Source organism: Bradyrhizobium sp. NBAIM01, assembly GCF_020194115.1.
GTDB classification, from domain to species: Bacteria; Pseudomonadota; Alphaproteobacteria; order Rhizobiales; family Xanthobacteraceae; genus Bradyrhizobium; species Bradyrhizobium yuanmingense.
The window spans coordinates 1-54,911 of the sequence record NZ_JADYVU010000018.1 but is presented as its reverse complement, the minus strand read 5'-3'; the positions used below and the strand labels follow the sequence as shown (position 1 = coordinate 54,911).

55 protein-coding genes and 1 tRNA gene are annotated in these 54,911 nt (G+C 65.1%); 30 read left to right on the top strand and 26 right to left on the bottom strand.

Features of this window, described 5'->3' with window-relative positions:
- Positions 1-234 precede the first annotated feature (234 nt).
- The 3 genes from I6F31_RS32735 (at position 235) to I6F31_RS32725 (ending at position 3,173) form a co-directional block, all read left to right on the top strand.
- Positions 235-1,440: an ABC transporter substrate-binding protein gene (locus I6F31_RS32735; protein WP_225148493.1), complete on the top strand. Its 1,206-nt coding sequence runs from the start codon at positions 235-237 to the stop codon at positions 1,438-1,440.
- Positions 1,441-1,635: 195 nt separating this feature from the next.
- The gene (locus I6F31_RS32730; protein ID WP_109141720.1) at positions 1,636-2,424 is read left to right on the top strand and encodes an enoyl-CoA hydratase; all 789 of its coding nucleotides are present in this window, start codon (positions 1,636-1,638) and stop codon (positions 2,422-2,424) included.
- 2 nt (positions 2,425-2,426) lie between these two features.
- Positions 2,427-3,173 carry a hypothetical protein gene (locus tag I6F31_RS32725; protein ID WP_225186793.1) on the top strand — a complete coding sequence of 249 codons (747 nt, stop codon included), beginning with the start codon at positions 2,427-2,429 and terminating at the stop codon, positions 3,171-3,173.
- Between the two features lie 186 nt (positions 3,174-3,359).
- Here the strand turns inward: I6F31_RS32725 and I6F31_RS32720 are convergent, their stop codons facing one another.
- Genes I6F31_RS32720 through I6F31_RS32710 form a run of 3 tightly spaced genes read right to left on the bottom strand, consistent with a single transcriptional unit; the run spans position 3,360 to position 6,433 of the window.
- Positions 3,360-4,172, bottom strand: coding sequence for an enoyl-CoA hydratase/isomerase family protein (locus tag I6F31_RS32720; protein WP_225186792.1), 813 nt, complete (start codon positions 4,170-4,172; stop codon positions 3,360-3,362).
- A gap of 17 nt (positions 4,173-4,189) precedes the next feature.
- Entirely contained in the window at positions 4,190-5,350 is a 1,161-nt protein-coding gene (locus I6F31_RS32715) for an acyl-CoA dehydrogenase family protein (protein ID WP_057027444.1), read from the bottom strand.
- An 18-nt stretch (positions 5,351-5,368) separates the two neighbouring features.
- Positions 5,369-6,433, bottom strand: coding sequence for an acyl-CoA dehydrogenase family protein (locus I6F31_RS32710; RefSeq protein WP_225186791.1), 1,065 nt, complete (start codon positions 6,431-6,433; stop codon positions 5,369-5,371).
- A gap of 246 nt (positions 6,434-6,679) precedes the next feature.
- Here I6F31_RS32710 and I6F31_RS32705 point away from each other — a divergent pair, with 246 nt between their 5' ends.
- Positions 6,680-7,465, top strand: a complete 786-nt coding sequence (locus I6F31_RS32705; protein ID WP_225137673.1) for an SDR family oxidoreductase — start codon at positions 6,680-6,682, stop codon at positions 7,463-7,465.
- Positions 7,466-7,612: 147 nt separating this feature from the next.
- On the opposite strand, the gene I6F31_RS32700 is transcribed toward I6F31_RS32705, so the two are convergent.
- Complete coding sequence (locus tag I6F31_RS32700) at positions 7,613-7,879, bottom strand: GlsB/YeaQ/YmgE family stress response membrane protein (RefSeq protein ID WP_036014563.1); 267 nt, start codon at positions 7,877-7,879, stop codon at positions 7,613-7,615.
- Between the two features lie 33 nt (positions 7,880-7,912).
- Entirely contained in the window at positions 7,913-8,479 is a 567-nt protein-coding gene (locus tag I6F31_RS32695) for a YidB family protein (RefSeq protein ID WP_036014559.1), read from the bottom strand.
- A 161-nt stretch (positions 8,480-8,640) separates the two neighbouring features.
- On the opposite strand from I6F31_RS32695, the gene I6F31_RS32690 reads away from it, so the two are divergent.
- Together I6F31_RS32690 and I6F31_RS32685 are read left to right on the top strand one after the other, a co-directional pair.
- Positions 8,641-9,642 (top strand): 2-dehydropantoate 2-reductase, encoded by a 1,002-nt coding sequence (locus I6F31_RS32690; RefSeq protein WP_225186790.1) that lies wholly within the window; start codon positions 8,641-8,643, stop codon positions 9,640-9,642.
- 20 nt (positions 9,643-9,662) lie between these two features.
- Positions 9,663-9,878: a hypothetical protein gene (locus tag I6F31_RS32685; RefSeq protein ID WP_074448068.1), complete on the top strand. Its 216-nt coding sequence runs from the start codon at positions 9,663-9,665 to the stop codon at positions 9,876-9,878.
- A gap of 163 nt (positions 9,879-10,041) precedes the next feature.
- Here the strand turns inward: I6F31_RS32685 and I6F31_RS32680 are convergent, their stop codons facing one another.
- A complete protein-coding gene (locus I6F31_RS32680) occupies positions 10,042-10,665 on the bottom strand; it encodes a hypothetical protein (protein ID WP_057027447.1) in 624 nt (207 codons plus the stop codon).
- Between the two features lie 231 nt (positions 10,666-10,896).
- Here I6F31_RS32680 and I6F31_RS32675 point away from each other — a divergent pair, with 231 nt between their 5' ends.
- The 4 genes from I6F31_RS32675 to I6F31_RS32660 are packed head-to-tail and all read left to right on the top strand — an operon-like array spanning position 10,897 to position 14,476.
- Entirely contained in the window at positions 10,897-12,414 is a 1,518-nt protein-coding gene (locus I6F31_RS32675) for an AMP-binding protein (RefSeq protein WP_109141715.1), read from the top strand.
- Positions 12,415-12,435: 21 nt separating this feature from the next.
- Entirely contained in the window at positions 12,436-13,074 is a 639-nt protein-coding gene (locus tag I6F31_RS32670) for an RraA family protein (protein ID WP_036026331.1), read from the top strand.
- 26 nt (positions 13,075-13,100) lie between these two features.
- Positions 13,101-13,472, top strand: coding sequence for a dimethylsulfonioproprionate lyase family protein (locus I6F31_RS32665; RefSeq protein WP_036014542.1), 372 nt, complete (start codon positions 13,101-13,103; stop codon positions 13,470-13,472).
- A 47-nt stretch (positions 13,473-13,519) separates the two neighbouring features.
- Entirely contained in the window at positions 13,520-14,476 is a 957-nt protein-coding gene (locus I6F31_RS32660; RefSeq protein ID WP_074448067.1) for a tripartite tricarboxylate transporter substrate-binding protein, read from the top strand.
- A gap of 7 nt (positions 14,477-14,483) precedes the next feature.
- Here the strand turns inward: I6F31_RS32660 and I6F31_RS32655 are convergent, their stop codons facing one another.
- The gene (locus tag I6F31_RS32655) at positions 14,484-14,843 is read right to left on the bottom strand and encodes a VOC family protein (protein WP_036014526.1); all 360 of its coding nucleotides are present in this window, start codon (positions 14,841-14,843) and stop codon (positions 14,484-14,486) included.
- A 137-nt stretch (positions 14,844-14,980) separates the two neighbouring features.
- Here I6F31_RS32655 and I6F31_RS32650 point away from each other — a divergent pair.
- From I6F31_RS32650 to I6F31_RS32640, 3 genes are all read left to right on the top strand, one after another.
- Positions 14,981-15,057 (top strand) — tRNA-Arg (locus tag I6F31_RS32650).
- A 119-nt stretch (positions 15,058-15,176) separates the two neighbouring features.
- On the top strand, positions 15,177-15,899 hold the full coding sequence (locus tag I6F31_RS32645; RefSeq protein WP_225186789.1) for a DUF2569 family protein: 723 nt from the start codon (positions 15,177-15,179) through the stop codon (positions 15,897-15,899).
- Between the two features lie 153 nt (positions 15,900-16,052).
- Positions 16,053-17,192 (top strand): amidohydrolase/deacetylase family metallohydrolase, encoded by a 1,140-nt coding sequence (locus I6F31_RS32640; RefSeq protein WP_225127105.1) that lies wholly within the window; start codon positions 16,053-16,055, stop codon positions 17,190-17,192.
- A 44-nt stretch (positions 17,193-17,236) separates the two neighbouring features.
- On the opposite strand, the gene I6F31_RS32635 is transcribed toward I6F31_RS32640, so the two are convergent.
- A complete protein-coding gene (locus tag I6F31_RS32635; protein WP_225148503.1) occupies positions 17,237-17,962 on the bottom strand; it encodes an alpha/beta hydrolase in 726 nt (241 codons plus the stop codon).
- A gap of 120 nt (positions 17,963-18,082) precedes the next feature.
- Here I6F31_RS32635 and I6F31_RS32630 point away from each other — a divergent pair, with 120 nt between their 5' ends.
- A complete protein-coding gene (locus I6F31_RS32630; protein ID WP_225148504.1) occupies positions 18,083-19,063 on the top strand; it encodes a helix-turn-helix domain-containing protein in 981 nt (326 codons plus the stop codon).
- Between the two features lie 175 nt (positions 19,064-19,238).
- Here I6F31_RS32630 and I6F31_RS32625 read toward each other — a convergent pair whose 3' ends face one another.
- From I6F31_RS32625 to I6F31_RS32605, 5 genes are read right to left on the bottom strand one after another with little or no spacing between them, the layout of a single operon-like run.
- Positions 19,239-20,384, bottom strand: a complete 1,146-nt coding sequence (locus tag I6F31_RS32625) for an acyl-CoA dehydrogenase family protein (protein ID WP_225186788.1) — start codon at positions 20,382-20,384, stop codon at positions 19,239-19,241.
- A 13-nt stretch (positions 20,385-20,397) separates the two neighbouring features.
- Complete coding sequence (locus I6F31_RS32620; protein ID WP_225113672.1) at positions 20,398-21,225, bottom strand: SDR family oxidoreductase; 828 nt, start codon at positions 21,223-21,225, stop codon at positions 20,398-20,400.
- Positions 21,226-21,245: 20 nt separating this feature from the next.
- Positions 21,246-21,656 (bottom strand): MaoC family dehydratase, encoded by a 411-nt coding sequence (locus tag I6F31_RS32615; protein ID WP_225186787.1) that lies wholly within the window; start codon positions 21,654-21,656, stop codon positions 21,246-21,248.
- Positions 21,653-22,108 carry a MaoC family dehydratase N-terminal domain-containing protein gene (locus tag I6F31_RS32610; RefSeq protein ID WP_036026351.1) on the bottom strand — a complete coding sequence of 152 codons (456 nt, stop codon included), beginning with the start codon at positions 22,106-22,108 and terminating at the stop codon, positions 21,653-21,655. The genes I6F31_RS32615 and I6F31_RS32610 overlap by 4 nt, the downstream gene beginning before the upstream one ends.
- An 8-nt stretch (positions 22,109-22,116) precedes the next feature.
- Positions 22,117-23,298, bottom strand: a complete 1,182-nt coding sequence (locus I6F31_RS32605) for a lipid-transfer protein (RefSeq protein ID WP_225186786.1) — start codon at positions 23,296-23,298, stop codon at positions 22,117-22,119.
- An 88-nt stretch (positions 23,299-23,386) separates the two neighbouring features.
- Between I6F31_RS32605 and I6F31_RS32600 the strand changes: the two genes are divergently transcribed.
- Complete coding sequence (locus tag I6F31_RS32600) at positions 23,387-24,124, top strand: TetR/AcrR family transcriptional regulator (RefSeq protein WP_225186785.1); 738 nt, start codon at positions 23,387-23,389, stop codon at positions 24,122-24,124.
- Positions 24,121-25,677, top strand: a complete 1,557-nt coding sequence (locus tag I6F31_RS32595) for a long-chain-fatty-acid--CoA ligase (RefSeq protein WP_225186784.1) — start codon at positions 24,121-24,123, stop codon at positions 25,675-25,677. The genes I6F31_RS32600 and I6F31_RS32595 overlap by 4 nt, the downstream gene beginning before the upstream one ends.
- 91 nt (positions 25,678-25,768) lie before the next feature.
- On the opposite strand, the gene I6F31_RS32590 is transcribed toward I6F31_RS32595, so the two are convergent.
- Positions 25,769-26,710 (bottom strand): SDR family oxidoreductase, encoded by a 942-nt coding sequence (locus I6F31_RS32590; RefSeq protein ID WP_225137646.1) that lies wholly within the window; start codon positions 26,708-26,710, stop codon positions 25,769-25,771.
- Between the two features lie 72 nt (positions 26,711-26,782).
- Here I6F31_RS32590 and I6F31_RS32585 point away from each other — a divergent pair, with 72 nt between their 5' ends.
- Together I6F31_RS32585 and I6F31_RS32580 are read left to right on the top strand one after the other, a co-directional pair.
- Positions 26,783-27,439: a TetR/AcrR family transcriptional regulator gene (locus I6F31_RS32585; protein ID WP_225186783.1), complete on the top strand. Its 657-nt coding sequence runs from the start codon at positions 26,783-26,785 to the stop codon at positions 27,437-27,439.
- Between the two features lie 126 nt (positions 27,440-27,565).
- Positions 27,566-28,243 carry an alpha/beta family hydrolase gene (locus I6F31_RS32580; protein WP_225137642.1) on the top strand — a complete coding sequence of 226 codons (678 nt, stop codon included), beginning with the start codon at positions 27,566-27,568 and terminating at the stop codon, positions 28,241-28,243.
- Positions 28,244-28,246: 3 nt separating this feature from the next.
- Here I6F31_RS32580 and I6F31_RS32575 read toward each other — a convergent pair whose 3' ends face one another.
- The gene (locus I6F31_RS32575) at positions 28,247-29,221 is read right to left on the bottom strand and encodes a ketopantoate reductase family protein (RefSeq protein WP_225148510.1); all 975 of its coding nucleotides are present in this window, start codon (positions 29,219-29,221) and stop codon (positions 28,247-28,249) included.
- A 151-nt stretch (positions 29,222-29,372) separates the two neighbouring features.
- Between I6F31_RS32575 and I6F31_RS32570 the strand changes: the two genes are divergently transcribed.
- Positions 29,373-30,173 (top strand): enoyl-CoA hydratase-related protein, encoded by an 801-nt coding sequence (locus tag I6F31_RS32570; RefSeq protein ID WP_225186782.1) that lies wholly within the window; start codon positions 29,373-29,375, stop codon positions 30,171-30,173.
- On the opposite strand, the gene I6F31_RS32565 is transcribed toward I6F31_RS32570, so the two are convergent.
- A complete protein-coding gene (locus I6F31_RS32565) occupies positions 30,170-30,733 on the bottom strand; it encodes an NADAR family protein (RefSeq protein WP_036026370.1) in 564 nt (187 codons plus the stop codon). The two genes, I6F31_RS32570 and I6F31_RS32565, sit on opposite strands and share 4 nt — an antisense overlap.
- 43 nt (positions 30,734-30,776) lie before the next feature.
- A complete protein-coding gene (locus tag I6F31_RS32560; protein WP_225186781.1) occupies positions 30,777-31,049 on the bottom strand; it encodes a hypothetical protein in 273 nt (90 codons plus the stop codon).
- Positions 31,050-31,161: 112 nt separating this feature from the next.
- Between I6F31_RS32560 and I6F31_RS32555 the strand changes: the two genes are divergently transcribed.
- From I6F31_RS32555 to I6F31_RS32540, 4 genes are all read left to right on the top strand, one after another.
- Positions 31,162-32,529, top strand: coding sequence for an FAD-dependent oxidoreductase (locus I6F31_RS32555; RefSeq protein ID WP_225186780.1), 1,368 nt, complete (start codon positions 31,162-31,164; stop codon positions 32,527-32,529).
- A gap of 31 nt (positions 32,530-32,560) precedes the next feature.
- Positions 32,561-33,565, top strand: coding sequence for an ABC transporter substrate-binding protein (locus I6F31_RS32550; RefSeq protein ID WP_225186779.1), 1,005 nt, complete (start codon positions 32,561-32,563; stop codon positions 33,563-33,565).
- A 358-nt stretch (positions 33,566-33,923) separates the two neighbouring features.
- Positions 33,924-34,697 (top strand): ABC transporter ATP-binding protein, encoded by a 774-nt coding sequence (locus tag I6F31_RS32545; RefSeq protein ID WP_225186778.1) that lies wholly within the window; start codon positions 33,924-33,926, stop codon positions 34,695-34,697.
- Positions 34,690-35,511 carry an ABC transporter permease gene (locus I6F31_RS32540; protein ID WP_225186777.1) on the top strand — a complete coding sequence of 274 codons (822 nt, stop codon included), beginning with the start codon at positions 34,690-34,692 and terminating at the stop codon, positions 35,509-35,511. The genes I6F31_RS32545 and I6F31_RS32540 overlap by 8 nt, the downstream gene beginning before the upstream one ends.
- Positions 35,512-35,631: 120 nt before the next feature.
- Here I6F31_RS32540 and gtdA read toward each other — a convergent pair whose 3' ends face one another.
- Positions 35,632-36,672 (bottom strand): gentisate 1,2-dioxygenase, encoded by a 1,041-nt coding sequence (gene gtdA, locus I6F31_RS32535; protein WP_225186776.1) that lies wholly within the window; start codon positions 36,670-36,672, stop codon positions 35,632-35,634.
- A gap of 213 nt (positions 36,673-36,885) precedes the next feature.
- Here gtdA and maiA point away from each other — a divergent pair, with 213 nt between their 5' ends.
- Both maiA and I6F31_RS32525 read left to right on the top strand, forming a co-directional pair.
- A complete protein-coding gene (gene maiA / locus I6F31_RS32530; protein WP_225186775.1) occupies positions 36,886-37,518 on the top strand; it encodes a maleylacetoacetate isomerase in 633 nt (210 codons plus the stop codon).
- Positions 37,508-38,020, top strand: coding sequence for a MarR family transcriptional regulator (locus I6F31_RS32525; protein WP_225113689.1), 513 nt, complete (start codon positions 37,508-37,510; stop codon positions 38,018-38,020). Before maiA ends, I6F31_RS32525 begins: the two co-directional genes overlap by 11 nt.
- Positions 38,021-38,168: 148 nt before the next feature.
- On the opposite strand, the gene I6F31_RS32520 is transcribed toward I6F31_RS32525, so the two are convergent.
- From I6F31_RS32520 to I6F31_RS32495, 6 genes are all read right to left on the bottom strand, one after another.
- On the bottom strand, positions 38,169-39,782 hold the full coding sequence (locus I6F31_RS32520) for a benzoate-CoA ligase family protein (protein WP_225186774.1): 1,614 nt from the start codon (positions 39,780-39,782) through the stop codon (positions 38,169-38,171).
- Positions 39,779-40,942: an FAD-dependent monooxygenase gene (locus tag I6F31_RS32515; protein WP_192893001.1), complete on the bottom strand. Its 1,164-nt coding sequence runs from the start codon at positions 40,940-40,942 to the stop codon at positions 39,779-39,781. Before I6F31_RS32515 ends, I6F31_RS32520 begins: the two co-directional genes overlap by 4 nt.
- A gap of 187 nt (positions 40,943-41,129) precedes the next feature.
- Positions 41,130-41,345 carry a hypothetical protein gene (locus I6F31_RS32510; RefSeq protein ID WP_036026389.1) on the bottom strand — a complete coding sequence of 72 codons (216 nt, stop codon included), beginning with the start codon at positions 41,343-41,345 and terminating at the stop codon, positions 41,130-41,132.
- Between the two features lie 133 nt (positions 41,346-41,478).
- Positions 41,479-42,312: a cysteine rich repeat-containing protein gene (locus I6F31_RS32505; RefSeq protein WP_225186773.1), complete on the bottom strand. Its 834-nt coding sequence runs from the start codon at positions 42,310-42,312 to the stop codon at positions 41,479-41,481.
- A gap of 147 nt (positions 42,313-42,459) precedes the next feature.
- Positions 42,460-43,467, bottom strand: coding sequence for an NADP-dependent oxidoreductase (locus tag I6F31_RS32500; protein ID WP_225186772.1), 1,008 nt, complete (start codon positions 43,465-43,467; stop codon positions 42,460-42,462).
- 182 nt (positions 43,468-43,649) lie between these two features.
- On the bottom strand, positions 43,650-44,444 hold the full coding sequence (locus tag I6F31_RS32495; protein ID WP_036026399.1) for a RimK-like protein: 795 nt from the start codon (positions 44,442-44,444) through the stop codon (positions 43,650-43,652).
- Positions 44,445-44,817: 373 nt separating this feature from the next.
- Here I6F31_RS32495 and I6F31_RS32490 point away from each other — a divergent pair, with 373 nt between their 5' ends.
- From I6F31_RS32490 to I6F31_RS32480, 3 genes are all read left to right on the top strand, one after another.
- Positions 44,818-45,591: a ferredoxin--NADP reductase gene (locus tag I6F31_RS32490; protein WP_225186771.1), complete on the top strand. Its 774-nt coding sequence runs from the start codon at positions 44,818-44,820 to the stop codon at positions 45,589-45,591.
- Between the two features lie 435 nt (positions 45,592-46,026).
- Positions 46,027-47,652: an FMN-binding glutamate synthase family protein gene (locus tag I6F31_RS32485; protein WP_036014247.1), complete on the top strand. Its 1,626-nt coding sequence runs from the start codon at positions 46,027-46,029 to the stop codon at positions 47,650-47,652.
- A gap of 98 nt (positions 47,653-47,750) precedes the next feature.
- The gene (locus I6F31_RS32480; protein ID WP_036026401.1) at positions 47,751-47,990 is read left to right on the top strand and encodes a PilZ domain-containing protein; all 240 of its coding nucleotides are present in this window, start codon (positions 47,751-47,753) and stop codon (positions 47,988-47,990) included.
- Between the two features lie 178 nt (positions 47,991-48,168).
- Here I6F31_RS32480 and I6F31_RS32475 read toward each other — a convergent pair whose 3' ends face one another.
- Positions 48,169-49,464: a hemolysin family protein gene (locus I6F31_RS32475; protein ID WP_225148522.1), complete on the bottom strand. Its 1,296-nt coding sequence runs from the start codon at positions 49,462-49,464 to the stop codon at positions 48,169-48,171.
- A gap of 242 nt (positions 49,465-49,706) precedes the next feature.
- Here I6F31_RS32475 and I6F31_RS32470 point away from each other — a divergent pair, with 242 nt between their 5' ends.
- Both I6F31_RS32470 and I6F31_RS32465 read left to right on the top strand, forming a co-directional pair.
- Positions 49,707-51,782, top strand: coding sequence for a HAMP domain-containing methyl-accepting chemotaxis protein (locus tag I6F31_RS32470; RefSeq protein ID WP_225148523.1), 2,076 nt, complete (start codon positions 49,707-49,709; stop codon positions 51,780-51,782).
- Between the two features lie 116 nt (positions 51,783-51,898).
- Positions 51,899-52,630, top strand: coding sequence for a sulfite exporter TauE/SafE family protein (locus tag I6F31_RS32465; protein ID WP_225148524.1), 732 nt, complete (start codon positions 51,899-51,901; stop codon positions 52,628-52,630).
- A gap of 8 nt (positions 52,631-52,638) precedes the next feature.
- On the opposite strand, the gene I6F31_RS32460 is transcribed toward I6F31_RS32465, so the two are convergent.
- On the bottom strand, positions 52,639-54,609 hold the full coding sequence (locus tag I6F31_RS32460; protein ID WP_225186770.1) for a carbohydrate porin: 1,971 nt from the start codon (positions 54,607-54,609) through the stop codon (positions 52,639-52,641).
- Positions 54,610-54,911 lie beyond the last annotated feature (302 nt).

Sequence of the window (54,911 nt, the reverse complement as noted above, 5' to 3'; positions counted from 1 at the left end):
GCGCTTCGCGCGGACCCGTTGGCTCGCAATGACAATGCGGGGACAGCTTCCGTCCTCGCGGCATTCCGCTTTGCGGAAAGCGCGCATTGATCATTCATCTGCATCGCACCTGCGCTTGCTGCGCTCTTGCGCATGCGGCATGATTGCGGCAACAGCGAATGGCCAAGAGCAATAACCCAAGAGCAATAACCAAGCCGCCATCAGAGCACGGCGCGATAAGGGAGGTCGTTTTCGATGAAGACTATTTTGTCCGGCATTTTTGCCGCCGCATTTGCCCTCAATGCGAGCGCCGCACAGGCTCAGGACAAGCCGCCGCTGAAGATCGGCGGCATCCTCGACATGTCGAGCCTTTATGCAGATATCACCGGCTCCGGCAGCGAGACTGCGGCGAAGATGGCGGTCGAGGATTTCGGCGGCGAGGTGCTGGGACGCAAGATCCAGGTGCTGGCGGCCGACCATCTCAACAAGGCCGATCTCTCCGCCAACATTGCCCGCGACATGCTCGATAATCAGGGCGTCGAGATGATCTACGACGTCGCGGCCTCCGCGACCGCGCTTGCCGCCGGCGAGATCGCGAAAGCGCGCAACAAGATCATCATGTTCAACGGGCCGGGCTCGATCCGTCTCAGCAACGAGGCCTGCGGCCCCTACACCATCCACTACGTGTTCGACACCTACGGCCAGGCCAACGTAACCGGTCTTGCGGCGGTGAAATCTGGTCTCGACAGCTGGTTCTTCCTCACCGCCGACTACGCCTTCGGCCAGGATCTCGAAAAGGACACCAGCGCGGTCGTGACCAAGACCGGCGGCAAGGTGCTTGGCAGCGTCCGCCACCCGCTCAACACGTCGGATTTCTCGTCCTTCCTGCTCCAGGCCCAGGCCACCAAGGCCAAGGTGATCGGGCTCGCGAATGCCGGCGGCGACACCATCAACGCCATCAAGCAGGCGGCGGAGTTCGGCATCACCAAGGGCGGCCAGAAGGTCTCGCCGCTGCTCGCCTTCGTCACCGATATCGACTCGATCGGGCTCGAGACCGCGCAGGGCCTGCTGCTCGCGGAAGCGTTCTACTGGGATCTCAACGACGACACGCGTGCCTTCTCGAAGCGCTTCATGGAGCGCACCAAGCGCGTGCCGACCTCGGCACAAGCCGGCGTCTATTCCTCCGTCACCCATTATCTGAAAGCTGTGAAGGCAGCCGGCACGACCGACGCGGCGGCGGTGATCAAGGTTATGAAGGAGACGCCGATCAACGACTTCTTCGCCAAGAACGGCAAGATCCGCGAGGACGGCCGCATGATCCACGACATGTACCTGTTCGAGGTGAAGAAGCCGTCGGAGTCCAAGGGGCGCTGGGACGATTACAAGCTGCTCGCCACCGTCCCCGGCAACGAGGCGTTCCAGTCATTGGAGCTGTCGCGCTGCCCGCTGGTGAAGAAGTGACGGCGTGACGTAAGGGCACGCCGTCATCCCGGGGCGCGCCAAACAATAGGTCGTCATCCCGGGGCTCGCGAAAGCGAGGGCCCGGGATCCATTGGGCGGCATTGACGGTTGAGAGATGGATTCCGGGTTCGCGACTTCGTCGCGCCCCGGAATGATAAAGTGAGAGAGTGGCACCACAGAATGAGGCCAACATCCATGAACGACATGGTCCTGCAAAAGCTCGAAGGCGGGCTGCTCACCATCACGATGAATCGACCGGAGCGGAAGAACGCGCTCAATCCCGAGATGGTCGCCGGGCTGGTCGAGGCGGCGCGGCGCGCGGCTGATGATCCCGAGGTGCGGGCGGTGCTGTTCAAGGGCGCCGGCGGCTCCTTCTGCGTCGGCGGCGACGTCAAGTCGATGGCGCAGGGGCGCGCGCCGCTGCCGTTCGAGCAGAAGCTCGCAAACTTGCGCCGCGGCATGGAGGTCTCGCGCATCCTGCATCAGATGCCAAAGCCCGTGGTGGCCCAGCTCGATGGCGCGGCGGCGGGCGCCGGCCTGTCCATGGCGCTGTCCTGCGACCTGCGCATCGCCTCCGAATCCTGCAAGATCACCACCGCCTTCGCCAAGGTCGGGTTCTCCGGTGATTACGGCGGCACCTATTTCCTGACCCAGCTGCTCGGCAGTGCGCGGGCGCGCGAGCTCTATCTGATGTCGCCGGTGCTCACCGCGAAGGAGGCACATGCGATCGGCATGGTGACGAAGGTCGTGCCCGACGCCGAGATCGACGCGGCCGCGCATGAGCTCGCGCTGTCGCTGGCGCAAGGGCCGTCGATCGCGCTCGGCTTCATCAAGCGCAACATCAACAACGCCGAGCACCTGGCGCTGGAGGATTGCTTCGACGGCGAGGCGATCCATCACACCCGTTGCGGCGACACCGAGGATCACAAGGAGGCGGCCAAGGCCTTCGTCGAGAAGCGCAAGCCGACCTTTAGGGGCGCATGACCATGGCGCCCTATATCCGGCTGCGTCAGATCTGCCTGGTCGCGCCGCAGCTCGAGCCCGTCATCACGGATATCGGTCGGATCATGGGCCTCGCCGTCTGCTATCGCGACGGCAATGTCGCCAAATACGGCCTCGAGAACGCGCTGCTCCCGGTCGACACGATCCTGCTGGAGGTGGTCGCGCCGTTCAAGGACGGCACCACGGCCGGTCGCTTCATCGAGAAGACCGGCGGCCGCGGCGGTTACATGGCGATCTTCTGCTGCGACGACCCGGACGAGCGCGGCCGCAAGGCCAATGCGCTCGGCGTGCGCACCGCCAATGTCATCGACCACGCGCCGTATCACGGCGTCCAGCTCCACCCCCGCGACTGCCGCGCCGCCTTCATCGAGTTCAATCACACCGAAGGCAGCGACGACATCCTCGGGCCGTATCCTCCGGCGGGACCGGACTGGCAGAAATTCATTCGCAAGGATGTGACCGAGGCGCTGACGGCGGTGGAGATGCAGAGCCCGGATCCGCAAGGGCTGGCCGAGCACTGGGGCAGGATCATCGGAATTGCGCCTGAAGCCGCCGAACTGAAGCTACCCAACGCGACCTTCCGCTTCGTCAAGGGCGCCAGCGAGATCATGAGCGCGCTGGAGTTTCGGGTGGCTGACGTGGCGCAGGTGCTGCATACAGCCAAGGCCAAGGGGCTCGCGGTTGCGGGCAACGAGTTTCTGCTGGGCGGAGTGAAGTTCCGCGTGAGTTGATCGGGCAAACCCTCTCCCCCTGTGGGAGAGGGTGGCTCGCCGCGAGCGGCGAGACGGGTGAGGGGTCTCTCTCCGCGAGCGAATCACTTGTGTTTGAATGCGCTGAAGCAACCCCTCATCCGGCGCTTCGCGCCACCTTCTCCCACAAGGGGAGAAGGAAGAAAGAAGCGATCGCTTTGTAATAAACTACCTTCCCTTAAAATTCGCCGCGCGGCGCTCTTCCGTGGCCTTCACGCCTTCCTTGAAATCGTCCGTCGCGCGCAGCCGCGTCTGCTCGGCGAGCTCGTGGTTGGTCGCGGCCATCACGCGGTCGGCAAGGCCATTGCGCATCGTGGCGCGGGTGGAGAGCAGGCCGAGCGGGGAGCATTCGGCGATCTCGCCGGCGAGCTTCATCGCGGCCACCTTGACCTGGTCCTGCGGCACCAGCTCGTTGGCGAGGCCCCATTTGTAGGCTTCCTCGCCCGTGACGCGGCGGCTGGTATAGAACATCAGTTCGGCGTTGTTCTTGCCGATCAGCTCCGGCAGCGTCACGGTCAGGCCGAAGCCGGGGTGGAAGCCGAGCTTGGTGAAGTTTGCGGAGAAGCGCGCTTCGGGACAGGTGACGCGGAAATCGGCCGACACGGCAAGCCCGAGTCCGCCACCGATGGCCGCGCCCTGCACGGCGGCAACGATCGGCTTCTTGGCGCGGAAGATGCGCACGGCCTGGATGTAGAGATGGTTGATCGGGCCGAGACTGTCGGCCGGATCGCCCTTTTTCTCGGCCTCGCGCGCCTCCTGGGCCTGCCGCGCCGGATCGCCGAAATTGGCGCCGGCGCAGAACGCCTTGCCCTGCGCGGAGAGCACGGAGGCACGGATCTCGATATCGCGGTCGAACTCGTCGAGCGCGTCCGCGATCTGGTTGATCAGCGAGATATCGAAGAAGTTGAGCGGTGGACGGCGAATCTCGATGGTGCCGACATGCCCGACCTTCTCGACGCCGATATCTTGATAGGTGCTCATGATGATCCTCGATTGACTTAACGCAGACCCAATCCGCGGGCGATGATACCGCGCAGCACCTCGGTGGTGCCGCCCTGGATGGTGAGTTTCGGCGCGGTCTTGATCGCGAAGTCGAGCTGCCGCTCCAAGGTCTCGCGGTTGCTCGCGGTCTCCTCGACGAAGGCGGCGAGATCGCGCACGCGATGCGGCAGCTGCTGCTCCCAGACCGTGCCGATGTCCTTGACAATGGACGCTTCGACCACCGGCTCCTTGCCGGCTTCGAGCATGCCGGCCACCGAGACCGACATCCGCCGCATGGTGTGGAGCTGCGCGACCAGGCGGCCGATGCCCTCGGCGCTGCGCGTATCGGGATTGGGACCGACAGCGCGGACCAGCTCGGTGAGGACGTAATACGTCTCGAGGAAACGCTCAGGGCCCGAGCGTTCATAGGCGAGCTCGCTCGTCGCCTGTTTCCAGGCGCCGTCGACCTCGCCGAGCACATGGTCATCGGGAATGAAGTGATCGGTGAAGACCACCTCGTTGAACTCGTATTGCCCAGTGATCTGTCCGATCGGATTCACCTTGATGCCCGGCTGCTTCATCTTGACCAGGAACTGGGTCAGGCCGTGGCGGCGGTTCTCCTTGGTCGGCGGCGAGGTCCGGAAGATCGCGATCATGTAGTCGGCGATATGCGCCGACGAGGTCCAGATCTTGGTGCCGTTAATGAGATAGCCGCCGTCGGTCTTGGTCGCGCGCGTCTTCGCCGCGAACAAATCGGAGCCCGAGTTCGGCTCGCTCATGCCGATGGCAAAGCAGATCTCGCCGCGGCAGATCCTCGGCAGGATCTCCATCTTGATGTGCTCGGGCGCGTATTTCAAAAGCACCGGCCCGCTCTGGCGGTCGGCGACGAAGAAGCGCCGCGTCGGCGCATTGGCGACGCGCATCTCCTCGGTCACCACGTAACGCTCGAGGAAGGAGCGTTCCTGGCCGCCATACTTTTTCGGCCAGGTCATGCCGAGCCAGCCCTTGGCGCCGACCCGGCGGGAAAATTCCGGCGCGTCGGTGTCCTCGCGATTGGGCTTGTGCGGATCGAAAGTGCCGGCGGCGATTTCCTCGGCGAGGAAGGCGCGCACTTCCTTGCGCAATTGCTCGCATTTCTCCGGCAGGCGGATCGGATCGAAACGGAGGGCAGCGGTCATTTTTGTCTCGTCCCCTGATCAGCGCGACGCCACGAGCGGCCACAATTCATCGGCGCCGCGGTTTGCCACGAGCTTGCCGAGCTCGACGGCCCAGTAGCTTTCCGAGCCAAAATCGTCGCGCCAGGCCAGCGCGCGCAGCGAATAGCGGTGCAGGATGTGCTCCATGGTGAAGCCGATCGCGCCATGGACCTGATGCGCGATGCCGCCGCCCTTCTCGGCAGCTTCCGCGCAGCGGATCTTTGCGGAGGCGGCTTCGAGATAGATCTCGTCGTTGAACGATCTTGCATTGGCGATGGCGTCGGCGGCGGACGTCGCCGCCGCAAGCGCCGCGGCGGATTCGCCGGCGAGGCGCGCGAGATTGTGCTGCACGGCCTGGAATTTCGAGATCTTCTTCTCGAAGGCGACACGCTCGTTGGAATAGCGCACGGAGATGTCGAGCATGGATTCCAGCGCGCCGGCGATCTGGAGGCTGCGCGCGACGCCGCCCATCAGCATCAGATGGGTCTGCTCAAAGCCCTTCGGCGCGGGCTTGATGGCGACTGGCTGGACCTTGTCGAGCGTGACGGTATCGCTGTGGTCGTAGCCGACATTGAGCCCGGCCTCGATCCGCGCCTTGGCCGCGTCGATCAGCGCGATGGAAGCACCATCCTTGCCGTGCGCCAGCACGGCAAAATGCTTCGCCGTCTTGGCAAAGGGCACGCCGCGCGCGCGGCCGGAGAGCGCACCGTCGGCATCGAGGGTGATGCGGTCCTTCGGGGACGCCGGCACGACCGTCATCTCGCCATCGGGTGATGTGATCCTGGCCTGTGCCAGCAGCCATCCCGCCAGCATGGTCTCGGCCAGCGGCACCGCGACTGCGAAACGGCCGGCGGCGTTCATCAGCGCAAAGCCGTCGGCGAGGCTCGCACCCGAGCCGCCGAGATCATCCGGCACCCAGGACAGCGGCAGGCCGGCTTCGCTCAACGCCTGCCACAGCGGCGCCTGCCAGGAATTGTTCTTGTCGTTGTTGATGGTTTGCGGATCGGCGAGATCTGCGAAGATCTTCTCCGCGGTCTCGACGACGATATTGTCACTCTCCGCCACAGCGTTCCCCGTATCTTGCCATTGGCGCGTCCGGTCTGATCGGCCAGTGCGCAGTCTCTTCTTGCGCCCGATGATCGGAAAAAGCCATGGCCCTGACAAGCGTTGATCGCAGGTCCATCTGCGGCGTGGGCATGGGGCCAGGCTTCAGGAAATGCTAATTCCGCTTAGCGGAGTTTGCTCGATTTGCAGGGCGCGGCAAACTCGCTAAACAGGACGCCACACCAGAGACAGGGGAAGGAAATTCGGATGGCAACAGACGGCTTGTGCGCAATCGTGACGGGGTCCGCATCCGGGCTGGGTGCAGCGACTGCGGAGATTCTCGCCCGCAGCGGGGCGCGGCTCGTCATCAACTATTCGTCGAGCCAGAAGGAAGCCGAGGCGACGGCCGAGACCTGCCGCAAGGCCGGCGCCGCGGAGGTTTTGGTCGCACAGGGCGACGTCTCCAAGGATGAGGATTGTCGCAAGATCGTCGCGGCGGCCAGCGGCTGGGGCCGGCTCGACATCCTCGTCAACAATGCCGGCACCACCAAGCATGTGGCTCACGCCGATCTCGACGGTCTGTCGGCGGAAGATTTCCAGCGGGTCTATGGCGTCAACACCATCGGCCCGTTCCAGATGGTGCGCGCGGCGCGCAGCCTGCTCGAAGCCGCCGCCAAGGCTTCGGGGCGGCCATCTGCGGTCGTGAACGTGTCCTCGGTCGCCGGCATCAGCGGCGTCGGCTCGTCGATTGCGTACGCCGCGAGCAAGGGTGCGCTCAACACCATGACGCTGTCGCTGTCGCGCGCGCTGGCGCCGCTGATCCGCGTCAACACGGTCTGCCCTGGCTATATCGACACGCCCTGGTTCACCAAGGGCCGCGGCGAGGCGCAGGCCAAGCAGGTGCGCGACAGCGTCGTGGCGAAAGTGCCGCTGAAGGTCGCATCATCCGCGGAGGACATCGCCCAGCTCGTCTGCTTCCTGGCGACGCCGGCCTCCAGCAACATGACCGGCGAGGTCGTGCGCATGGATGCGGGGATGCATTTGATTACGTGAGACCCGATACGCCCTCTCCGCGTCATGGCCGGGCTTGACCCGGCCATCCACGTGAGGCCGCTCGGGTCGAAGGACGTGGATGCCCGGGTCAAGCCCGGGCATGACGATGAGGAGGTGGCGTGCTCTCGTCGTTACCGCTTCTAAGCGCTATCCCTTGATCACGCCGCTCGCTACCAGCCGATTCCAGATGAACAGCACCACCACCGCGCCGATGGTCGCGGTGATGAAGCCGGCGCCCTGGTCGGGGCTGTAATGGCCGATGGCCTGGCCGATCCAGGTGGCCAGAAACGCACCGGCAATGCCGAGGATGGTGGTGAGGATGAAGCCGCTCGGATTGTTCGGCCCCGGCGACAGCCAGCGCGCGATGAGGCCGGCAATGAAGCCGACCAGGATGATCCAAAACAGGCCGCCCATGCTCACGACTGTGCTCCCCTCTCTTTGAACCGATCAGACCCGATCCGAGAGTTCATTCTCGGTCGGCAGCCGTCCGTCCGGCGTCAAATGGTCGACTACCTGGGGCAGATACTGGCTGAGGCCGGAGAGCAGCTCTTCGCGTGACAGGCCGCTCTGGGCGGACAGGCTCTCGATCTGGTCGGCGCCGAGCGCGCTGGCGAGATCGCCCGGCGCGATTGGCTTGTTCTCGCCCTTGCCGACCCAGGAATTGGCGGCATCACCGTGTCCGCTCTGCTGGAGCTGGTTGAGGAGATCGCCAAGCCCGCCGCTCAGAATGCTGCCGGCCGCACCGCCGGCGAGCAGGCCGCCGAGGCCGCCCTTGAGCATGTCGTTCAGACCGCCGCCCCGACCTACGTTCACCGGCGGAGGCGCGGGTGTCGGCAACGGTTGGGGCGCTGAGCCGGACTGGTTGCCGGTGAAATGCTTGAATGCCTTCCAGGCGAGCAGGCCGAGCAGCGCCATGGTCATCGGCGACATGCCGCCGGAGGATTTCTCGGAGCTCGGTGTGCTCTGGCCGCGCGGGCCGTTCTGCATGCCGTTGAGGACGTCGAGTAGACCCATGGTGCTCTCCTTTGGCGTCTCGTTCGGCGAGCGCTCGCCGCTGACTGCCCCCGGGGCGAGAAGATATGGGGCACTCATGACCGTTACAAGTCGGATGCGCCGCGATTGGTTGTCGGGCTCGGCTCTGCTATCGAAGGCCGGTCATTCAGGGAGTGAGCTCGGTGATTGCGGATCGACCGATCGTTGTGGCCGGCGCCGGCGCCATCGGCTGTTTCGTCGGCGGCATGCTGGCCGCCAGCGGCCGCCGCGTCGCGCTCCTGGTGCGGCCGCGGGTAAAGACCGAGATCGAGCGGTTCGGCTTGCTTCTGACTGATTTCGACGGCTCCGAGAACAAGCTCGGCGCGGGTCAACTGGCGCTGTCGGAGGATCCCTCGATCTTCCACAGCGCCAGCATCGTGCTGGTGACGGTGAAAAGCGCCGATACCGCTGCTGTCGCCGAGCAGATCGCGCAGCATGCGCCTGAGGATGCCGTCATCGTCTCGCTTCAGAACGGCGTCGGCAATGTCGCTGCGCTGCGCGAGCGGCTGGGCGGCCGCCGCGTGCTGGCCGGCATGGTGCCGTTCAACGTGATCGCGATGGGCGAGGGCCGCTTCCACCGCTCGACCTCCGGCGACATTCATGTTGGCGAGGATGCGGAGAACACGGCCGGGAAGCTCTCGGTCGCCGGCCTCACGATGCGCGCGAGCGGCGACATCACGGGCGTGCAATGGGGCAAGCTGATCATCAACCTGAACAACGCGCTCAGCGCGCTGTCGGACATGCCGCTTGCCGCGCAACTGGCCAGCCGCGACTGGCGCAGGCTGTTCGCCGACCAGATGGCCGAAGGGCTGGCCGTGCTGAAGGCCGCCCACATCGTGCCGGTGTCGTCGACGCCGATCCCGATGAGCTGGTCTCCAACCCTGCTGCGGCTGCCGGATGCGATCTTCGGTGCAATCCTGGGCCGGACCATGAAGATCGATCCCGAGGCGCGCTCCTCGATGTGGCAGGATCTGAAGCAGGGCCGCAAGACCGAGATCGACTATCTGCAGGGCGCGGTGATCGCGCTCGCCGAGCGGAACCATGTCGCCGTGCCGCTGATGCGCCGCATTGTTGCGCTGATCAAGGAAGCCGAGGCGGCCGGCAACGGTCCGCTCCGTATGACGCCGCAGCAGATTCGGGGGTAGCGCCCGAAAGGAGGAGCGCGATGAAACGTGGTCTTGTGATCGGGCTCGCGCTGACCGCCTTCTGCGGCACATCGACGCTCGCCTATGCGAGGCCGCCGACGGTGATGAACTCACCTGGATATGACAGGCGATTGCAGGAGAGCCGGTCGCAGTTGGGTGCTTCGCCGATGGTGACGGAGCCGGCGACTGCGCCGTTGGCGAAACCGAAGCAGGGCAAGAAGAAGCGCACGAACTGAGGGTGGGAGCTGATCTCCATCCAACTCGTCATTGCGAGCCACCGGGTCGGCGCAAAGCGCCGCCCGATGACAGGCTCCGCGAAGCAATCCAGAATCCCACCGCGGAAAGACCCTGGATTGCTTCGTCGCAAGGGCTCCTCGCAATGACGGTTATGGATGCAACTCACCCCTTCTTCGCGGGCTTGCTCGGGGTCGGGTTGAACAGCTTCTTCAGGTCGTTCAAGCTCTCCGACAGCCGCGGCCATTCGCAGGAGAACGAGCCCTTGGCGCAAGGTGCAGCCTTCGGCTTCGCGCCCGCGGCTTGCTGCACCTTCGGCCGCTCGACCGGCACCGGCACGCGCGCGACTTCGGTCCGCAGCGCGACCTGCTGCAGCTGCTGCAACTGCTGCTCCTGCTGTTCGCGCTGCTGCCGGGCGATAGCCTGGGCCGCTTCGTTGCTGCGGCGCTGGTTGGCGAGATAGGCCGTATAGGCTTCGTCGATCTTCTTCTGCTCCTCCGGCGTCGGATTGGGACCGGCGATATCGAAGGTGCGATCCTGGAGGAAATCGTAATAGGAATAGCCGCCGCCCGGCTTGCGGCGGCCGGCGAACTTGGCGTTGCAATCGGCAAGGGCGGCCGTCTTCTCCGCTTTGGTTGCGGCCTTCTCGGCGGCGTCGGCGCATTCCTCGAAATCAACCGGAGCGCGCTTCCACCATTGCGCCTCGGCATGCCCGTGCGTCAGCAGGAACAAACCTGCTGTACCTACGGCGAGCAGCGCCGCACGACGCGATGTAACGACCGACGACATTCTAAGAGAGCATTCCTTGCGCAACTCAACCCGAACTGAGTCGAGCCGGATTTTTGCCCCTTTCTTGCCGGCTTGTCACCCATGGAACCCAGGAAATTCAGGGCTGCGATGCTGACATTTTGTGCTTGACGTGGCGCGAGAGTCACAGCGCCCTGACCGCAGGCTGGTACACTCGTGCCGCGAGCGCCTCACTCCTGCGGCGACGCCAAGAAGACGAAATGGAAACGCCTGATGTTGCTGCCGCTCTCAGATGTGCCGCGCTGGTACGCGGAACGCAAACCACACGGCACGATTGCGATCCGTCACGGGCAGGACACGCTGACCTGGGACGAGCTCGAGCGCGGCGCCAACCGCCGCGCGCGGGCATTCATGGCCAAGGGCGTCAAGCCCGGGGATTTCGTCGCGATCGGATTGCCGAACGGCAACGCGTTCTTCGAGACCTCCTTTGCGGTGTGGAAATGCGGCGCGACGCCGACCTCGCTGTCGTGGCGGCTGCCGCGCGGCGAAGCCGCCGCCGTGCTCGACATTCTCAAGCCTGCGCTGGTGGTCGGCGGCGAGGCCGACTGGAATGCGCCCAACCGGTTGGCCGCCGACTTCGTGCCGGAAGGATTCTCGGATGGGCCGCTGGCGCCGCCGGTGGCGCGATACTGGAAGGCGATGACCTCAGGCGGCTCGACCGGCCGACCCAAAGTGATCCTCGATCACCAGCCGGCCGTGACCGATACCGCGGCTGCGCCGCCGCTCAATATTCCATTCGGCGTATCGCTGCTCAATCCCGGTCCGCTCTACCACAACGCGCCGTTCATCGTGTCGCATTATGCGCTGTTCGTCGGCGGCAAGCTCACGGGGCTGACCAAGTTCGACGCCGAGGAGACGCTGCGGCAGATCGAACGCGAGCGCGTGCAATGGGTCAATTTCGTGCCGACCATGATGCACCGGATCTGGGCGCTGCCTGCGAGCGTGCGCAACTCTTACGATCTGTCGAGCCTGCAGACGGTCTTCCACATGGCTGCGCCGATGCCGCCGTGGCTAAAGGAGAACTGGATCGGCTGGCTCGGACCCGAGCGGATTTGGGAGCTCTATGGCGGCACCGAGCGGCAGGGCGCCTGCATCATCTCCGGCACTGAATGGCTGACGCACAAGGGCTCGGTTGGCAAGATCGGCGACATGGCGAAGCTTCGCATCGTCGGCGAGGACGGCAAGGACGTTGCGCCCGGCGAGACCGGCGAGATCTATTTCCTCAACAATGATGGCAAGGACGCCACCTACCATTATCTTGGCGCCGAGCCGAAGCGCCGCGCCGACGGCTGGGAATCGCTCGGCGATATCGGCCGGCTGGACGCCGAAGGTTATCTCTATCTCGGCGACCGCCTCGCGGACATGGTGCTGCGCGGCGGCGCCAACATCTATCCGGCCGAGGTCGAGGCCGCGGTGTCCGAGGCTCCCGGTGTGCGCTCCTGCGTCGTGGTGGGCCTGCCCGATCCGGAATTGGGCCAGCGTGTGCATGCCATCATCGAGCCGGAGCCCGATGCGGACGGGCAGGCCATTGCCGACGGCATGGCGGATTTCCTCAAGGACCGGCTCAGCCGCTATAAGCATCCCGAAAGCTTCGAATTCGTCAGCGCCCCGCCGCGCGACGATTCCGGAAAAGTTCGGCGCACCCTGTTGCGCGATGAGCGTGCGACGTGGATGAAGGAGGGGCGCGCGTTCCGGATCTTGCCTTCGAAGGCGCGGGCGCATGCCGAATGAGACAAGCAAGGAAGGACTGACATGACGATCACCATCGTAGCGAGCAGCGTGCCGAAGCCGCCGGCAAATATCATCGAAGGTTTCAGGGACGCGCCGACCTCGGTGATCTCGGACAATCTCGCCCGGCTGCCCGGCGCAGTGGGGCTGAGGCCCTATCACCGCGGCGGCAAGCTGGTGGGCACGGCCTTCACCGTGCGCACCCGTCCCGGCGACAATCTCGCGATCCACCGCGCGCTGGATCTGGTCGGGCCCGGCGACGTCATCGTGGTCGACGGCGGCGGCGACGAGACGCGCGCGCTGATCGGCGAGATCATGAAGAACATCGCGCAATGGCGCAAAGCCGAAGGCTACGTAATCGACGGCGCGATCCGCGACGTCGCAGCATTCGCGGCCGACGACTTCCCCTGCTACGCCCGCGCAGTGATCCATCGCGGTCCCTACAAGAACGGCCCCGGCGAGATCAACGTGCCGGTGACGATCGGCGGCAGCGTGATTGCGCCCGGCGACATCGTCGTCGGCGACGAGGACGGCGTGGTGTCGTTTCCCGCTGCCGGCGCGGCCGCCCTGTTGGAAGCGGTGCGTGTCCAGGTCGCGCGCGAGGAGGAGACGCTGAAGGCGATCCGCGAGGGCCGTTACCAGGGCGCCTACGGCAAGTCCTGATCAGAGGAGCGTGAAGGGAGGATGGCGTGAGCCAGAAGGAAGAATTTCACAATCTCGATGATGCCAGCGACGGACTCTTCCGCGAGCTTGCCGCCGGCGTGACCACGCGCATCTTCTCCGGCGAGCAGGCGATGCTGTCGGTGGTGACGCTGGCCCCGCATGCGCAAGGCACGCTGCATCATCACCCCGAGGAGCAGTGGGGCGTGCTGCTCGACGGCTCCGCCATCCGCGTCCAGGGCGAGGAGGAAATCCCGGTGAAGAAAGGCGATTTCTGGCGCACGCCCGGGAACGTGCCGCACACCATGCGCGCCGGCCCGGACGGCGCCCGCGTGCTGGACATCTTCAGTCCGCCTCGGCCAGAATACAGAAAAGCAGGATCAGGCTTCGGCACGACCTAGCGCTCAAAAGCAAAAAAGCAAAGCGCTACACATAAAGGGAGGGGACCATGACGATCACACGACGGGCGCTGCTGGCCGCGCCGGCTATTCTCGCATTGACGCCGGCGATGGCGCAGGCCGGCAAAATCACGCTGGTGGTGCCGTTCCCGCCGGGCGGATCGACCGACGCCATGGCGCGGCTGCTGCAGACGAACCTGCAGACCAAGCTTGGTCGCATCGTGGTGGTCGAGAACAAATCGGGCGCGGCCGGTGCGCTCGGCGCGGCGCAGGTCGCCAAGAGCCCGGCCGACGGCTCGACCTTCCTGGTCACCTTCGATTCCCACGCGGTGATCCCGTCGATTCTCGACAAGCCGCCGGTCGATGTCGAGCGCGAGCTGATGCCGGTGCTGCTGATCGGCACCGCGCCTTACGTGATCGCGGCCGGCGCCGGCCGCCCCTACAAGAGCTTTGCCGACGTGGTCGCCGCCTGCAAGGCAAGCCCCGGCGCGGTGAAATACGCCTCGGTCGGCATCGGCACGCTCGGCCATCTCGCCATGACCGTGCTCGGCAGCAAGGCCGGTGTCGAGATCATGCACGTGCCTTATCGCGGCGGCGGGCCGGCCATGAACGACGTGCTCGGCGGCCACGTCGATCTCATCGCGGGATCGGCGGCGCTGGTCGCCGCCCAGCTCGGCACGAATATGCTGCGTCCGATCCTGCAGCTCGGCCGCGAGCGGCTGCCGGCCCTGCCTGATACTCAGACCGCGATCGAGGCCGGCTTCCCGGACTTCGAGACGCTGGCCTGGTGGGGCATCTTCGCGCCCACGGGCACGCCGCCGGACGTCGTCGCGGCCTTCGCGGCGGCGTCCAAGGAGATCCTGAGCGAGCCCGCGACCGCCGCCCAGCTGAAGGAGACGCAACACATGACGCTGCTGCTCCAGGACGGCGCCGCCTTCAAGACCTTCTTCGACAAGCAGGTCGCCACCTGGGGCAAGGTCGTGAAGGACAACAATATCAAGGCGTGAGGCCCCGTCATGCCCGGCGAAGGGGACGTGCGAAACTGAGCTCATGGCCATCGGGGTCGGTGAGATGGAAGTAGCGCTCGCCCCATTCGGCGTCGCGCGGCGTGGTTGACGGCTGCCATCCGGCGGCGCGCGCCTGCTCATAGGTTGCGTCGACATCGGCGACATGGAAGATGACGCGGCCCCACCAGGACCAGCGCTTGTCGTCCGGCTGTGCCGTCAGGTTGAGATAACCGGGGCCGACGCGAAAGCTCGTGAATGCGGCGGCTTCGCCACCATACAAGAGCTCGAACCCCAGCGACCGGTAGAAGTGCACGGCGCGCCCCATGTCATGCGTGCCGAGCGTGATGGCGCTGATGCTTTCGATCATGTGAGCTGCTCCGTTGGGCGGGGCCTGGAAGTATAGCCGCCCCGTTCAGGCTGACGATCGATCTCGCCCGCCTGACGGCTGGCGAACCGCATTTTGCTCTGCTATGAGGGGGCCGAGCCCGCACCCACGGGTTCCGCGGTCCCGTAGCTCAGCCGGATAGAGCGGCGGTTTCCTAAACCGTAGGTCGGAAGTTCGAGTCTTCCCGGGATCGCCACTTTTCCGCGCGTTTGCGCCGCGCCTAGGGCACGCAACGCCGGTATTCCCCCCAAGCGTTATTCCATCGTGACGTGTGCCGACAGCCGGCTAAAATACGGCGGGTGCAGGGGGCCTTGCATGGCGGACTCATGGTACTACGCTGAGGGCGGGCAGCGGCGCGGCCCGTTCTCGATTTCTGAACTCCTCACGCTTCTCGCGGGTATCGCCGATCCTCGGCGCGTGCTGGTCTGGCGGCACGGCTTCGAGAATTGGAAGCCGGCCGGGGAGGTGCACGAGATCACGCAGCAGCTCCTTCAATCGCCGCCGCCAAGCCCAGCATCGCCGCCGGTTGAGGTCATTCGCGAGGCGGCCGCTCCCGCAGAAGACGGCGCTTCATTCAAGGACGTCCAGCCAGAGATGACCGGCATCAGCGGCTGGCTCGGGCTTCTGGCCTTCGGCCAAATGATCGGCATCGTGCGCCTAGTCGTCAATACCGCGCAATATGTGCAGTCGATCTCCAGCGAGACCTGGGTGCAATTCTCAATCCTATTTTGGGGCGAGATTGCGATGAACGTCGCGCTGATCGGTCTCGCAATCTGGACGGCGGTGCTCCTGTTCATGCATTCCCGTAGATTTCCAGCGTTCTTCATTGTGCAGATGATCTGTGCGGTACTGATCCCGTTGATCGATCTGGTTTGGGTTGCATCGATCTTTTCCATCGGCTTGAACCGTCCGTTCGGTGATTTTTTCACTATCGAACCTCTTCAAGTCGCACGAATGGTCGTCGGTGCGATCAGTGCCGCGATTTGGATAACCTATGTCCTTCGCTCCCGTAGAGTCGCGAATACGTTCACGGAGTAAGCCGTCATGCATCTGGCGGCCCGCAAGCCGAGCGGACAGGATGCCCGCTAATTTGCTCGGCTGGTGCAAAAATTGCTAACAGAAGGGGCCGGGCCGGAAGGGGCACCTTCCAGCCCGGTCCATGCCTGTCCGTTGCCATACCCGGAGACCATGATGCCTTTTGACTTGATCCTTCGCGGCGGAAGGGTCATTGACCCCTCGCAGAAGCTCGATGCCGTGACGGATGTCGCATTTTCGAACGGCAAGGTTGCCGCTGTTGGCACAGGGCTCAAGGCGGATCCGGGCACGGAGGTGCGTGACGTCTCCCGGTTCATCGTGACGCCGGGACTCATCGATCTCCACACCCATGTCTACTGGGGCGGCACCTCGCTCGGCATTGATGCCGAGGAGTTCTGCCGCCTCTCCGGCGTCACCACGGCGGTGGATACCGGCAGCGCTGGCCCCGGCAATTTCGCCGGCTTCCGCAAGCATGTGATCGAGCCGAGCCAAGTCCGCATCCTCGCCTATTTGCACGTCTCGCATGCCGGCATCTTCGGCTTCTCGCACCGGATCATGGTCGGCGAGAGCGAGGAGCTGCGCCTGATGAATCCGATCGAGGCGGCCGAAGTGGCCGATGCCAACCGCGATCTCATCGTCGGCATCAAGGTGCGCGTGGGCCTGCATTCCTCGGGCACCTCGGGCGCGGTGCCGCTCGACATCGCGCTCGAGGTCGCGAACGAGGTCGGCATGCCGCTGATGGCGCATATCGATCATCCGCCGCCGAGCTATGAGGACGTGCTGGCGCGGCTGCGTCCCGGCGACGTGCTTACCCACGCGTTCCGCCCCTTTCCCAACACCCCGGCGACGGCGCAAGGCACCGTGAAGAAAGCGGTGCTGGAGGCGCGCGAGCGCGGCGTGCTGTTCGATATCGGCCACGGCAAGGGCTCGTTCGCGTTCAAGACCGCGCGCGCCATGTTGGCCAATGGTTTCCATCCGGACACGATTTCCTCGGACATCCATCAGCTCTGCATCGACGGACCGGCCTATGACCAGGTGACGACCATGTCGAAGTTCCTGTGCATGGGCATGGAGCTGCCGGATGTGATCGCGGCATCGACGGTGAATGCGGCGATGGCGCTGCGGCGTCCTGAGCTCGGCAGCCTCAAGCCGGGCAGCGTCGGCGACGCCACGTTGATCTCGGTGCGGCAGGGCCAGTTCGACTATGAAGACGTCGTCGGCGAGCACCTGATCGGCGATCGCAAGATCGTGTCCGAAGGCGTCGTCATCGGCGGCCGCTGGTGGCATCCGAATTGAGCGGCGCGCGCGGATCGTGACCACGTGCTCGCATGACGCACTGATCAGTCGCGCCCCGCCTCCATGATCGCCTTGGCGAGCCGCGCCGGATCGGAGAAGCACAGCTCGTGGCTTCCCGGCACCTGCACCAGGCGGAACAGGCCGAGCTTCTCCGACAGGCGCGGATGCCAGCCATGGCTGTGCGGCATCGCGGTATCCTCGGTGCAGTTGATGTAGGATTTGGCCAGCGGCATCTCGGCCGGATTGCTCTTGAGCGTGATCTTGTCGCTGAAGGTCGCCAGCGGATGCGGGTTGAGCACGTCATAAGCGCGCTGCGCCGTCTCCAGATCGGCATCGTTGATGAAGGCCTCGCGCCAGATCGGGAAGGGCAGCACCACCGAGCCGTCGCCGCGCTCGGCCGCGATGGCGTCGAACAGTCCGATATAATGCGGCGGCACCATGTCGTTGAGGCATTCGCCGTCATTGGGCACGAAGGCATTCCAGTAGACCAGGCGGCGGATGCGCTCCGGCGCGAGGTCGGCAACGCCAGTGATGACCATGCCGCCATAGGAATGGCCGAGCAGGATGACGTCCTTCAGATTATTCTCGGCCAGGTAGTCCGCGATCGATTGGATCGCTTCCTTCAACCCGGTCGTCTTGGCATCGCCCGGACGGTTGCCCTTGATGGTGGGGGTATGGACCTGATGGCCGGCGGCGCGGATCGGCGCGGCGACCGGCTCGAGCTCGGCGCCTGTATGCCAGGCGCCATGGACGAGAACGTAGGTCGACATATTGTGGCTCCTCCCGAGGGTGTGGTTAGATCGGCGCAGCGTCGCCGCACGGCAAGTGTGGACCGGCGACCGATTTGCCGCTTGGCTGGAAGTGAACCGTATTGGTCTCGGAGTGAACCGATGCAGCAGATCGAGCGCCCCGTCCCGTCGCGCCACTCGGCCTGGAATACGGTGGGTGTACGGCCTCACGAGCAATTCGCCTATTATCGCGAGGCAATCTGCCAGGCTTTCATGAATCTGACGCCGGAGCCGGCGGCGGCAAGCGGCTTTCCCGCCAGCGTCGAGCACGTCCGTCTCGGTGATGCCGCGATCAACCGCGTCAGCTTCCCTGAGCATTTGGTGCGCCGTTCCGCGGCCGATATCGCGGCGTCCGATCGCAGCTGCTTCTACCTCAACCTGAAGCTGGCCGGCCGCTGCCGCATCCAGCAGGACGGTCGCGAGATCAGCCTGTCGCCCGGACAGGTCGGCATCTTCGACAGCGACCGCCAGTTCGCGCTCCTGCACGATCGTGGTCCGCAGCTGTGCGTCGCCTCGTTCTGGGTGCCGGCAGAAGCCTTGCGTGAACGGCTGCCGGCTTCGTTCGACGTCGTTGCGGCACGCCTCTCGGACGATCCCGTCGTCGGCCACCTCATTGTCGAGACCGCGCGCACGCTCAGCGAGGGCGCGCTGCAGATGAGCGAGGACGAAGGTGTGCGGCTGTTCCGGGCGCTGATCGAATTGGTTGCCGTGAGCCTGTCGCGAAGCAGCCGCCTGCACGCAGCTGAAGCCGAGAGTCTCGCCGATGCAACCACGCTGGCGGTGAAACGTGCCATCCACCGGCGGCTCCGCCAGCCGGGACTTGCGGTCGCAGACGTCGCCGCCGCCGTCGGCATCAGCGAGCGCTACGTGCACAAGCTGCTGGCGCGATCGGGCTCCAGCTTCACCGACTACGTCATCGACCATCGTCTCGACGGCGCGGCCAGGGATCTCAGGACTCCCGCGATGGCGGAGCGCGCGATCGGCGCCATCGCGTTCGATTGGGGTTTTTCGGACCTCTCCCACTTCACCCGCCGCTTCAAGCAGCGCTTCGGCTGCCGGCCGCGCGACTGGCGCGCGCGGTGAGAGAAACTGCGCGGCGACTCGCTCGATGAGCCCCCTCTCCCCGTTCTTACGGGGAGAGGGTTGGGGTGAGGGGCTGCTTCCGCGAATACGGTGAGAGACGGACCTGTGGAGAGTCCCCCTCACCCGATCGCTACGCGATCGACCTCTCCCCGCAAGCGGGGCGAGGTGGAGCGCCTCACAGCGACCGCGCGATTAGCAGCTTCATGATCTCGTTGGTGCCGCCATAGATCTTCTGGATGCGGGAATCGATGAAGATGCGCGAGATCGGGTATTCCTGCATGTAGCCGTAGCCGCCGAACAGCTGCAGGCATTCGTCGGCGGTCTCGACCTGCTTCTCCGAGCACCAATATTTCGCCATCGATGCCGTCACGGTATCGAGGTCCTTGGCGACCAGGCGCTCGATGCACCAATCGACGAAGACGCGCGCGATCATCGCCTCGGTCTTGCGCTCGGCCAGCGTGAAGGCGGTGTTTTGGAAATCCATCAGCGGCTTGCCGAACGCCTTCCGCTCCTTGGTGTAGTCGGTGGTGAGCTTGACCGCGCGCTCCATCGAGGCGACGGCGCCGACCGCGAGCGCAAGGCGTTCCTGCGGCAATTGCTGCATCAACTGGACAAAACCCTGGCCCTCCTCCTTGCCGAGCAGGTTTTCCGGCGGCACCGTCACGTTGTCGAAGAACAGCTCCGAGGTGTCGGAGGCGTGCAGGCCGATCTTGTCGAGGTTGCGCCCGCGCTTGTATCCGTCCGCGCCCGCGGTCTCGACCACGATCAGCGAAATGCCCTTTGCACCAGCTTCGCCGGTGCGCGCGACCACGATGACGAGATCGGCGGCCTGGCCGTTGGTGATGAAGGTCTTCTGGCCGTTGATGACGTAGGAATTGCCCTGCTTCTTCGCCGTGGTCTTGACAGCTTGCAAGTCCGAGCCGGTGCCGGGCTCGGTCATGGCGATGGCGCCGACCACCTCGCCGGACGCCATCTTCGGCAGCCAGCGTTTCTTCTGCTCCTCCGAGCCGTAATTGAGGATGTAATGCGCGACGATGGCGCTGTGCACGGAGACGCCGGTGGTCAGCTCTGGCACCGTGCTCTCGAGATCGTCGAGCACGGCGGCGTCATAGGCGAAGGTGGCGCCGAGACCGCCATATTCCTCCGGCACGCTCGCCAGCAGCGCTCCCATCTCGCCGAGCCCGCGCCAGGCGAAGCGGTCGACCATTTTCTGCTCGCGCCATTTCTCGGCATGCGGCGCCAGGTCCTTGGCGAGATATTTGCGGAACTGGTCGCGGAACGTGTCCAGCTCTTCGGTCATCCACGACGATCGGTACTGCATCAGCGCCTCGCTCTCAGACAATCAGGCCGCCGCCGGCGACGACCACCTGACCGCTGATATAATTGGATTCCGGACTGCAGAACAGATAGACGGCATCGGCTGCCTCTTCCGGCGTACCGCCGCGGCCGAGCGGGATCATGCGCGACATGGCTTCGAGCATGTGCGGCTGCACGCCGACCTTGATGTCGCGGCCGGCGACGTCGATGGTCTTCTGCTGCGCCTCGATCGGCTGGGTCAGGCGGGTGTTGATGAGGCCGAAGGCGACGCAATTGACGTTGACCTTGTAGCGGCCCCACTCCTTGCACATGGTTCGGGTCAGTCCGATCAGCGAGGCCTTGGCCGAGGAATAGCTGGCCTGCCCGGCATTGCCGTAGAGACCCGCGATGGAGGAGATGTTCACGACCTTGCGGAACACCTCGCGTCCCTCTTCGGCCTCCTTCCTGGCGAAGACGCGGATCGGCTCGGCGGCCGCGCGCAAGATCCGGAACGGCGCGACGAGGTGGACGTCGAGCATGGCCTGGAACTGCTCGTCGGTCATCTTCTGGATGGTGGAGTCCCAGGTGTAGCCGGCATTGTTGACGATGATGTCGAGCCCGCCGAACTTGTCCAGCGCGGCGCCGACGAAGCGATCGGCGAAGCCCGCCTCGGCGACGCTGCCGTTCACGGCAGTGGCATTGCCGCCGAGTGCCTCGATCTCCGCGACCACGGCGTTGCCGGGCTCGGCATCAAGGTCGTTGACGACCACCCTGGCGCCTTCGCGCGCCAGCTTGAGTGCGATCGCGCGCCCGATGCCGCGGCCTGAGCCGGTGACGAGCGCGACCTTTCCCTGCAGTTTTGTCATTTGAATGAGTCCTCTTGCTGTCACAGCGCGACGACGGCGCTGCCTTCGAGCTTGACCTCGCCGCGATCGTCCTTGGTGGTGAGCGCGAGCCTTGCGCGACGCTCGCCGTCCTCGACGAAGAGCTCGGTCACGGTGCCTGCGCAAGTGAGCTTGGCGCCGAGCTGAGTGATCGAGACGAACCGGGTCGCAAAGCTGCGGAGCTTCGACGGCGGCACCACATCCGTCAGCGCCTGCCCAAGACAGGCCATCACCAGCATGCCGTGGGCGAACACATCGGGAAATCCGGCCGCCTTGGCGAAGTCGATGTCGACGTGGATCGGATTATGATCGCCCGATGCGCCGCAATAGAGCGCGAGCGTGTGGCGGGTGATCGGCGGAAAGACTTTGTGGACGATGCGGTCGCCGGCCTTTATGTCTCCGGATGCCGTCATGACGCCGCCTCGTTGCGGACGACGATGGTGCGCGCGGTATCGGCGACACGCACGCCGTCCTGGTTGGTCACCTCGCATCGGATGCCGATCAGCGTCATCGCGCCGCCCTTCTTGTCCACAACGCTGGTCACCAGCGGTCGAAACGTCAGGGTGTCGCCGACCAGAACCGGGGCGTGATAGGCGAAGCTTTGCTCACCATGCAGCACGCGGGACAGATTGATGCCGAGCGCGGCGAACATTTCGAAGGGGTCGTCGACGTCCATCATCTCCAGGCAGAACAGATAGGTCGGCGGCACTGGGGTGCCAGCGAATCCGGCCGCTCGCGCGGCATCCGCGTTGCGGTAGACCGGATTCTCTTCACCCAGCGTGTTGAGGAAGTAGCGGAGACGGCCGGGCTCTACGCGCGCGGTGACGGGCGTGAAGCTGCGCCCTACGGCGGACTGGTCGACCATGGCCGATATCAGTGCCGCTTGTAGAGCGTGACGACGCAGGCCCCGCCGAGGCCCAGATTGTGCTGGAGCGCGACCTTGGCACCCTCGACCTGCGTGGAGCCTGCGGTGCCACGCAGCTGCCGCGTTAGCTCGTAGCACTGCGCAAGCCCGGTGGCGCCGAGCGGATGTCCCTTGGACAGCAATCCGCCGGACGGATTGGTCACGATCCGGCCGCCATAGGTATTGTCGCCGTCATTGATGAACTTGCCGGCTTCACCCTCGCCGCAGAGGCCGAGCGCCTCGTAGGTGATGAGCTCGTTATGGGCAAAGCAGTCGTGCAGCTCCACCACGTCGAGATCACCGGGGCCGATGCCGGCGCTCTCATAAACCCGGCTGGCCGCCTCTTTTGCCATGTCGTAGCCGACCAGCTGCATCATGTCGCCGGCCTTGAAGGTCGAGGGCGTATCGGTGGTCATGGCCTGCGCCGCGATGCGTACTTCTTTGCCGATGCCATGCTTGTCCGCAAACCGCTCGGAGACCAGCACGGCGGCGGCGCCGCCGCAGGTCGGCGGGCACGCCATCAGGCGCGTCATGACGCCCGGCCAGATCACCTGGTCGTTCATCACGTCGTCCGCCGTGACTTCCTTGCGGAAAAGCGCGAGCGGATTGTTCTTCGCATGTCGGCTCGCCTTGGCGCGCACCTTGGCGAAGGCGTCGAGCGGCGTGCCGTATTTCTTCATGTGGCTGAGCCCGGCGCCGCCGAAATAGCGCAACGCCAGCGGAATGCCGGGGGCGTCGATCAGCTGGTCCGCGGCGGCGTCGAACTCCTCGAACGCGCTCGGGCGATCGGTGTAGACGCTGCCGAGCGCGCCTGGCTTCATCTGCTCGAAGCCGACCGCCAGCACGCAATCCAGCGCCCCGCTTGCGATCATTTGCCGCGCCATGAACAGCGCAGTCGATCCGGTCGAGCAATTGTTGTTGACGTTGACGATGGGGATGCCGGTCATCCCGACGGGGTAGAGCGCGCGCTGCCCGCAGGTGGAATCGCCATAGACGTATCCGACATAGGCCTGCTCGATCTTCTCGTAGCCGAGGCCGGCATCGGCGAGCGCGAGCTTGACCGCTTCCGTTCCCATCTCGTGATAGGGCGCGCTGGCGCCCGGCTTGGCGAACGGAATCATGCCGATCCCGGCGACGACGACGTCAGACATCGCTTCCTCCCAATAAATTACCCGTTGGACTTTTTCTTACCCATGGGTAACATATCGTCCGATCTCCACCAGAGTCAACCGACCGACCATGGATACAGCGCCGCCCGCTCCGCCGTCATCGCCTTCGCCCTGGCTGCCGTTCGAGAGCCGGCGCCGCGCCCGCGACGAGAAGCGCGAGGCGGTGCTGCGCGCCGCCGTGCAGCTGTTCCTGGAGCAGGGCTATCATCGCGTGACGCTGAACGAGGTTGCGGACCGGCTGAACATCACCAAGCCCGCGCTGTACAATTACTTCCGCGGCAAGGACGAGATCCTGTTCGAATGCTGGTCGATGGGCGCCGAACTCGTCGACGGCGTGATCACGGAAATCAACGCCGGCGGCGGTTCGGGTCTCGCCAAGCTGCGCAAGCTGGTGCACGCCTATGCCGAACTGATGGCGACCGATTTCGGCGCGAGCCTGGTGCGTTTCGATTTGCGCGATCTGGCCGAGCGGAACGCCGGTGTCGCACGCGCCGCCAAGAGGCGGATCGACGCCACCTTCCGGCGTTACATTGCCGCGGGCATCGCCGACGGTTCGATCAGGCCTTGCGATCCCAAGCTTGCAGCCTTCGCGATCGCGGGTTCGCTCAATTGGATCGGCCATTGGTATCGACGGGAGGGCAAGCTGTCGCCGACCGCGATCGCCGACGAGTTCACGGTGCGGCTGACGGACGGCCTAGCGGCCGAGGTTCGGCTGCAGACGACAAACAAGACGCCGAGGGCGCCGCAAGGGCGCAACTCAGGACGCAAGACAACAGGGAAGAAACGCACGGGAGGAGAGACGGGATGAACATCACGCACGGCCTGCGCAGGGCGCTGCAGATCAATCCGAATGGGCTGGCGACCGTTTATGGCCAGCGGCGGCGCAGCTGGGGCGAGCTCGGCGAGCGCGTTACAAGGCTGGCCGGCGGCCTGCGCACGCGCGGCGTCAGGGACGGCGACCGTGTTGCGGTGCTGTCCTTCAACTCGGACCGCTATCTCGAGCTCTATCTGGCGACCGGCTGGGCGGGAGGCGTGATCGTGCCGCTCAACATCCGCTGGAGCGCGCTGGAAAACGAGGATGCGCTGCGCGACTGCCGCGCGTCCGTTCTGCTGGTCGACAAGGCCTTTGCGCAGGTCGGCGCGCAGCTCGCCGGCGCCATTCCGGGGCTGAAGCTGATCTATGCCGACGATGGCGAGGCGCCGGCGGGGATGGAGAGCTATGAGGCTTTGGTTGCGGGCAGCGCTCGGGTGCCCGACGCCATGCGCAAAAGCGACGATCTCGCCGGCATCTTTTACACCGGCGGCACCACCGGCCGTTCCAAAGGCGTGATGCTCAGTCACCAGAATCTGATGGCCAATGCGCTCAACGCACTCGGCGAAGGCCTGTTTCCGGCAAGCGCGATCTATCTGCATGCGGCTCCGATGTTTCACCTTGCCAACGGGGCGGCGATGTATTCGCTGCTGCTCTCCGGCGGCTCGAACGTGATCGTTCAGGGCTTCACGCCCGAAGGCGTGATGGCTGCGATGCAGAACGAGCGCGTCACAGACGTGCTGCTGGTGCCCACGATGATCCAGATGTTCGTCGATCACCCCGCGATCGGCAAATACGACCTGTCGTCCCTGAAGAACATCATCTACGGGGCCTCGCCGATCAGCGAGGCGGTGCTCGACCGTGCCGCGCGCGCACTGCCGCATGTGCGCTTCACCCAGGCCTATGGCATGACCGAATTGTCGCCGATCGCGACGCTGCTACATGCGAACGAGCATGTCGGGGAGGGGCGCAGAAAGGGACGTCATCGCGGTGCGGGCCGCGCCACGCTCGGCTGCGAGGTGCAGATCGTCGACGAGAACGACCAGCCGCTGCCGACGGGCGCTGTCGGCGAGATCGTGGTGCGCGGGGACACAGTGATGATGGGCTATTGGGAGCGGCCGGAGGAGACCGCGCGCGCCGTCGTCGGCGGCTGGATGCACACGGGCGATGGCGGCTACATGGACAAAGATGGGTTCATCTATGTCGTCGACCGGGTGAAAGACATGATCATCTCGGGCGGGGAGAATGTGTACTCGGTCGAGGTCGAGAACGCGCTGGCCCAGCATCCGTCGGTGCTGCAATGCGCCGTGATCGGAATTCCCAATGAGCAATGGGGAGAGCAGGTCCATGCCGTCGTGGTCAAACGCAGTGGTGTGGCGGTTTCGACCGGAGAGCTGATCGAGTTCACGAAGACGCTGATTGCCGGCTACAAATGTCCGCGCAGCATCGAGATCACCGAGACGCCGCTGCCGTTGTCCGGCGCAGGCAAAGTGCTGAAGCGCGAGCTGCGCAGGCCGTTCTGGGAGGGGCGGGAGCGGCGGGTCAGCTGACAGATTCCGCGCGTCACGGCCTGCGCGCCGAGGACGGCGGCAGGTACGCCCACCGGGATCGCCATGATTGTATTTTCAGGCAGCGTCCGATCTAACCATGAGCCGTCTTGCCTCCGTCGATCACGAACTGGCCGCCGGTCGTGTAGGGATGATCGTCGGAGGCCAGCACCAACGCAAAAGCCGCGATCTCCTCAGGCGCTGCCACGCGCTGTAACCCCGGGACGTTGGATTTGGCCCATTGCGCGATGCCGATATGCCAGGCCGCATCGGGCAGGCCCTCCATGCCGGCGAGCCGGCGGATCATCGGGGTGTCCGTGGTGCCGGGGATCAAGGTGTTGATGCGGATGCCATGCTTTGCGTAGTCGAGTGCCGCGGCCTGCACCAGGCCGACCAGTCCGCGCTTGGCCGCCGAATAGGCCGAGCGCTTGGCCGAGGTCGCAATGGCGTTCGACGAGGAGGTGACGACGATCGAGCCGCCCTTCTCCAGCATGTGCGGGATTTGGTATTTCATCGACAGGAACACGCCGCGCAGATCCGTGCCGATCACGTCGTCGAACTCGGCCGCGCTAAATTCATGCAGCGGCTTCTCGATGGAGATGCCGGCATTGTTGAAGGCGACGTCGAGCCGTCCGTAGCGCGCGATCGTCGCGTCGACCAGCGCCTTCACCTCGGACTCGTGGCGCAGGTCGGCGCGAATGAAGACGGCCTCGCCGCCGGACTCGCGCACCTCGGTCTCCACCTGCTTGCCACGGTCGGTGTTGCGCCCGCAAAAGGCGACGCGGCCGCCCTCGGCGGCGAACATCAGCGTTGCGGCCCGCCCGATTCCGGAGGTGCCGCCCGTGACGATGACGACCTTGCCCGCGAATCTTTGCTTGCCGCTCGGCTTCTGCTGCGGCAGCGCTGCGCCCTGGCCGAGTGCCACGCCGCCGGCAAGGCCGCCGACGGCACCTGCGAGCATGCCGAGGGCCGCGCCCCCAACCAGATGACGCCGCTTTACGGAATTGCTCGCGGTGATATTCTGCATTTCGGTCATTTCGAACTCCGGTCCGCTCAATCTGAACAGTGTTAAGATAGATATGCTGCAATCTGAACAGTGTCAAGTTACATGAAGAAACGGCCCCCCGCCGCCAAGCGCAGCACCGCTCCGACCCGGCCAAAGCCGGAGGTCGGATACCATCACGGCGAATTGCAGGAGGCGCTGATCGCCGCGAGCGAAGCCATTCTCGCCGAGCAGGGTGCGGAAGCCTTCACGCTGCGCGAAGCCGCACGCCGCGCCGGCGTTTCGCCGGCCGCGCCGTCGCATCATTTCGGCAACGCCCAGGGCCTTCTCACCGAAGTGGCGATCCGCGGCTACGACGCGCTTGCCGGCGCCTTGCGCGAGGCGGCCTCCGGCAAGCAGGGCGTCCGCGACAAGCTCCACGCCCAGGGACTTGCCTATGTCGATTATGCGTTGAGGCATCCCGGCCGTTTCCAGATGATGTTTGCCAACAAGCGGCTGGTTGCCGACGATGCGCGCCTGAAGCAGGCGAGCAGGGCCGCCGGCCATGCGTTCGAGGTCGTCGTCGCCGAGCTGACCGGCGGCACCGCGAAGGAGGCGAAGACGGCGGCTGCGGCGGCCTGGTCCACCGTTCACGGCTTTGCCAAGCTTGCGCTCGAGGAGAAATTCGGCTCTGTGAACAACGAGGCCGGACGCCGCGAGATCATGATGACGCTCGATCAGGTCCTGAACTATCTCTGGCCCGCGAGCGGCACGCGCCAATAGAGCATGATCCGTAAAAGTGCGAAGCGGTTTTCCGGAAAGATCATGCGCAAACAACAACCTAAAGCGTCATGACGATTCATCCAGATCTCATCGCGCTTTAGATGCACATCGAGGCTTGCGTAGGTCATGACGGGCAAGACGACAGAGCTCAAGCTCGACATCGAGCGCATCGGCACGGTCTCGGCGATCCTGACGCAGCCGACCCACGCGCGCGCCTGCTACGTCCTGGCGCACGGCGCCGGCGCAGACATGCGGCATTCCTTCATGGAGAAGGTTGCAGCCGGCCTTGCCGAACGCGGCATTGCGACGTTCCGCTTCAATTTTCCCTACATGGAAGCGAAGAAGGGACGTCCTGACCCGCCCGCAATCGCACACGCGAGCGTGCGCGCCGCGGTCGCGGAGGCGGGGCGGCTCTGCCCCCGGCTGAAGCTCGTTGCCGGTGGAAAATCATTCGGCGGCCGCATGACCTCGCAGGCGCAGTCGAAGTCGCCGCTCCCCGATGTCAAGGGGCTGGCCTTCCTCGGCTTTCCCCTCCATGCCGCCAAGAAGCCGTCGAGCGAGCGCGCCGAGCATCTCGCTGCAATCGCGATTCCCATGCTGTTCCTGCAAGGCACACGCGATGAGCTTGCCGATCTTGCCCATATCGAGCCCGTCATCGAGCGGCTCGGGCGTAAGGCGACGCTGCATGAGGTCGCAGGCGGCGACCATTCCTTTGCGGTGCTCAAGAAATCCGGCCGTAGCAATGACGAGGCGCTCAACGAGGTGCTGGACACGCTCGCGGCCTGGATCGATGCGCTCGCCTGAGGCTCACGCGGAATAAAGCCCCTTGTCGCGCGCCTTCTGGATCGCGAGCGCGGCGATCAGGTCGAGCGTCGGCGTGGACAGGCCGGCGGTGCGCGCGAAGGCCTGGGGCGCCTTCACCAGCACGTCGACTTCCATGGCGCGGCCGAGCTCGTAATCCTGCAGCAGCGACGGCTTGTGGTTGGGGGCGGGGCCGCTGCGGCTGGCACGCTTGACCTCGGGAATGAAGTATTGGGCGATCTCGTTGGCCTCGTTCAGCATGCGCGGAATTACCTCCGTGAAGGCGGGGTCGTCGCGCACGCCGCGCGCGGTCTGGCCTGTAAGCAGGCACAGCACCGACAGCGACATGTTGGTCAGCAGCTTTGACCAGATCGCCTCGCGGATCTCGGCGACCGGCGGCGATTCCAGCCGCGCATCGTTGAAGACGCCGCGCAGTTTCGTGATCCGCTCGCAATTGCGGTCGTCGCATTCGCCGATCAGGAGGCGGTTGCGGTCCGGCGTCAGGTTCTGCACCACGCCGGGCGCGATCACCTCGTTGGAGGAGAAGATCACGCCGCCGATGATCCGCTCCTTCGGGATGCAGGCGCGCAGGCGCCCGCCGGGATCGAGGAATGAAATGTCGGGCGGTGTCGGGTGCCGCGGCGGCAGGCCGATACCGTACCACCAGGGAATGCCGTTCTGCGCGAACACGATCGCAGTATCGTCCTGGAGCAGCGGCTTGATGCTGGAAACCAGTCCCTGAAGCGCCGTCGCCTTCAAGGTCGAGATCACGACGTCCTGCGGGCCGAGCTGGGCCGGGTCGCCTGACGCGTTCACCTTGGCGCCGACCTCGGAATCGCCGACGCGCAGCTTGAGCCCACCCGCGCGGGCCGCCTCCAGATGCGCGCCCCGCATCACGCAGCTGACCTCATGGCCGGCGCGCGCCAGCCGTACCGCAATGTGGCTGCCGACGGCGCCTGCGCCGAAAATGCAGATGCGCATATTGATATCCCGTATCCATCCCGTGGTGTCGCCCGCAGCCAGCATGACACAAGCCGCCATGCGATGGACGCGGCCGCCCTACGCCGGAAAGATATGGATCAGGGCAGGCGCGCTCAGCCATAGTGCGCGGCAAACAACCGGAGGACCGCCGATGACTGCCAGCCCCGTCCTGTGGAGCCTCGATGAACGCGGGGTTGCGACCGTCACGTTGAATCGGCCGGAAGTCAACAATGCCTATGACGGCGCGCTGATCTCAGGCGTGCTCGCGGCCATGGACGACCTCGGCAGCAAGCCCAATTTGCGCGTCGTCGTGCTCCGGGGCAACGGCAAGCACTTCCAGGCCGGCGCCGACCTCAAATGGATCAACAGTGTGCGTCCGCAATCGGCTGAGGCGAACGAGGCGGCCTCGCGGGCGACGTTCGAAGCCGTGCAGCGGCTCAACACGTTGCCGATCCCCACCGTCGCGCTGGTGCAGGGCGGCTGTTTCGGGGGCGGTACCGGCGTCATCGCGGCTTGCGATGTCGTGATTGCCGCCGACAACGCCCTGTTCTCGATCACCGAGGTGCGCTGGGGCCTGACCGCCGCGATCATCGTCCCGCAGCTCTGCGATGCCATTAGTGTACGGCAAGTCCGCCGCTACGCGCTGACCGGCGAGCGCTTCGGCGCCGAAGACGCCCGCCGCATCGGCCTCGTCCACGAGGTGGTGCCGCTCGCCGATCTCGAGGCCGCAGGCGCCAAGGTGGTCGAGCAGCTGCTCGCCAACGGACCGGAGGCGATGGCCGAGACCAAGCGGCTTGCGCTGGAGAGCTCGTTCGGCGGCATGGCCGTGAACGATGCCGCTTACACCCGGCTCGTGCGATTGCACTCGCTCAAGCGCCAGAGCGCCGAGGCGGCGGAGGGACTGGCCTCCTTCGCCGAGAAGCGGGCGGCGAACTGGGGTAGTGGCAGCTAGGGCGCCGACGATCCTGATTTCAGTGAATGGCGGGCTTTCATCAGCGCAAAACCCAGCAGGTTGAGGCCCGGCCAGTTATGCGGGTCACTGGCTCGCTTGTCGTCTGCGGCAACACCGATCCCCCAGACGCTATCAACGGGGCTGGCTTCTACAAGCACAGCATCACGGGTCGCGAGCAGCCAGTCTCCGAGCTCCGGGTTCTGGCCAAACTTCGCCAAATTGCCGCGTACCGCGACGTCGAAGCGATGGACTATCCAGCGCTCCTCGTCGAAGCCCTTGACTCGCCGACCGAGCTTCTTCGCTTCCGAAGGACCGGGCGCAGAAAGGATGGCGGCGAGCGTGTCCTGATCCCCAAATAGTTCAGCCTTCTGGGCCATCATATAGTGCTCGGCTGTACTATAGGTTTGGCCATCAATGACGAAGGTCGCCGGCCACCACTGGCTGAGCACGTGCTTGCCGATCCTGTGATCCTTCGGAGTGTGTCCCCAGAAGAAGACGAACTCGGGAGCCCATCCAGAACTGATTGCGTTCCTTAGAGCATCAACTCCATCGATCTGCATCCCTATGCTTCCTCTTGTCCGTCCTTGGATCCTGCCATCGTGGTCAGCAGCCGCGGCAGATGTTGTTGATGCTGCGATAGACCGCGTCGTCATCCTGTCGCAATTGGCGCAGCGTTTCGAGCGTCGTGCTCTCAGCCGCCGGCGCGGCCGGCTTGCGCTTGGCCGCAAGTTCTTCCTCCTGGCGTTTGTAGCAGGCTTCGCGATCGGGCTTGGCGGGGATGAAGCGGCAGTTTTGCTCCACGGCCGAGGCGGGAACGGCCGAGATCGCGATAGCGATAGAAGCGGCGAAGCAGTATCTGACGATGATCGAATCCATGCCTGCACTTGTCTCAGGTCCACCGTTAGCGAGCAACCGCGATCTTGCGGGCATGAGGACCGCCGGCTAAGCCGTGATCCAGTTCGAACCAGATTCCGGGAAGGAACGCGCCATGTGGGCCACGACGATCGACGAACCAGCGCGCAAAGTACCGCTCTATGGCGAATATGAAGTCGTCGTGCTCGGCGGCGGGCCGGCCGGCATCGTGGCGGCAGCCGCAGCGGCGCGCGCGGGGCGGAAGACGCTGCTGATCGAACGTTACGGCTTTCTCGGCGGCATGGGCACAGCGGCCGGCGTCACCAATTTCTGCGGCCTGCACGGCAATGTCCATGGCGAGCACCGGCGGCTGGTGCAGGGGCTGGCCTCGGAGCTGCTGGCGCGGATCGATCGCTTGAACGGCCTCAACGCGCCGCATCTGATCCTCGGCAAGGTTTTTGCCCAGGCCTATGACACCGCCGCCTACAAGATCGCGGCCGACCAGCTGCTCGCCAGCCATAAGGTGAATATGCTCTTCCACGCCCTCGGCGCCGGCGTCGTGACGGCCGATGAGCGCCGCATCGACGCGATGCTGATCGAGACCAAGGCTGGCCGGCAGGCGGTGCGCGCGGAGATCTTCGTCGACTGCTCCGGCGACGGCGATCTCGCCGTGTGGGCCGGCGCGCCGTTCGAGATCGGCGACGAGCATGGCCATCCGCTCTACCCCTCGATGATGCTCCGTCTCAACGGCATCGATCCCGCCAAGGCCGGCGAGGCCTGGCGCACCATTCCGCAATTGATGGAAAAGGCCGTCGCGGCCGGCACGCACAGGTTTCCGCGCAGAAGCGCGATCGTGCGGCCACAGAAATCCGGCATCGAATGGCGGGTGAACTTTACGCAGGTGGCGCGCGAGGACGGCCATGCCATCAACGGCATCGAGCCCGACGATCTCACCCGCGGCGAGATCGAAGGCCGCAAGCAGGCGCTCGCCGCCTACGAATTCCTGCGCAGCGCGGTGCCCGGGTTTGAGAAGTCCTACATCGTCGATCTGCCGCCACAGCTCGGCATCCGCGAGACCCGCCGCATCGAGGGCGGCTACCAGCTCAGCGGCGAGGACGTGCTCGGCTGTGCCTCGTTCGCGGACTCCATCGGCGTCAACGGCTGGCCGATCGAGGCCCATGTGCCCGGCGACGTCGTCTTCACCTTCCCGCCGATCCCGGAATCGCGCGGCTACAACGAGCTGCCTTACCGGATGCTGGTCCCTGAAGGCGTCGACAATCTCCTGGTCGCCGGCCGCTGCGCCTCGATGACCCACGAGGGCCAGTCGGCGGCGCGGGTCTCGGGGGCCTGCTTCGCGATGGGTGAAGCCGCCGGTTCCGCCGCCGCGCTGGCGCTGTCCGGAAACCGGATTCCACGCGAAATCCCCATTGAAAAGTTGCAGGAAACGTTGAAACAACAGGGCGCCTTCATCGGACGGGACCAGGCGGTGCCCGAAGGCCTGTAAACGCACTGCAAGACAAAGCGGAGGAAACGGGATGATCGGGATTGCGCGGCTCGCGGTAGGGGGCCTGATGGCGATCATGGCTATGGGCACGGCACGGGCCGAGGATGCGCTAAAAGCCAAGGTCGGCGTGCTCCGCCTGTCCTCGTCGGCGCCGGTCTTCATCGCGCTGGACAAGGGCTATTTCCGTGAGGCCGGCTTGGAGGTCGAGCTGAAGTTCTTCGACGCGGCGCAGCCGATTGCGGTCGCCACCACCTCGGGCGACGTCGATTTCGGCGTCACCGCCTTCACCGCCGGGCTCTACAATCTCGGCGGCAAGGGCACGCTGAAGGTGATCGGCGGCATGAGCCGCGAGAAGCCCGGCTACCCCCTGATCGGCTATTTCGCCAGCAACAATGCCTATGCGAGCGGCCTGAAGACGCCGAAGGACCTCGCCGGCAAGCGTGTGGCGATGACGCAGGTCGGATCGAGCTTCCATTATTCGCTCGGCCTGCTCGCCGACAAATACGGCTTCAAGCTGGCGGACGTAAAGATCGTGCCGCTGCAATCGCTGTCGAATGCCGCCGCCGCGCTCAAGGGCGAGACCGTCGATGCCGCGTTGCTGCCGATCTCGACTGCGCGAAAGCTGATGGACGAGGGCGGCGCGAAATTCCTGGGCTGGGTCGGTGACGAGACGCCGTGGCAGCTGGGCGCGGTATTCGCCGCGCCGAAGACGTTGGCCAACAAGGCGCTGGTGACGAAATTCCTCGGCGTGCTCGCGAAAGCCGACCGCGAATATCACGACGTCATCCTTGCCGCGATGAAGGACGGTGTCGCCCCGATCAACGACAAGACCAGGCCGCTGCTGGAGATCATCGCAAAGTACACCAACCTGCCGGTCGAGCAGGTGGTCGGCAACTGCGCCTATATCGATCCCGACGGCAAGCTCGACGTGAAGAACGTCGACAACCAGATCAAATGGCTGCAGGAGCAGGGCTTCGTCGACAAGGGCTTTGATGCGGAAGCGATCATCGCGAAGGAATTCGTGAAGGTGGATTGATGCTGATTGTGCAAACTCCCGCGGCAGGCGATCTGCCACCCTCCCCTGGAGGGGGAGGGTCGATCGCACCGGCGATGCGCAGCATCGTCCGGAGCGAGCGGGGCGGGGTGAGCCACGGCGGTGGTCTATCTGTCGCTTGCTCCGACCATTCGCGGGAAGTTCGGGGGCAGGAATTGCCAGCATCCGCGCCGATAGACTGTCACCCCACCCCGGTTCGCATTTCGCTTCGCTCAATACGACATAGCCGAAGCTTGGCTTCGGCGTTCTCAGGGACGGCCGCCATAGGCGGCCTATGCCCTCCCCCTCCAGAGAAGGGTGAAGAGCGCGCACACCAGCCCGAGCAGAAACGGTGCGCCTCATGGACCTGATCGCCAGCCACATCTCCCATCGCTTCGGCGATCTCGCTGTGCTCGACGACGTCTCGTTCACCGTCGGGGCCGGCGAGGTGGTAGCGATCGTCGGGCCCTCCGGCTGCGGCAAAAGCACGCTGCTGTCGATCCTCGGCGGGTTGCTGCAGCCGACCTCCGGCGCGCCCGAGCTGCGCGGCGCGCCGCCGGCGGACAGTCTCAATCCGCTGACCTTCGTGTTCCAGGACTTCGCGCTGCTGCCCTGGGCGACGGTGGAGGAAAACGTCGAATTCCCGCTGCTGCACACCCAGCTCTCGGCCGCGCAGCGCCGCGCGCTGGTCGAGGATGCGCTGCGCCGCACCGGCCTCACCGATTTTCGCCAGACCTATCCAAAGCAGCTCTCCGGCGGCATGCGCCAGCGCGTCGGCATCTCGCGCGCGCTTGCGGTGAGGCCCGCGATCCTCTTGATGGACGAGCCGCTGTCGGCGCTGGATTCGCAGACTCGCGAGCTGCTGCTGGAGGATTTCATCCGCCTGCTTGCCGATGGCGGCATGGGCGCGGTCTACGTCACCCACAATCTCGAAGAGGCCGCGCGGCTCGCCGACCGCATCGTGGTGCTGTCGCGCCGTCCTGGCCGCACCCGCGAGGTCGTCACCGTGCCGATGGCGCGGGCGACGCGCGGCGAAGTGGCGGCGCGCGAAAAGCTCCTGGTGCTGCAGAACCAGATCTGGTCGCTGATCCGCAACGAGGCGATCGATGCCGAGCGCGAGGTCCAGCATGCTTGACCGCGCGGCAACGGACACGGCCAAGAACGAAGCTACGCGGCCCGTCCGCTTCCGCGGCGCCGGTTTCGTGCCTGCCTCGAGCCGGTACGGCGGCTGGATCGCGCTCGCTTTGGTGATCGCGATCTGGCAGGCGGCGGGCAGCGCCGGCCTCGTCAATGCGCTGTTTCTGCCGACTCCTTCCGCAATTGTCCGCGCGATCTATCAGCTGGCCGTTTCCGGCGCACTCTGGCAGCATGTTTCGGCCTCGCTGCTGCGGATCGGCGTCGGCTGGCTGTTGGGAACGGCGGCCGGCATCGCCGTCGGTTTCGCCATCGGCCTGTCGCGTCTCGCGCGCAGCGTCGGCATCACCTTCATCTCGGCGCTGTTTCCGATCCCGAAGATCGCGCTGCTGCCGCTGCTCATTCTCTGGCTCGGCATCGGCGAAGAGCCGAAGATCGCGACCATTGCGTTAGGGGTATTCTTCTCGACCGCGATCTCGGTCTATAGCGGCGTCGATGCCGTGCCGCGCAACCTGATCCGCATGGCGCAGAGCTTCAACGTTCCGTTCGCCACCATCGTGCGCAAGGTGATCTGGCCGGGCGCGCTGCCGGCGATCCTCGCGGGCTTCCGCATCACCGCCTCCGTCGCGCTGCTGCTGGTCGTCAGCGCCGAGATGATCGGCGCCCAATACGGCATCGGCGCCTTCGTGCTGCAGGCGGGCAACCTGATGCAGACCGATCAGTTGCTCGCCGGCGTCGTGATCCTGTCGGTGTTCGGCCTCGTCGTGGGGAAGGTGATCGGCTGGCTGGAGATGCGGCTGTTGCACTGGCGCTAGATACGATCACCGGCGCCGTAGGGTGGGCAAAGCGAAGCGTGCCCACCATTCCTTCATGAGTCGCGAAGACGTGGGCACGGCGCAAGGGCGCCTTTGCCCACCCTACGAGACCGGCGACCGTCACGCGTTCCCGCGGTCTTCCCTGAACAGATCCAGCTTCTGCTGCACCGGCCGATCCGAGAAGCTGAACAGCACGGCGTCCTCATCCGCCTCGTGCGTCACCCAATGCCAGCTCGGCACCACGAACAGGTCGCGCAGGCCCCATTCGAACATTGTATCGCCGACGCGGCTCCGACCCTTACCCTCGATCGGGCAGAACACCGTCGCATCGGTCGAACGATAGCGCGCGGTGTTGAAACCCTTCGGCAGCAGCTGGATGAAGGTGCCAATCGTCGGCATCGCGAAATCGCCGGTCTCGGGGTTGCTGAACTTCAGCTTGAGGCCGTGGCAGGCGTCCCATTCCTGGCTCGTCCTAGCCTTCTCCAGCGCCTCGCGGGTGTAGGCATAGGGATAGCTGAAGATCGGCGAAGTCTTCGAGCTCCGCTTCACATCAACGGGCAAGAGGTTGTGGCCGTAGCGGGCAAAGCTGTCGCCCGCGGGCTTGGTGATCTTCTGCTGGTCTTCCTTCGCGCCTTCGGCAAAGGAGCAGTCGAAGAATTGCACCAGTGGAATGTCGAGGCCGTCGAGCCAGAACATCGGCTGATCGGTCTCGTTGGAATGATCGTGCCAGGTCATCGACGGCGTGATGATGAAGTCCCCGGGCTCCATCGCAGTGCGCTCGCCGTCCACCGCGGTGTGGGCGCCCCTGCCTTCGAGCACGAAGCGCAGCGCCGACTGGCTATGCCGGTGCGCAGGCGCGACGTCGCCGGGCACCACCATCTGCACGCCGGCATAGAGCGAGGTCGTAATTTTGGATTGCCCGCGCAGTCCCGGGTTCTCCAGCACCAGCACGCGCCGCTCGGCTTCCTTGGCGGTGATGAGCTTGCCGGCTTCAACCATGTAGTCGCGGATGACGTCGAACTTCCAGAGGTGAGGCCGGCACGCGCTTTTCGGCTCCGGCGTGATCAGGTCGCTCATCACCGTCCACAGCGCGGTGAGATTCTCGCCGTCGATCTTCCGGTAGAACGCCTCGCGTTCCGGCGTCTTGGTCACGGCTTCCATGGTTGCTGCTCCCGATCGTTTGTTGATTGACAGTATACTGAGGATCTAGGTAGCGTCAACGTGACGGATGACATACAAGGTTGTCATTCCGGGGCGAAGGGCCGCGCAACGCGTGGCCCGGCGAGCCCGGAATCCATAACCACGATCGGGAGTATGGATTCCGGGCTCGACGCTGGCGCGTCGCCCCGGAATGACAAAAGCAGGGAGGTCTCAATGAAGCTGCACGGCTATTTCCGCTCCAGCGCCGCCTATCGCGTGCGGATCGCGCTGAACCTCAAGGGGCTCGGCGCCGAGCATCTGCCGCATCATTTGCGGAAGCGCGAGCAATGCGCCCCCAGCTATCTCGCCATCAACCCGCAGGGCCTGGTGCCGGCGCTGGAGGACGATGCGGGCGGAGTGCTGACGCAATCGGTCGCCATCATCGAATGGCTCGACGAGACCCATCCCAATCCGCCGCTGTTGCCGAAGGATCCGCTGCGCCGCGCCAAGGTGCGGGCGTTTGCGCTGGCGATCGCCTGCGACACCCATCCGGTGCAGAACCTGAAAGTGCTGGCGCGGCTGCGTGAGCTCGGCCTGCCCGAGGAGAAGGTCCAGGATTGGGCCGCCTGGGTCAACCGCGAGGGCCTGTCGGCCTGCGAGACGCTGATCAAGGACGAGAAGGGCCCATTCTGCTTCGGCAATGCGCCGACGCTGGCCGATCTCTGCCTCGTGCCGCAGCTCGGCAATGCGCGCCGCTTCGGCGTCGACGTCTCCGCCTATCCGCGCCTGCTCCAGGCCGAGGCCGCCGCCAAGGCACTGCCGGCATTTGCCGATGCCGCGCCGGAGAAGCAGCCCGATGCCGAGTAAGCCGCCCCCTCCGATCACGATCGACGCGGTCTATGCCGCGCCGGGCTATCTGTTCCGGCGCATGCAGCAGATCGCCGTCTCGATCTTCATGGAGGAGTGCAAGGCGTTCGACCTCACGCCGGTGCAATATGCCGCGCTGGTCGCGATCCACACCCATCCCGGCATCGACGCGACGCGGCTGTCGGCGGTGATCGCTTTCGACCGCTCCACGCTCGGCAGCGTGATCGAACGTCTCCAGGCCAAGGCCTATATCGAGCGCAAGCCGGCGCCGGAAGACAAGCGGATCAAGCTCCTGTACTTGACGAAGTCCGGCGCCGCGATCCTGCGCGAGATCATCCCCGCCGTCGAGCGCGCCCAGGCCCGGATGCTGGAGCCGCTCAAGCCCGCCGACCGCAAGGCGCTGATGGGCCTGCTGGCGCAGCTGGTCGATCTCAACAACGAAGCCTCCCGCGTGCCGCTGCGCGCGGAGGACGCGCTGGAGCATCTTGGGAAGGCTGGGTGAGGGCGCCCCGGCCGGCCCGGAGCGCGATCTCGTAGGGTGGGCAAAGGCGCGAAGCGCCGTGCCCACGATCTCTCTTCTGTTGGGGAATGGTGGGCACGCTCCGCTTTGCCCACCCTACGATTGCGATGCGCGGAAGTCCGTCCTCGCCTCACATCCGCAGCAACGCCTGCCGATCGATCTTCCCCGTCCCCGTCTTCGGCAACTCGTCGATGAAGATCACCTCGCGCGGATATTTGTAGGGCAGCAGCCTGGCCTTGACATAGTCCTGCAGCCTGCGCGTCGCCTCACTCTGGTCGACCGCTCGGCTGTTCATCACCACCACCGCCTTCAGCGTCATGCGACGGTCCGGCAGCTCGGCGGCGAACACCGCGCATTCGCGGATGTCGGGGTGATCGGCGAGGCACAGCTCGACCTCGAGCGGGTAGACCCACTGGCCGGAGATCTTGATGAGATCGTCGGCGCGGCCACGGAAGAAGTGGAAACCGTCGGCATCCCGCACGAAGCGATCACCGGTGTAGATCCAGCCGCCCTCGCGGATGGTCTCGGCGGATTTGTCCGGCCGGTTCCAGTACAGCGGCGTGTTGGAATCACCGCGGACCCACAGAATCCCTTCCTCGTTGTCGCCGACGTCGCGGCCGTCCTTGTCGCGCAGCGCGACCTCGTAGCCGGGAACGCGCAGGCCCGCAGCACCGAGCTTCTTCTGCTCGGGCCGGTTGGAGAGATAGATGTGCAGCACCTCGGTCGAGCCGAGGCCTTCGACGATTTCGAGCCCCGTGAGCGTCTTCCAGCCGTTGAAGACCTCGGCCGAAAGCACCTCGGCGGCGGAGAGTGCCATGCGCAGCGACGAGAAGTCCGTCTTGTCCGCGCCCTCGGCCTTGGTTAGCGCGGTGTACAGCGTCGGAAGGCCGAAGAAGATTGTCGGCTTGTACTGCTCGATCGCCGCGAAGATCGCTGCCGGCTTCGGCTGGCCCGGCAGCAGCAATGTTGCGGCGCCGCCCGAGAACGGGAAGGTGACGGAATTGCCGAAGCCATAGGCGAAGAAAATCTTCGGCACCGAGAAGCAGATGTCGTCAGGCGTCAGCTTCAGTACGTTCCGCGCAAAGGCGGCATCGGTGTAGGCCATGTCGTGCTGCAGGTGCACGATGCCTTTGGGCCGTCCGGTCGAGCCGGAGGAGTACATCCAGAACGCCATTTCGTCGCGCCGCGTCGGCGCTTCCGCCAGCTCAGCAGAAAATTGCGCGAGCCAGCTCGCCGCCGCGAGCGCCCGCGGCGCCGCGTGCTCGCCGGCCGCGCCGTTGGCGACGATCAGCGTATGCAGCTTGGTCTCCCTGCAAGCCTCGGCATTGAAGCGCGCTGCGAATTCCGCATCCGCCACCGCGACGGTCGCGCCGGAATCGGCGAGGTAGAATTGCAACAAGTCCGGCGGCGTCAACGTGTTGATCAGCAACGGCACGAAGCCGGCGCGCACGGCGCCGAAGAAGGCGGCGGGGTAGGCCGGCGTGTCGTCGAGAAACAACAGCACGCGATCGCCGCGCGCAAGGCCAAGCGAGGCGAAACCGTTGCCCCAGCGGCAGGCCTCCGCGCAGAGCTCGGAATAAGTGCGCGTGCCTGCCGGCCCCAGGAGAGCGAGCTTGTCGCCGCGGCCCTTGCCGAGATTGTCGAACAGCACGCGGCCGGCATTGTAGATGTCGGGAACGGCAAAGCCGATCTCGCGCGCGCCATCGCTGTCCGCTGGCACCTGGTCACGGATGTCATGGCTCATGCCGCATCTCCGCCCTTGTCTTCGGCGCCGTCTCCGGCGTTCCTGGCCGCCTCGTAGCGAGCCATGAAGGCCGGCGACATCGCACGCAGCCGGGAATCGTCGATGCGGCCCGAGCGGGTGATGTAGCTGTAGGCAAAGTCCATCAGGGGAAGCTTCATGTGCTCGGCGAAATGTTCGTACCAGAACGCACTGGTGCGCGCCGCGTTGACGAGCTTCTGCACGATGGGCTTGCGCGCGGCCTGATAGCGATGCAGCGCGGTCGCAAGATGCGCATCCGACTCCAGCGCCTTGACGAGGGCGATGGCGTCCTCGATCGCGAGCCGTGTGCCCGAGCCGATCGAGAAATGCGCCGAATGCAGGGCGTCGCCGAGCAGCACCATGTTCTTGAACGACCAGTGCTCGTTCCAGATCCAGGGAAAATTGCGCCAGACCGATTTGTTGGAGACGAGGCAATGGCCGCCGAGCGTGTCGGCGAACACCTCCTCGCAGACGCCCTTGGACTGCTCGACGTCCTTGTAGGCGAACCCATAGGCCTGCCAGGTGGCGTAATCGCATTCGACCAGGAAGGTGCTCATGGTCGGCGAATAGCGGTAGTGATGGGCGTTGAAGGCGCCGCGTTCGGTCTTCACGAAAGTCTGCGACAGCGTGTCGAAGCGTTTCGAGGTGCCGTACCAGACGAACTTGTTGGATGAGTAGGACAGCGAGGTGCCGAAATCGCCCTCATAGGCGCGGCGCACCAGCGAGTTCAGCCCGTCGGCGGCAACGATCAGATCGTGGCCGTTGAGCTGGTCGATCGCCTGGATCTGCGTGTCGAAGCGTGGCGTGACGCCGATAGCGAATGCGCGCTGCTGCAGGAATCTGAGCAGCTCCAGCCGGCCGATCGAGGAGAAGCCGACGCCGTCGATGGCGACGCTGTCGCCATGCAGGTGCAGCGTGATGTTCTCCCAGCTCTCCATGTGCGGGGCGATCGCATCGACCGTCTCGGGGTCGTCGGCGCGCAGGAATTCCAGCGCCTGGTCGGAGAACACGACGCCAAAGCCCCAGGTCGCGTCGGCCGGGTTCTGTTCGAACAGGTCGACCTGATCCTCGGGGTGACGCTTCTTCCAGAGATAGGCGAAGTAGAGCCCACCGGGCCCCCCGCCAATCACGGCGATCCGCAACGTCTGCCTCCCTAATTGACAGTATACTTACTATCTAGGGGTAGACTAATGTGCTCCGGTGTCCTGCGCCAGCGGAATTATTGCCAGCGCGCGGCACGCCAAAGCACGTGTCCGGACACGCTCGTGCGCGTCCGAAACTGTCAGGTGCGAATCATAGCCAAACCGGGGCGGATTGGCCACCGGAGCGTCAGACGCAGCGCTTCACATAGACCCCGTTCACCAGAACCCTGGTGCAGCGGACCGCCGGCACCGGCTTGCGGACGACCACGGCTGCATTCGGGCCGGCGCAGCCGGCGCGAACGACGCCGCGCGCGCATACCACCGCGTTGGCGTCGGTGGTCTCGAAGGTCATGGTGGCGGCGAAAGCCAGAAGCGCAGAAGCAACGAGCAGCAATGAACGCATGTTGTCCTCCCGGGGCTTGTCGTGGTCGTAGCGGCCTTTCAAACAAGGATCGGTTAGTTTACGCCTCAGCACGCGAAAACCTTTGCGTCACGCACCGCAATTCATGCCGCGGACGAATTAAGCTCGCTCGGTCTCATCGCGCCGCGAAAGGCGCGAGCACCTCCTTGCAGGCCGGCGAGAGCGATGCCGCCCGGTTGGAAATGCATTGGATGATCCGGCCGCCGCCGGGCGCCACGCCGGCGCAGAGCGTGCGGATATCGGCGCCGCAAGCTGACCGCACGATGAACAGCTCTTCGCGCGGCAGCAATGGCCGCAGCACGATGGCGGCCGGAGCCGCGGCAGGCGCCGCCTCTGCGGCCGGTGCAGCAGCGGAAGCAGGCGCGGCCGCTCCGCCACCGAAAGCCGCATTCACCGCCTTGGCGCAACCGGCCGACACCTTCGCCTTGTTCTTCTCCAGGCATTCGAGCGCGGGCGCGCCGCCGGGCGGCACGCTGGCGCAGACCTTGGGATAATCGCCGCGGCAGGCGCTCTTGATCGCGGAAACCTGCGCGGGGCTCGGCTGCTTTGCTGCTGCTGCCTTCGGCGCGGCCGCCGCTCCCGGCTTGGAAGCTGGCGCGGCAGCCGGCGCCGCTTCCGTTTTGGCCGGTTCAGACTTGGCCGGTTCAGATTTGGCCGGTTCAGATTTGGCGGGCGCCGCTTCGGTCTTCGGCGCGGCGGCCGGTTCGACCGCGCGAACCGCAGCCTGGCAGCCCGACGACAGGCTCGACATGTTCTTGGCGAGGCATTGATACGCCTCCACTCCGCCAGGCGTCACGCTCGAGCAATGCGCCATGAAGTCCGAGCGGCATGCGGACCGGATCGTGCTTTTCTGGGCCTCGGTCTGCGCGAACGCTCCTGTTGCAGTTGCGAGGAGTGCTGTCGCCAGCAACGCCGCGCGCGTCGATGCATGCTTCAACCTTTTGAACATTTGAATGAATTCCTGCCCGATCGGGAACGCCGACCATCCTGAAAAAATATGCAAGCGCAATCGTCGCGAGGGTCAGCTCGCGAGCGGCATCTTTGGCCGCTTCGGCCTCTACCGCAAGTCAATTATGGCGGCGCAATTGGGGCGCGACTACGTCGTCAGTCTCACCATGCGCTTGCCGCGGTTCTCGCCTGCGAGCAATCCAATCAGCGCTTTCGGCGTGGTCTCAAGTCCATCGAGAATGTCCTCCTGCACCTTGAGCTTGCCGGATTTCACCCAAGCCTGGAGATCGGCGAGCGCGCGCTCGCTGTCCTTCATGTAGTCCATCACGATGAAGCCCTGCATGGTCAGCCGCTTCACCACGATCAGGCCGGGCACGCCGCGCGGGCCATGTGCGGCAGGCGCGCCGTCATATTGCGAGATCGCGCCACAACAGGCGATGCGGCCGTAATTGTTCATCTGCGGCAGGCAGGCTTCGAGGATGTCGCCGCCGACATTGTCGAAATAGACGTCGATGCCATCAGGCGCCGCTGCGCGCAGCGCCTTGAACACCGCGCCATCCTTGTAGTCCACGGCGGCATCGAAGCCGAGCTCGGAGGTCAGCCAGTTGCACTTGTCGGCGCCGCCGGCGATGCCGACGACGCGGCATCCCCTGATCTTGGCGATCTGTCCGACGATCGAGCCGACCGAGCCTGCGGCTGCGGAGACCACGACCGTCTCGCCCTCTTTGGGCTTGCCGATCTCAAGCAGGCCGAAATAAGCGGTGAGGCCGGCGATGCCGAACACGCTGAGCAGGTGCGTCATCGGCTCGAGCTTCGGCATCTTGGTCAGATGCTTCGCCGGCACGGCGGCAAATTCCTGCCAGCCGGTGTCGCCGAATACGATATCGCCGGGCGCAAGCCCCGCTGCCTTCGAGTTGACGACCTCGGCGATGGCGCCGCCGGCCATGACACTGTTGGCTTCGACGGCGGAACGATAGGTCGCGCCGTGCATCCAGGCGCGGTTGGCTGCGTCGAGCGAGATATAGCGCACACGCAGCAAGGCCTCGCCGTCCTTCGGCTCCGGCATCGCGCCCTCGACCATCCTGAAATGTTCGGGACCGAGCTTGCCGCTGGGCTTCTCCACCAGCAGGATCTGGCGATTGATGTTGCCGCTCATGGCGTTTCCCTTTTCAGTTGCTTGACGATCATTGATGCAGCCGCCGCAAGGAAAGCGTGCAAGCCGCATGCGTCGTGCGCTGCATGAAGGCTAGAGCGCCGCTTTCCATTTCACAACGGGAACATCCTGAAAACGCGGCCGCACGCAGAAGGGGTTGCAGCTTGCGCTTGGCGCTCAGAGCGTCACGCAAACACCCGGTCGAGCGCCGCGTCATACGTCGCCTGCACCAGCTCCGGGTGCAGCTTGCCCAGCGCCTCCATCATCACGCCGGAATTGATCTCGAGCACCTTCCATTCGCCGTTCACGCGAACCACGTCGATCGAAGCAAAGACGATGCTGATGGCGCACGCGGCATCGATCGCGAGCTTTGCGCAGGCCGCGCGGACTTCGCCGTCCTCCAGCAACACCGGCTTTGCGCCGGCATCGAGATTGTGCCGCCAATCCGAGCCGCGCTGCTTGCTGTAGACGACGAGCGGCATGTCATCGAGCAGGACCACGCGGACCTCCTCCTCGATCGCGACAAAGGGCGAGATCACGAGCCCCGTACTCATCGAAAAGACCTCGCTGGCCGCCCGGTTGAGCTCCGCCTCCGTCGTCACCTTGAACACCGATCGCCCTGATGTCCCCTCGTTCGGCTTCACCACCACGCCCTGCGGGTTTTGGGCAAGCTGCGCCAGCATCCCCTCGCGCCAATCGGCGCCGGCGACATGCACGCCCAGCTTCGGGTTGAGGAACAGCCGATGCGGAACGCAGGGCACCTCCGCCAGCGTCAGCGCCTCGGCGGTGGCCGATTTGTCATTGGCGAGGCGATGGGCGATGGCGCTGTTGAGGCCGATGTCGTAGCCGAAGGCGAAACGGCGCCGCGGCCCCCGGCGCATTGCGATCAGCCAGCCGTCGGAGCGGACATCGACCGCGATGCCCCTCTCGGCGCAATACCGCCTGATCGCCTGAACGAAGATCCGCTCGCCGCTTGCCATGCTGTTTCGTCATTCCTGTCGCCAAAAGCCGCAAAAATGCGGGCATCGGCGCCAAACCGGCTGAAAATCAGAGCTATTCTTAATGAAATTCTTGCGAGCGCGCCGGAAATTAAGTGCTGCAATGAAGGCCGGGAGGGAAAAGAAATTATCCTCCACGCGCGCCAGGCAGCAGATTCCTTAATGATGTGACCAGTTCTGCCGCAAATGCCGGTTTGACCGGCATCAATTGCATCCGAAACGAGGTTGATTATTGGTCTCAATGGCGTAGATCACACACGCGAAATCCTCCGCCATGGCAAATGGTGCCGCCCCGATTTCAGGGCCGGGCAACGCTTTTGGCCTAAAACCGCAGTTATTCGGAATATCGAAAATCATGAGCGCGTTTTACCGAGAGAAGGTTCTTTCCGTCCACCACTGGACCGACACGCTGTTCAGCTTCCGCGCCACCCGCGATACCGGCTTCCGGTTCCAGAACGGCCAGTTCGCCATGATCGGCCTCGAGGTCGATGGCCGGCCGCTGCTGCGGGCCTACAGCATGGCGAGCGCCAACCACGAGGAAGAACTCGAGTTCTTCTCGATCAAGGTGCAGGACGGTCCGTTGACCTCGCGCCTGCAGAAGATCAAGGAAGGCGACACCATCCTGGTCGGCCGCAAGGCGACCGGCACGCTGATCACCGACAACCTGCTTCCCGGCAAGCGGCTGATGCTGCTCTCGACCGGCACCGGCCTTGCGCCCTTCGCCAGCCTGATCAAGGACCCCGAGGTCTACGACCAGTTCGAGTCCATCGTGCTGGTGCATGGCTGCCGCCAGGTCTCCGAGCTCGCCTATGGCGAGAAGCTGGTCGCGACCCTGCGCGACGATGAGCTGTTCGGCGAGCTGCTCGCGGACAAGCTCGTCTATTATCCGACCGTGACCCGCGAGCCGTTCAAGAACCGCGGTCGCATCACCGACCTCATCAGCTCCGAGCAGATCTTCAACGACATCGGGCAGGGCCCGCTCGACATCGCAACCGATCGCATCATGATGTGCGGCAGCCCGGCGATGCTGGAAGAGCTGAAGCAGATGTTCGAGAGCCGCGACTTCGTCGAAGGAAGCGGCAACAAGCCCGGCCATTTCGTGATCGAGAAGGCCTTCGTCGAGCGCTGAGTTTTGCTGAGGAAGTGGCGCGATCGCGCGCCACACTCACTCGTCCTCCCGGACAAGCGCGCCCCAAGCGCGCGCCGATCCGGGACCCATAGCCACAGGACGTGGTTATGCGACGGCTCGGAGTGACAGCTTTCTTTCACCACGTAATCCCGTGGTTATGGATCCCGGGTCTGCGCTGACGCTTGCCCGGGACGACAACTGAGTTTCAGTGGCGGCTGTCGCCTCCTCCCTCTGCTGCACCGCAAAATCCGTCCATCCGGCTGATTGATTTGTCTCGGCCGAATTCGCTAGCCTGAAACAAGGGCGGCGTCATATCCGTATGACAGGCGCGGGCGTATCGTGACGCCTTCTGCTGGCGAGAGGATCGGAATCGTGGCCGACGACAACAAGACGCATGCATCCCCGAAACGCCTGCCGCTGGCGGAGGAGGGGATCATGGAAACCCTGCTGCTGCCCTTCTCGCCGCGCTTCATCGTGCTGACGATCTGCGCGGTGGTCACCGCGCTCCTGATCGGCATCGGCATCTCCGACGGCAAGATCTTCGACATCCTGCTGATTCCGATCCTGATCTTCGGCGCGCTGACCCTGCTCGGCGTCCGCGATCTTCTGCAGAAGAGCCACGCGGTGCTGCGCAACTACCCGATTTCGGCGCATATCCGCTTCCTGCTCGAAGAGATTCGCCCCGAGATGCGGCAATATTTCTTCGAGAGCGAGAAGGACGGCATGCCGTTCTCGCGCGACACCCGCGCGGTGGTCTATCAGCGCGCCAAGATGGAGCTCGACAAGCGTCCTTTCGGCACACAGGAGGACGTCTATCGCGAGGGCTATGAGTGGATGCATCACTCGGTCTCGCCGAAGGCGCATGCCACGGAGAAATTCCGTGTGGTGATCGGTGGGCCGGACTGCGCAAAGCCCTATTCGGCCTCGGTGTTCAACATCTCGGCGATGAGTTTTGGCGCGCTCAGCCCCAACGCCGTGCGCGCGCTGAATGCCGGCGCCAAAAAGGGTGGTTTCGCCCACGACACCGGCGAGGGCGGCGTCAGCCCCTATCACCGCGAGATGGGCGGCGACATCATCTGGGAGATCGGCTCGGGCTATTTCGGCTGCCGTCATCTCGACGGCAGCTTCGATCCCGAAGCGTTCGCGCGCGTCGCCGGCGACGACCAGATCAAGATGGTCGAGCTCAAGGTCAGCCAGGGTGCCAAGCCCGGCCATGGCGGCGTGCTGCCGGCGGCCAAGGTCTCCGAGGAGATCTCCAAGATCCGCGGCGTCGCCATGGGCGAGGACTGCATCTCGCCGGCCTCGCACCGCGCCTTCTCGACGCCCGTGGGCATGATGCAGTTCATCGCCGAGATGCGCCGCCTTTCGGGCGGCAAGCCGGCCGGCTTCAAGCTCTGCATCGGCCATCCCTGGGAGTTCCTGGCGATCTGCAAGGCGATGCTGCAGACCGGAATCTATCCTGATTTCATCGTCGTCGACGGCAATGAGGGCGGCACCGGTGCCGCGCCGCTTGAGTTCATGGATCATCTGGGGATGCCGATGCGCGAGGGCGTCAATTTCGTCCACAACGCGCTGGTCGGCATCAATGCGCGCGACCGCATCAAGATCGGCGCCTCCGGCAAGATCGCGACCGCCTTCGACATGGCGCGCGCCATGGCGATCGGCGCCGATTGGTGCAATTCGGCGCGCGGCTTCATGTTCTCGCTCGGCTGCATCCAGTCGTTGAGCTGCCACACCGACCGCTGCCCGACCGGCGTGGCGACGCAGGACCCGACGCGGGCGCGCGCGCTCTACGTGCCGCTCAAGATCGACCGCGTGCACAATTATCACCACGCCACGCTGCACTCGCTGACCGAGCTGATCGCCGCGGCCGGGCTCGAACATCCGCAGCAGCTGCGGCCGATCCATTTCAGCCAACGGACGTCGACGACCCAGGTGAAGTCGTTCGCGCAGCTCTATCCGGCGCTGCGTCCGGGCGAGCTGCTCGAAGGCACGGAAGACCCGCGGTTCCGCGACGCCTGGCAGATGGCGCGCGCCGAGACGTTCCAGCCGGCGTTGTAAGATGCGGGCTGCGGCTGCCGTAGGCCAGGGACCTCAAATTGCCGAGAGCGGAGGGTAGGGTTTAACGGCTGGTTCAACTTTGGGTGTAGATTCGCCCCATGGACGAGCGACGCGACAAGGCCCGACATCGCGTGCTGAAGGCCGGAACGATCGAGTTCGGCGGCGGCGCGATCGACTGCACCGTCCGCAATCTCTCCGATACCGGCGCCGCACTCGACGTCGCCAGCCCCGTCGGCATTCCCGATCATTTCACCCTGTTCGTCCAGCCCGACGGCACGCATCGGACCTGCACGGTGGTCTGGCGCAAGGAAAAGCGGATCGGGGTCAGGTTCGGGTGATGATGTTTCCCTCTCCCCTTGTGGGAGAGGGTGGCTCGCCGCGTAGCGGCGAGACGGGTGAGGGGTTCTATCCGCGAATCCAATTTTCGATTGAATGTGCGGAGACAACCCCTCATCCGGCGCTTCGCGCCACCTTCTCCCACAAGGGGAGAAGGAAAAGCGGGTGCGCCGTCACCTGCTACCCCGTCTCGACCTCAGTCAATCGGCTCGCCAAGATCTTGTCGATCCTCCGCCCGTCGAGGTCGACCACCTCGATGTGCCAGCCGCCGAAGTCGAAGGCATCGCCGACATTGGGCAGCATGTTGAATTGTTGCAGCACGAGGCCTGCGACCGTGTTGTAGCGATGCGGCGGCAGATCGATGCCGAGCAGTTCGCCGAACTCGTCGACCGGCATCCAGCCGGAGATCAGCAGCGAATCGTCGTCGCGCCTGATGAAGGCCGGCTCGGGCGGTCCCTCCTCGGAATGAAAGGCGCCGACGATCGAGTAGAGGATGTCGGCGGCGGTCACCATGCCTTCGAAGGCGCCGTATTCGTCGTAGACGAGCCCGACGTGAACCGGGGCCGCTTTCAGGATGGTCAGCACGTCGCGCGCATCTGCCGACACCGGGATGCCGGGCGCCTCGCGCACGAGCGCGCGCAGGTCCGGGCTGCGTTCGTTCATATAGGCGATCAGCAAATCCTTGGCCTGCAGCACGCCGATCGGCTTGTCGCGGTCGCCGTCGGAGACGGGAAAGCGCGAATGCGGGCTCTTGGCGATGATGTCCTGGATGGCGGCGGGATCGTCGTTCAGGTCGATCTCGTCGACCTCGGTGCGCGGCGTCATGACCGCGCCGACCGGCCGGTCGCCTAGCCGCATCACGCCGGCGATCATCTCCTTCTCGCCGGGCTCGAGCACGCCTGCGCTCTCGGCCTCGCTGACGAGGTGATGGATCTCGTCCTCCGAGACTTTCTCCTCGGCCTTGCCGCCGCGGCCGAGCAGCGTGAGGATCAGCTTGCCGGAGACGTCGAGCAGAAACACGAGCGGCAGCGATATTTTCGCGAGCGCGTGCATCGCCGGCGCGACCCGCACCGCGATGCTCTCGGGGTCGCGCAGCGCCACCTGCTTCGGCACCAGCTCGCCGACGATCAAGGTACCGTAGGTGATGAGCGTGACCACGATGCCGACGCCGACGATGTCGGCAATACCTGGGGACAGGCCGAGCTCGAGCAGCCATTGCGTCAGCCGCTGCCCGAGCGTCGCGCCCGAGAACGCGCCGGAGAGCACACCGACCAGCGTGATGCCGATCTGCACCGTCGAGAGGAACTTGCCGGGATCGGCCGCCAGCGTCAGCGCCCGCTCGGCGCCGCGCACGCCCTTGGCCGCGAGCAGCGACAGCCGCGCTGGGCGCGATGACACCACGGCCAGCTCCGACATGGAGAGCAGGCCGTTGATGACGATCAGGACGACGACGATGGCGAGTTCGAGCGAAAGCATTGACGTTCCGGAGGTAAGCAAGTGTGGCCGGGCTGCCGGCAAGCCACTGATATAGGTATTCAGTGCGGAAGTGCTGGCGATTCTGCTTATTCGTCGCCGAAAGGGAACCCGTGCGCGACGGCGTTCCCAAAGGCGTCCGCGACGACTTGACACCCCGCGGAACTACGGATCGTTGCTTAACGAGCCCTTAGTGGCCGCCCGCTAGCTTTTGCCCTTGCAAGAATAGACCCGGGGACCTGAGGATGCGGATCGGAAAGCTTTTCGCGCTGTCGATGCTGACGGTGACGGTGTTTGCAGTCATCCTCGGCGCCGAGGTGCTAATACCGCAGGCGCGCATCTTCACCGATCGCTCCGATGCGATCAAGACGGTGGAGGCATTTGGCGCGACGCTGCTGGCCAACCAGCACGTCGCCAGCCTTCGCGCTCCCTATATCGGACCGATCTTCCAGGAAGGCGCTGCAACGCAGGCGCAGCTCGAAGTTGCCGCGAAGGCCGCGAAAACGGCCGAGGAGGGCTTCGAGGCCGCGAGGCGCGCCGTCATGGTGCTGGACGGCGGCGGCGCCATCGCCGAGAATCTTGACCGTGCCGCGCGGCGGCTGAAGGAAGTCACCACGGCGGCCGATCGCGCGATGAGCGTTCCGCTGGCGGCGCGCGACGGCGCCGCGACCAAGGGATTCCTCCCCGGCGTTGCCGAGGTCATCGGCCACATCGAACCGGTCATGAACAAGCTCGAGGCGAAGGTCATCAACGCCGATTCCTCGCTTGCGGCGCTGTTGAACCTGGCGCGGACGGCGCAGGATCTGCGCGTTTCGGCCGGCAGCCGCGCGGCCACGCTGTCCCCGGCGCTCACTGCGCGCCGTCCGCTCACCGCGGCCGAACTGTCGCTGATGGATCGCATGCAGGGGCGCGTGGAGGTCGATCGCGAGCGCATCGAGGCCGGTCTCGAACAGCTCGAAAATCCCGTCCGCATCGCCACCGCACTGAAGGCGGCTACGGAATCCTATTTTGGAAAAGCCGCGGTTGCCGTGGACAAGGAGATTCCTGCAGCACGGACTGACGGTAAGTACGCCGGCACCGCCGACGAGCTGGCGAAGATCATCGTGCCGGCCATCCAGATGTTCTACGGCGTGCGCGACGCTGCGCTGGCGGAAGCCGCCGAGCGCGCCTCGGCCGCTCGCGACGGCGCGTTGGCGATGCTCGCGCTCGCCGGCGTCGCCGTGCTGGCCCTGCTCGGCACGCTCGGTGGCGTGACCATCATGCTGCGCAGGCGCGTGGTGACGCCGCTCGGCCGGATCGCCGACGTGATCGGAGCGCTCGCCGCCGGGCAGCACGAGGTCGAGATTCCCGCGACGGGCCGCAGCGACGAGATCGGCCAGGTCGCCGGCTCGCTCCAGCATTTCAAGGATTCGCTGCTCGCCAAGAAGTCCGCCGACGAGGCGGCCGCGATCGAGGCGGAAGCGAAGCTGAAGCGCAGCCAGCGCATGGATCAGATCGCGCGCGAGTTCGAAGCCATGATCGGCGACGTCATCAACACCGTCTCGTCGGCATCCTCGGAGCTGGAAGTCTCCGCGGGAACGCTGACGAGCACGGCCGAGCAATCGGAAAAGGTCACGGCGACTGTTGCGGCCGCATCCGAGCAGGCCTCCACCAACGTGCAGACCGTTGCCGCCGCGGCCGAGGAGATGGCCTCGTCGGTCGACGAGATCAGCCGTCAGGTTCAGGATTCCGCGCGCATCGCCGGCGAGGCCGTGCAGCAGGCCGGGCGGACCAACGAGCATGTCGGCGAGCTCGCCAGGGCTGCGGGGCGGATCGGCGACGTCGTCGAGCTCATCAGCCAGATCGCCGGCCAGACCAACCTTCTGGCGCTCAACGCCACCATCGAGGCGGCGCGCGCCGGCGAGGCCGGTCGCGGCTTCGCCGTCGTCGCGTCCGAGGTCAAGGCGCTGGCCGAGCAGACCGCCAAGGCCACCGGCGAGATCAGCCAGCAGATCTCGGGCATCCAGACGGCGACGGAGGACTCCGTCGGCGCCATCAAATCGATCGGCGATACCATCTCCCGCATGTCCGAGATCGCGTCCGCAATCGCCGCGGCGGTCGAGGAGCAGGGCGCAGCGACGCGGGAGATTTCCCGCAACGTGCAGCAGGCCGCGCGCGGCACCCAGCAGGTCTCCGCCAGCATCGTCGACGTGCAGCGCGGCGCGAGCCAAACCGGATCGGCCTCCTCCAACGTGCTCGCATCGGCAAGGTCGCTCTCGGGCGAAAGCAGCCGGCTCAAGACCGAGGTCGGAAAATTCCTCGATGCGATCCGCGCGGCATAACAAGGTCATTGTGCAAGAAGGTCGCTTCACCTAGACTTGCATCCCGGGGATGTCGCAGCCTCCCCGTGAAGTGGTGATCCCACGCAAGCGCTGCTCGCTTATCCGTGGAGCGAGCAATGGACGGGATCGCAATCGAGCTTCCGCTTTTTCTGTTGGCCACCTTCGCCGGCGCGTTCGTCGCCGGCCTCTCCGGCTTCGCCTTCGGCCTGGTCGCGGCATCGTTGTGGCTCTACGTGCTGACACCGCTTCAGAGTGCCAGCCTGATCGTCGGCTTCGGCCTTCTGGTGCAGGGCTATTCGGTCTGGAAGCTGCGCAGCGCCCTCGACTGGCGCCGGCTGTGGCCCTTCATCGTCGGTGCAATCATCGGTGTGCCGGCCGGGGTGTCGCTCCTGACCTGGGCTGATCCCAACAGTGTTCGCATCGCGGTCGGTGCCATCCTGATCGCCTATAGCCTCTATGCATTCTTCCGGCCGCAGCTCAAACTCGCGGCCGTCATGCCGCCGGCCGCCGACATGGCGGTTGGCTTCGTCAACGGCCTGCTTGGCGGGCTCACGGGCCTTGCCGGCATCCTCGTCACCATCTGGTGCAATTTGCGCGGCCTGCCCAAGGACGCGCAGCGCGCCACGTTCCAACCGGTCGCTGTCGTGGTATTCGCCATGGCGGCGTTCTGGCTCGGTGCCAAGGGATCGCTCACATCAGACACCGCGAAGCTGTTCGCGCTCGGCCTGCCGTTTCTGTTCGCCGGAACGTGGCTCGGGCTGAAACTGTTCGGCCGGATCGACGAGGCCACGTTCCGCAAGATCGTGCTGGCGCTGCTGTTCGTCTCGGGTGTGACGCTTCTGTTCTGAGCCGCAGCTCAGAACTCCCCGTGCAACCGCCCCGAAAACACCGATATCGGTCCGCGGTCGGCATTGTAGGCGGGGTTGACGATGAGCTGGTAGTCGGTGGTGAGGGTGATGTTCTTGTTCACCGCATAGGCGTAATAGGTTTCGAGGATACGTTCCTTGCGGTAGTTCAGCGCGCCGTCGCCGACCAGCACACCAAGGCCGCCGGCGGCGAGGAAGTCGCGATAATCCTGCGAGATCGCATTGATCGCGCCGCCGACGCCGATCACGTCGTCGGGTCGGCCCCAAGTCGTGCCTTTGATCGAAACGCCGCCGGACAGGCTGCGATGAATGTCGGTGAAGGCCAGCGTTTCTGTCTTGCCGTCGTTCCAGCTCCAGCGGCCGAACAGGCCGACATCGTCGGTGATCGCCTGCTCGAGGTTGAGCACGTAGCCGTACTTCAGGCGGCCGCGCCGGGTCTGCGCGATGTCGAGATTGAGCGCGGGATTGTCCAGCGTCTCGCGGAAGCTGCCCATGTTGGCGCTATCGAGCCAGCCGATGGTCCTGAGCTTGCCCGGCCGGCCGAACAGCGAGAAGCGCGTCTCGAGCTCGAGCAAATATTGACCGCGCTCCCCGACCCTGGTGTCGAAGTGATTGGCGTTGGACTCGGAGACCATCAGGAAATAGCCGCCGCGTAGCGCCCATTGCTTCTGGTTGAGCTCGGCGGTGACGCCGTAGGTGAGACCGACCTTGTCGGCGGAATAGTCGAAGGCGCCGGGCGCCCAGATCGACCAGTTCATGAAGTCCCGGCGCGTATCCTTGGCGTAGGCATTGCCGTCGAACACGTCGATCACCGGAAACTTGCCGGCCTGAATCGTCAGGCGCGACACGGCGACCTTCTGCCCCAGCTGCAGCTGACCGCTCGCCAGTTCCTCCTGCTCGCCGCCGAATCCAAACGTCTGGCGCACGAACAGGCGCGAGGTGTTGTAGTGCGGATAGGGGAAGTTCGACTTCTGCGCCTCGCCGTTCGGAAATCCGGCCGCACCGACCGTGTCGTTCAGTCCAAATCCCTGCAGCAGCTCGGGATTGTAATAGACCTCGCCGCCGTCCCACAGCCGCGCGTTCAGGAACAGGCTGTTGCTCCAGGTCGCTTTGGCCTGCCGCGATGGCGACAGCGAGTTCGGCCCGGTATAGAGCGCGGGAAAGGATGGATAGCCTTGCGGAAGATAAGTGGTCTGGCCGTGAATCTCCCAGCGGTCCGATTCGGTGTCGATCAGTGAGCTCTTCGGATCATAGCTAGGCAGGCCCGGCCAATCGACCTTGCGGTTGAGGCCGAGCCTGACCTGCTGGAAGTCGAGCGACGAGGACGTGTATTGCGCGCCCGTGGAGAAGGCGACGTTGGCGCCGTCGAAGCGGCTGTAGAGATATTCGAGCCGCGCGCTCCAATGCGGCGCGAAGGCGTATTCGAGGCCGGCGCCTGCGACCCAGCCGGGCCGCGTGTTCAGGATCTTCGGGATTTCGGCGCCGGAGGCCGGCGCGTCGAAATAGCGCTCGCCCATCCAGGCGAAGCCGCCGGTGGCATAGATGAGCCAGGGACCGCTGGTGTAGCCGACGCGGCCGCGCACGCTCGCGGCGTAGTCCCATTGCTGGGTGACGGTGTTGGCGGGCGTTGCCAGGAACGAGACGATCGAGTTCGAGGTGATGTAGTTGGGAAACGTAAAATCGCCTTCGACGCCGACCAGCCAGCCGGAGTTGAGGCGGTAATTGTAGCCCGCCTGCACGCCGCCGATCATGCCGCTGAAGACGCCGCTGTCGCCGAGTGCGGTGCCGTCGTTCAGCGCGAAGCGCGACGAGCCGCGGCTGTAGCCGGCATGCGCGCCGATATAGAGACCGGTCCAGTCATAGACCGCTCTCAAGGCCGGCTCCTTCAGCGGCAGATCGGCCGCGCGGCCGGCGGCCGGAAAAGCCAGCACGCCCGTGGCAATCGCCGCGGCCGTTCGCAAGCACCGGTGTCTGTGACTTCTCAACGCCAAACGCACGCCCCCAAACGCGAATGTGTCCCACCCGCCGCGATATCCCTGCCGGGTCGCGGCGATTCTGTCACCAGGCCTCCGCGTTCGAGGCGACCGGCCGGGATGGTCTCGATTCGCCTCGACTTCGTCCCAAGCTCCTGAACTTGCGACAAGCCCTATTGCGAATAATTCGCAATAGCAACTCACGTTGCGGTGTCGCGGGAGGAGAGTTCGCACTGCTGTGTGACGCGGGTGCAACAAAATCCGGGAATCCAAAACGGAATGACCCCGCC

Coding starts and splice junctions, on each gene's coding strand:
- I6F31_RS32735 (WP_225148493.1), top strand. CDS start 235: ATGAAGACTATTTTGTCCGGCATTTTTGCCGCCGCATTTGCCCTCAAT.
- I6F31_RS32730 (WP_109141720.1), top strand. CDS start 1,636: ATGAACGACATGGTCCTGCAAAAGCTCGAAGGCGGGCTGCTCACCATC.
- I6F31_RS32725 (WP_225186793.1), top strand. CDS start 2,427: ATGGCGCCCTATATCCGGCTGCGTCAGATCTGCCTGGTCGCGCCGCAG.
- I6F31_RS32720 (WP_225186792.1), bottom strand. CDS start 4,172: ATGAGCACCTATCAAGATATCGGCGTCGAGAAGGTCGGGCATGTCGGC.
- I6F31_RS32715 (WP_057027444.1), bottom strand. CDS start 5,350: ATGACCGCTGCCCTCCGTTTCGATCCGATCCGCCTGCCGGAGAAATGC.
- I6F31_RS32705 (WP_225137673.1), top strand. CDS start 6,680: ATGGCAACAGACGGCTTGTGCGCAATCGTGACGGGGTCCGCATCCGGG.
- I6F31_RS32700 (WP_036014563.1), bottom strand. CDS start 7,879: ATGGGCGGCCTGTTTTGGATCATCCTGGTCGGCTTCATTGCCGGCCTC.
- I6F31_RS32695 (WP_036014559.1), bottom strand. CDS start 8,479: ATGGGTCTACTCGACGTCCTCAACGGCATGCAGAACGGCCCGCGCGGC.
- I6F31_RS32685 (WP_074448068.1), top strand. CDS start 9,663: ATGAAACGTGGTCTTGTGATCGGGCTCGCGCTGACCGCCTTCTGCGGC.
- I6F31_RS32680 (WP_057027447.1), bottom strand. CDS start 10,665: ATGTCGTCGGTCGTTACATCGCGTCGTGCGGCGCTGCTCGCCGTAGGT.
- I6F31_RS32675 (WP_109141715.1), top strand. CDS start 10,897: ATGTTGCTGCCGCTCTCAGATGTGCCGCGCTGGTACGCGGAACGCAAA.
- I6F31_RS32670 (WP_036026331.1), top strand. CDS start 12,436: ATGACGATCACCATCGTAGCGAGCAGCGTGCCGAAGCCGCCGGCAAAT.
- I6F31_RS32660 (WP_074448067.1), top strand. CDS start 13,520: ATGACGATCACACGACGGGCGCTGCTGGCCGCGCCGGCTATTCTCGCA.
- I6F31_RS32655 (WP_036014526.1), bottom strand. CDS start 14,843: ATGATCGAAAGCATCAGCGCCATCACGCTCGGCACGCATGACATGGGG.
- I6F31_RS32645 (WP_225186789.1), top strand. CDS start 15,177: ATGGCGGACTCATGGTACTACGCTGAGGGCGGGCAGCGGCGCGGCCCG.
- I6F31_RS32640 (WP_225127105.1), top strand. CDS start 16,053: ATGCCTTTTGACTTGATCCTTCGCGGCGGAAGGGTCATTGACCCCTCG.
- I6F31_RS32635 (WP_225148503.1), bottom strand. CDS start 17,962: ATGTCGACCTACGTTCTCGTCCATGGCGCCTGGCATACAGGCGCCGAG.
- I6F31_RS32630 (WP_225148504.1), top strand. CDS start 18,083: ATGCAGCAGATCGAGCGCCCCGTCCCGTCGCGCCACTCGGCCTGGAAT.
- I6F31_RS32625 (WP_225186788.1), bottom strand. CDS start 20,384: ATGCAGTACCGATCGTCGTGGATGACCGAAGAGCTGGACACGTTCCGC.
- I6F31_RS32620 (WP_225113672.1), bottom strand. CDS start 21,225: ATGACAAAACTGCAGGGAAAGGTCGCGCTCGTCACCGGCTCAGGCCGC.
- I6F31_RS32615 (WP_225186787.1), bottom strand. CDS start 21,656: ATGACGGCATCCGGAGACATAAAGGCCGGCGACCGCATCGTCCACAAA.
- I6F31_RS32610 (WP_036026351.1), bottom strand. CDS start 22,108: ATGGTCGACCAGTCCGCCGTAGGGCGCAGCTTCACGCCCGTCACCGCG.
- I6F31_RS32605 (WP_225186786.1), bottom strand. CDS start 23,298: ATGTCTGACGTCGTCGTCGCCGGGATCGGCATGATTCCGTTCGCCAAG.
- I6F31_RS32600 (WP_225186785.1), top strand. CDS start 23,387: ATGGATACAGCGCCGCCCGCTCCGCCGTCATCGCCTTCGCCCTGGCTG.
- I6F31_RS32595 (WP_225186784.1), top strand. CDS start 24,121: ATGAACATCACGCACGGCCTGCGCAGGGCGCTGCAGATCAATCCGAAT.
- I6F31_RS32590 (WP_225137646.1), bottom strand. CDS start 26,710: ATGACCGAAATGCAGAATATCACCGCGAGCAATTCCGTAAAGCGGCGT.
- I6F31_RS32585 (WP_225186783.1), top strand. CDS start 26,783: ATGAAGAAACGGCCCCCCGCCGCCAAGCGCAGCACCGCTCCGACCCGG.
- I6F31_RS32580 (WP_225137642.1), top strand. CDS start 27,566: ATGACGGGCAAGACGACAGAGCTCAAGCTCGACATCGAGCGCATCGGC.
- I6F31_RS32575 (WP_225148510.1), bottom strand. CDS start 29,221: ATGCGCATCTGCATTTTCGGCGCAGGCGCCGTCGGCAGCCACATTGCG.
- I6F31_RS32570 (WP_225186782.1), top strand. CDS start 29,373: ATGACTGCCAGCCCCGTCCTGTGGAGCCTCGATGAACGCGGGGTTGCG.
- I6F31_RS32565 (WP_036026370.1), bottom strand. CDS start 30,733: ATGCAGATCGATGGAGTTGATGCTCTAAGGAACGCAATCAGTTCTGGA.
- I6F31_RS32560 (WP_225186781.1), bottom strand. CDS start 31,049: ATGGATTCGATCATCGTCAGATACTGCTTCGCCGCTTCTATCGCTATC.
- I6F31_RS32555 (WP_225186780.1), top strand. CDS start 31,162: ATGTGGGCCACGACGATCGACGAACCAGCGCGCAAAGTACCGCTCTAT.
- I6F31_RS32550 (WP_225186779.1), top strand. CDS start 32,561: ATGATCGGGATTGCGCGGCTCGCGGTAGGGGGCCTGATGGCGATCATG.
- I6F31_RS32545 (WP_225186778.1), top strand. CDS start 33,924: ATGGACCTGATCGCCAGCCACATCTCCCATCGCTTCGGCGATCTCGCT.
- I6F31_RS32540 (WP_225186777.1), top strand. CDS start 34,690: ATGCTTGACCGCGCGGCAACGGACACGGCCAAGAACGAAGCTACGCGG.
- gtdA (WP_225186776.1), bottom strand. CDS start 36,672: ATGGAAGCCGTGACCAAGACGCCGGAACGCGAGGCGTTCTACCGGAAG.
- maiA (WP_225186775.1), top strand. CDS start 36,886: ATGAAGCTGCACGGCTATTTCCGCTCCAGCGCCGCCTATCGCGTGCGG.
- I6F31_RS32525 (WP_225113689.1), top strand. CDS start 37,508: ATGCCGAGTAAGCCGCCCCCTCCGATCACGATCGACGCGGTCTATGCC.
- I6F31_RS32520 (WP_225186774.1), bottom strand. CDS start 39,782: ATGAGCCATGACATCCGTGACCAGGTGCCAGCGGACAGCGATGGCGCG.
- I6F31_RS32510 (WP_036026389.1), bottom strand. CDS start 41,345: ATGCGTTCATTGCTGCTCGTTGCTTCTGCGCTTCTGGCTTTCGCCGCC.
- I6F31_RS32505 (WP_225186773.1), bottom strand. CDS start 42,312: ATGTTCAAAAGGTTGAAGCATGCATCGACGCGCGCGGCGTTGCTGGCG.
- I6F31_RS32500 (WP_225186772.1), bottom strand. CDS start 43,467: ATGAGCGGCAACATCAATCGCCAGATCCTGCTGGTGGAGAAGCCCAGC.
- I6F31_RS32495 (WP_036026399.1), bottom strand. CDS start 44,444: ATGGCAAGCGGCGAGCGGATCTTCGTTCAGGCGATCAGGCGGTATTGC.
- I6F31_RS32490 (WP_225186771.1), top strand. CDS start 44,818: ATGAGCGCGTTTTACCGAGAGAAGGTTCTTTCCGTCCACCACTGGACC.
- I6F31_RS32485 (WP_036014247.1), top strand. CDS start 46,027: ATGGAAACCCTGCTGCTGCCCTTCTCGCCGCGCTTCATCGTGCTGACG.
- I6F31_RS32480 (WP_036026401.1), top strand. CDS start 47,751: ATGGACGAGCGACGCGACAAGGCCCGACATCGCGTGCTGAAGGCCGGA.
- I6F31_RS32475 (WP_225148522.1), bottom strand. CDS start 49,464: ATGCTTTCGCTCGAACTCGCCATCGTCGTCGTCCTGATCGTCATCAAC.
- I6F31_RS32470 (WP_225148523.1), top strand. CDS start 49,707: ATGCGGATCGGAAAGCTTTTCGCGCTGTCGATGCTGACGGTGACGGTG.
- I6F31_RS32465 (WP_225148524.1), top strand. CDS start 51,899: ATGGACGGGATCGCAATCGAGCTTCCGCTTTTTCTGTTGGCCACCTTC.